The sequence below is a fragment of the Vibrio furnissii CIP 102972 genome (genome assembly GCF_000176175.1).
Taxonomy (GTDB): domain Bacteria; phylum Pseudomonadota; class Gammaproteobacteria; order Enterobacterales; family Vibrionaceae; genus Vibrio; species Vibrio furnissii.
The window spans coordinates 228927-276251 of record NZ_ACZP01000018.1 but is presented as its reverse complement, the minus strand read 5'-3'; the positions used below and the strand labels follow the sequence as shown (position 1 = coordinate 276251).

Sequence of the window (47325 nt, the reverse complement as noted above, 5' to 3'; positions counted from 1 at the left end):
ACTCAGTTCATTGATACCTAAGTTGATTCTTTAGAATCATCTTTGATTATCATCAACGAGTGCCCACACAGATTGATAGGTTTATATTGTTAAAGAGCTTTGCTTTTCGAAACTTTCTTCTCGAAGCGGAGGTGCATTCTAGCGAGATAACTGAGCGTGTCAAACACTTTTTTCAATTTTCTTTTTTAGAAGCTTTCACCTCGATGACAACCGCTGAAGCCTTGTGGCGTCTGCCGTGTCAGTGAGGCGGCATTATAGAGAGTTGCTTAAACTTGGCAAGTACAAAAAGGCATTTTTTTATAAAAAAACGTTCGTTTGACCAATAATCAAACGAACGCCTTTTTATGCAGATCTTATCTTCAAGATGAGCACACTTTACTCACAAATTCCTGTGGATAACTAGTCGTCGCTATCAAAAAAGTACGAAATCCTCGAACGTGGATTGAGATATTCACGAATTTTATCCGGTAATTTATTTGGCAAGATCGCACTGACGATTTTAATGTCTTTATCAGCAAGGTCGATAATCGGTGCTTGAGTGCGCGGCACTGACGGATCGTAGATCAGTACATTCGGAAACAGCAGGCTTTTCGCGTTAACGGAAATGACCAGCCCAATCATGTCATTGGACAACTGCACAACGGTCCCCGGCGGAAACACCCCCATGAACTTCACCAGTATGTTCAGATTATCGTGATTATAAAGATGCTTGCAGTTCTTATATAAGTGGGACAGTGCTACATACGGAATCTTTTGCTCAGACGGAATGTTGGGATGACACAGATTATCAAAGGTATTGGCGACTGCGACCACTTGCGCCAACTCATCAATCTCCTCTTCTTTTAATCCTTGCGGATACCCCGACCCATCGTTGAGTTCGTGATGTTGCTCGATCACCTTCATCGCACTGGCAGGAAAGTGTTCGGTACTCGCCGCGATTTCCATGCCGTATTTGGTGTGCAGTTTGAGATAATTCTTTTCCGGCTCATTGAGTGGTGTTTGTTTACGAACAATCGCACTGGGCACACGAATCTTACCGATGTCATGAAATAAAGAGGCAAACGCGAGTTCTTTGATTTTTTCAGCCGGGTAATCTTTGGCTTTACCGATCATCATGGCGATGACCGAAACGTTGAGTGAATGAAAGTAGATATCTTCAAACTCACTTTTGCTGTTCATCAAATGTAGGGTCACACTATCGTCGCTCAATAATTTCTCGACGATGTCTTCAACCAATTGCGCCGCTTCATCGACGGCATCTTGTGGACGATTGCGGATTTTGTTCATCACGGCACGCATGCGAGCAAGCGAGCGCTCGAACTCTTTCTCACAACTGATCACGCGGCGACGATACGCACTGAGCTTTTCTATGCGCTTTTGTTTTTCCTGCCACAGCTTATCCGCTTCATCATGAATCGCTGCGTTTGATGCGTCACTTTCTGCCGCGTCCACACTCGGCTCGCTATTCGGCGGCAAAGGGGATGTGTCACTCTGCGCAGGATTAAGAAACACGTGCTGAATCCCCAGATGCTTGATCAGCATGATCTGTTCCTGCGTTTTGATTTTGAAGCTGTTGAGTAGAAAGGGATGCTCATTCCATTTAACTGGCAAACGAATATGTAAGCCTGGCTGCAACCTATCTACCGTGATCTTTATGCTCGCCACAATTTACCAACACCTTTACTTGGAAATTTTTATTATTTTAGAAGAAGTTGATAACAAGATCATCAATGCAACATCGTGCTTATATGCCACAATGTGATGCCTTTCACCCTCCATCAACCAAACTCACAATTGATGATCCAACGAATCCCAAACTGATCTTCCACTTTGCCGCAGCGCGTCCCCCAGAATGTATCGGCTAACGGCATCATGATCTTTCCGCGCTCAGCCAATCGATCAAACAAAATCAATTGTTGGTCGAGGTCATCCATCACCAATGACAACGCAATTTGATTGTCGACCAGCTGTTGCGCGGCAATGCCGTCAGACAACATCAATTTCATGTGTTGGGTAATCAACTCAGCATGCATGACCCAATTGGGGTTCACCCCTTCAATGTGTTTGGGAGATTCATGAAAATAACGTTTGGTCAGCACGTATCCATCGAAACACTGACAGTAAAAATCCAGCGCCTGCTCGCAACGACCAGAAAAAAACAAATAAGGTGTTAGGATAAACATACCCACCTCCATCACTCTTTTCTTGAAGCATAGACGATCCCTCAACGCTGCTCCTCATTGCTCCGTGAGATCGCAAGCCGTAGTTGCTGGCATGCCTTGATGACGAATGAAGAGGACGATTTATTTACCGCGGCCAAACGACCGCGACAAAAATGCCTTAAACTGCGGTGCTTTCACGCTCACGACGATAAGCGTAAGTTTCTGTAAAACGAGACACGATCCAATCACCGGCGGTGATTACTGGATAGCCCCCCTGCCCCGCTTTCTCTGCCAAGCAAGAGGCTAAGGTGACGATCGGCGTGTCGAAATCAGGTTCGACAAAAAACGGCATCGAAAAACGCGAACGTCCGTGAGTTGGGCTCGCGACTCGGTGCTTGGTTGAACGGTAGATATCATTGGTCCAGCGCTGCATCAAATCGCCAATATTGACCACAAAGCTGCCCGCGACCGGTGGGGCATCCATCCATTCATCTTGTGTGTTCAACACCTGCAAACCACCGCTCGCATCCTGATAGAGTAACGTGATACACCCATAGTCGGTATGCGCTCCAGCACCATTGGTTGCTTGGGTCTGGCTTGGGTAGTGCAACATGCGCAATACCGAGATCGGTAAATTAAAGTGCTGGGTAAAAAAATCTTCCGCTTCGTTCAGCGCAATGGCCATCGCTTTGAGAATCCGCAGCCCGACATCGAGAGTCAGCGAATAATGCTGATTCATCGCCTGCGTAAACCCTGCAATGTTCGGATATTGGTTTGGGCCATAGAGCGTTGGACAACGCGACACTTGAGAATGGTAAGGGGAGAGATCCAACGCCATATCAAACGACTCTTTACAATCGAGCTCTCCCTGCGGGTCGAGTTTCTCCGCACTTAACCGCCCCCAGCCTCGATGGTTCTGGCTGTTCTCAATCGATATGCGTTGCTTTTCCGTTTCAGGTAAACGGAACAACGTGTCCGCCATCGATTCAATGCCATCAAACTGAGCTTGAGGGATACCGTGCCCCACCACATAGAAAAAACCTAGCTCCCGACACGCTCGGTCGATTTGGTCAATCACGGGTTGCCAATCGTTGCGATTGGCAGAGTGGAGCGGCGAAATATCGATAATCGGCAATGACATACTGTTTCCTTGTTGTCTGGCTTCCGTCATCCATACGGACTGAAGCATCGAGAGTGATGTGAATGGGTTAAGCAAAAAGCTGACCAATCAGCCAACTTCTCATCAGCAACCAGAACATAACGTTTTGAGAAATACGACGAGGCCAGCTACGCACCGAAAAGGTACAAACACCATTGGCATTGCACCAATTTGGCAGCGCCGGCATCGCGGTTTCCCCCTGACCTCATCATTCTAAATCGCAGATATTCACTTTTGGTTACATTTCAACCTAAACCAAACTTCATGAATAAATTCAATCACCAAGCCGTACATCACGGTAATTTTCGCTCGGGGAATCGCCCCCGTAGACAATTTATTCCAACTCAAAGCGTCAGCCGCTCGTATCAGTTGATTGTTGGTCGATGTAACGCTGACACACACAAACATCTCACTCTACAACGGATACCCATTATGAAAACTCATTTACTCAGTTCAGCCAAAACATTGTGTCTTGCCTTGTCACTGCTCGGCGTCTCCTCTTTTGCGCTTGCAGGGCATCACCTCGGGGTCAAAGGAACGGATCAGGATATGTCTGGAGGCACCGTGACCGCCAATATGGTCATGGCCGGAGAAAATGGCTGGATGGTCGTGCATCGTACCGACAGCAACATGAAACCGGGCCCCGTCGTCGGTTATGCCCCGCTGAAGAAAGGCAACAATCAAAACGTCACCGCTATTTTGACCGAACCTGTGAAATCGGGAGAGATGTTCATGCTGATGCTGCATGGTGAAACTGGTGGCATGAAAACCGGCGTGTTTGAATATACACTCGGCGCCAAAGCTGACGGCCCAGTGAAGGAAAATGGTCAATTGGTCATGGCGGTGGTGACTGCTCAGTGATCTGACGTTGATAAAAATGGGCACACGATGCCCATTTTTTTATGCCCGCGATAGACAGCGCTCATTCTGGCTTGCGCTCAAGCCGCCACGCCGAAAAACATCGTTTTTCTTTCATTCAACGAACCTCGACACATCAGAGATTACCGCTGAAATTAACGGCGCCCAAAACAACGAAAGGCCGCTATAACAGCGACCTTTCTAAATCATGCTACCGATGGACGGACTGACCGGGCTTGCGCTCAAGCCGCCACTCCGAAAAACATCGTTTTTCTATCATTCAACGAACATCGACACATCAGAGATTACCGCTGAAATTGACAGCATCCAAAACGACGAAAGGCCGCTATAAAAGCAGCCTTTCTAAATCATGCTACCGATGGACGGACTGACCGGGCTTGCGTTCAAGCCGCCACTCCGAAAAACATCGTTTTTCTATCATTCAACGAACATCGACACATCAGAGATTACCGCTGAAATTGACAATGCCCAAAACGACGAAAGGCTGCTTTGATAAGCAGCCTTTCTAAATCATGGTACCGATGGGCGGACTTGAACCGCCACTCCCGAAGGAAACGGATTTTGAATCCGTCGTGTCTACCAATTTCACCACACCGGCATCTTAGGGTATGTCCCTTTGATGGTTGGCCATTATACGGAAGAAACGGCTTGGCGCAATAACAAAATATTGAAAACTAAATCGTTTGCTGAATATTTCGCCATGACGGCCATTTTCCGTTCACATGGCGCCCTCAGCCCTTGCTATTCCTCAACCAATTGCTGCACTACGCAATTGCGGCCCTGCGCTTTGGCACGGTACAACGCCATATCTGCGCGACGAAAAATGGCGGTTTCATTATCCATCGGTTGATAACACGTCACACCAAGACTGATTGTAAAAGCAGGCAGGCCATCCAACTGCAGCGCTTCCATTTGTGCTCGCAGGGTTTCTGCGAGTGTATACGTCGTGTCGATGTCCTGCATCGGGAGCAAAATCGCGAACTCTTCGCCGCCGAGTCGAAATAAGGTGTCTGTCGCGCGAATGCGTTGTTGCAACTGTTTGACCAATTGTTGCAGCAGTTGATCCCCGACCTGATGGCCGAATTGATCGTTCACCTGTTTGAAGTAATCCACATCCAACACAATCAGGCCAAACGAATAGCCACCGCGCTGCGCCAAACCAAGCTGCATCTCAATTTGTTCGTCCCATTTATGCCGATTGTAAGCACCAGTCAGTTTGTCCTGAGTTGCCAAGGTCAGCAGTTGTTTTTCGATTTGCTCGCGACAGGTAATTTCCTGCGCCAATCGAGACATCACCACTTTGATGTCGTGTTCTAGTTCAGCCAACTCATCGTTGGTCTTCACCTGTTCGGCAACCTCAACCGCGAACGCTTCACCGTGATCCAACGAGGTATTAAGGGTTTTGATCTCACCTTTGATGCGTTGAATGCGCTGTAAAATGGCGCGCACAATGTATACCGTCAGCAATAGCCCGAGCACCACCGCACATAATCCCAACAAAAAGCTGACCAACAAAAAATCTTCCTCGTGCTGCTCAGTGTAGAGCGCATCATTGCTGGTCATGTCCCTGAGTTGTTGCAAAATCGTATTCTCAGCGTGTTCCAACGCTTTCGCCATCGCTTCCATATTCGCACGTTCCGCCTCACTGAGACTCTGGCGATTAAAAACCTGCGCCAGATGCTGTTCAAACACGGCACTTTGCTCGGCGTAGCGTTCGATGGCCCGCATGACGTCTTGATGATCTTGTTCATCGAGCACAATTTTGTGTGAGTGAAGGTTTTCGGCAATCAGCATGACGGCACGATCCAACAAGTTTTTCAGTTTTTGTTGTTGGAAAATCAGTTGTTGATGAGGGGTGCGAGCCTGATGACCGCGTTGGCGTTCAAGTTGAAACTGTTCAAATTGCAGATGTTGTTCGAGTTCGATGAATTCCACCTGGCGCACGATTTGATTCAGCGGAATATCAAGATAAGCGACCTCACGCATCTCCTTTTCAATCCGCTTAATTTTGTAGCTGGAGTAAACGATGACGCATAACAGAAACGACAACAGCAGCACAAACAGACCACCAATCTTCTGTTTGATCGAAGTGTGAGACCAGTTAAAGACAGACATGAGAAACCTTGCCATACGATGTGAGAACTCGGTCGATGCCCCTTTGCACGTGACATTCACAGAGCACCATTCGGCCGAAAAAGAAGCGTTTCATTCTACCCCGCTCGTGGCGTGTGACAAGGTGTCTACCGCCGTATTTTCGACCTTTCTCAGATGACCCAGCACGCTCTGAGAATGGGGAAAGTTGACGCCGATTGATGAAGCTGTGCGACAGCTCTCTTTTCAGCATAGCGCTCAGCCGATATGCTTGCCGCCTTTATGAAAGACGAAAGGTTGTTATGAGCACATCAACTCTGCCCCCTGCGGGACTGTTTCGCCGTCTTGGCGCCCTGTTTTATGATTCACTGGTGGTGATGGCTATCTTAATGATTGCTGGCGGTGTGGTGGTGGCCGTGCTGGAAGCACTGGTTGCTGCGGGGCTCTTCAACTATGCGCCTTATCAAGATGCCGGCGATCTCCTGACACGTCATCCGATCTGGAACCCGGTTTACACGCTCTATCTGGCGGCATGCTGGCTCTATTTCTTTGTCTACTTCTGGACGCGTGGCGGACAAACGCTGGGCATGCGTGCTTGGAAGATTGTTGTGCGTAACACAGATGGTCATCGTATCAGCACGACCCAAGCCCTGATTCGACTGGCAACCTCGCTCTTTGGTTTGGGGAATTTGACTGTGCCACTGGATCCGAAAAAGCGCGCGTTTCAAGACATGTGGGCAAATACAGAAGTCGTGGTGCTCCCGAAAGTGCGTTAACACGCCATCGGCCAAACGGGCACAGACAAAAAAAGGAAGGCCATGCCTTCCTTTTTCGTTTTACAATTTTCGTCTCAGGAGCAACAAGGCAATACTGAGGAACACGATGCTCGGCGCCACGGCACCAAACACCGGTGGAATGCCATACACCAAACTGAGCGGGCCGAAAAATTCACTGGAAATATAGAAGGTAAATCCAGCGATCACCCCAGACAAAATCCGCGCGCCCATGGTCACGCTACGCAACGGACCAAAGATAAACGACAGCGCCATCAGCATCATGACAGCAATCGAAAACGGCTGCGTGATCTTACGCCAAAACGCCAATTCATAACGCGATGCATCTTGCTCGGACGCCTTCAAATAATGCACGTAATCATACAAACCGCTCAGTGCCAGTTCTTCCGGCTTCACTGTCACCACGGCCAACTTGTCCGGCGCCAGTGACGTCTCCCAACGGTATTCTGGCAACGACTGTTTGGTGATCACCACGTCGTCGTTCATGTCGGTCACTTCCACATCTTTCATCACCCAACTGTTACCGCCGAGGTAATCGACCTGCTTGGCAAAAATCACATGGCGCAGTTGTTTGTGTTCGTCGAACCGCCACATGTTCATGCCGTAAAGGCGATTGTCATCAATCTTTCCGATGAAGATAAAGTCGTTGATATCACGCGCCCACACCCCGGTACGCACCGAGAGAATCTTACCGCCAGAGGTGGCAAAGGCACGCAGGTCACGCGCTGCTTTTTGCGCTTGTGGCGCGCCCCACTCCCCGAGCAGCGTGATGATGATCATCAGCGGCACCGCCGTTTTGAGCACCGACAAACCAATGTCTAATTTCGAGAAACCCGCGGCCTGCATGACCACCAGCTCAGAGCTGGCCGCCAACGCACCCAGACCGATCAGCGCGCCCAACAGCGCGGCCATCGGGAAAAACATTTCGATGTCCCGGGGAATACTCAATACCACAAACAGCAAGGCCTGCATCAAATCGTAGGTACCGTCACCCACTTTGCGCAGCTGTTCGACGTATTTAATAATGCCAGACAACCCCACAAACGTGGCCAACACCAGCATAGTGGTTGCGATAATGGTCCGGCCAATGTACCAGTCAAGAATCTTAAACACGACTTACGCCACCTTTCTCTTCTGTTTTATTTTGTCTTTGAATTTTCTTACCGGAACACTGTCGAGCGTATTGGCAATGATCGCCGAAATCAGCAGGGCCGCATTGATGGGCCACATGCCAACGATGGCCGGAATCGACCCATCTTCCAGTGCCGACTTGGTCGCACTGATGGCCAAAAAGTACGTCAGATAAATCAGGATCGCTGGCCCCATTTTGGCAAAACGCCCCTGACGCGGGTTCACCGCCGACAGCGGCACCACCAGCATGGTCAGCAAAGGAATACACACCACGAGGGAAATACGCCATTGCAATTCGGCTTGCGCACTACGATCTGCATTCTTGATCAGTTCCAACGTCGGAATCGCTTCCCAGTCACGGCCTTTCTCTTTCACCGCGCGCTGGCCAATCAAGCCTTCATATTCATCAAACTTGGTGACCATGTAGTCGACGCGTGTCGGCACACCTTCATAGCGCGTCCCATTGTACATGGTGATCACTTGGCGACCGTCGCTCAGCTCTTTAACATCGCCCGCATCGGAAAACATCACACTCGGTAAAATGGACTCACGCGGCGTCAACTGGGCAACGAACACATTGCTCAGTTTTTTATTTTCGATGTTGTCGATGAACACCACGGACGAGCCATCGGGTGAGCGCTGGAATTGGCCTTTTTGCAGCAAATCGACGCTGTTTTCCGCCGCCAATTGTTCCATCACCGACTGAACTTTGTCTTGGCTCCATGGCGATAACCACAGGGCGTTGAAACCGGCAAGACAAGACGTAATGACGCCAAGGTACAACGCCGCGCGAATCAGAAACTTGTTCCCGATCCCGGTCGCGTTCATCACCGTGATTTCACTTTCCGCGTACAGGCGTCCGAAGGTGAGCAGTATCCCGATGTACAGACTCAAAGGCAGCATTAATAGCCCCATCGCAGGCATGTTCAAACCCACGATAGATAGAATTAAGCGAGCTGGAATTTCGCCATCAGACGCATCGGCCAAAACGCGAATAAATTTTTGGCTCAGAAACACTAAAAACAGCACGAAAAAGATTGCTAATTGACTTTTTAGTGTCTCGCGGATCAAATATCTAACAATAATCACGCTGAAATAACCTATGCAAAACTTGTTTTTTTGATTGAATCACTATAATTTCCCGTTGAACCTTTTATTTTTTAAAATTTCGCTATGTGTTAGAGCGCTTACACAAAGGGTAGATCCGATTAAGGATTCAACAAGTAAGAACGCATTATCTAACATTTAGTTCTATTTGTCTTTAGGATGTAGGAGTACGCATGGAGTTCAGTGTTAAAAGTGGTAGCCCTGAAAAACAACGTAGCGCATGTATCGTTGTCGGAGTCTTTGAACCACGCCGCCTTTCTCCAGTAGCAGAACAGCTAGATAAGATCAGCGACGGCTATATTAGTTCACTGCTTCGCCGCGGTGATCTAGAAGGTAAACCGGGGCAGATGCTACTGCTGCATCAAGTGCCAGGTGTCCTATCTGAGCGCGTATTGTTGGTCGGTTGCGGCAAAGAGCGCGAACTGGGTGAACGTCAATACAAAGAAATCATTCAAAAAACCATCAGCACCCTGAATGAAACGGGTTCGATGGAAGCCGTATGCTTCTTGACTGAACTACACGTCAAAGGCCGCGATACCTACTGGAAAGTACGCCAAGCCGTGGAAGCGACCAAAGATGGCCTGTACACCTTTGATCAATTCAAGAGCGTGAAGCCGGAAACCCGTCGTCCGCTACGTAAGCTGGTGTTCAACGTGCCGACTCGTCGTGAACTGAGCCTCGGTGAGCGCGCAATCACTCACGGTCTGGCCATTGCGTCAGGCGTGAAAGCGTGTAAAGACCTTGGCAACATGCCGCCGAACATCGCTAACCCAGCTTACCTAGCGTCTCAGGCTCGTCGCCTGGCTGACGATTACGAAACCATCACCACCAAAATCATCGGTGAAGAAGAGATGGAAAAACTGGGTATGAGTTCATACCTGGCTGTGGGTCGCGGTTCGAAAAACGAATCCATGATGTCGGTGATCGAATACAAAGGCAATCCTGATGCAGACGCCAAACCGATCGTGTTGGTGGGTAAAGGGCTGACCTTCGATTCAGGCGGTATCTCACTCAAACCGGGTGAAGGCATGGATGAGATGAAGTACGACATGTGTGGTGCGGCATCGGTATTCGGTACCATGAAGGCGATCGCGAAACTGAACCTGCCACTCAACATCATTGGTGTACTGGCGGGCTGTGAAAACATGCCGGGCAGCAATGCGTACCGTCCGGGTGACATTCTGACCACCATGTCCGGTCAAACTGTCGAAGTCTTGAACACCGACGCTGAAGGCCGTCTGGTGCTGTGTGATGCCCTGACATACGTTGAACGCTTCGAACCAGATTGCGTCGTCGATGTGGCTACACTGACAGGCGCGTGTGTGATTGCACTGGGTCATCACATCAGCGGCGTCATGGCGAATCACAATCCACTGGCGCACGAACTGGTGAATGCCTCTGAACAAGCGAGTGACCGTGCATGGCGTCTTCCGCTAGCAGACGAGTACCATGAACAGCTGAAAAGCCCGTTTGCCGATATGGCGAACATCGGTGGCCGTCCTGGCGGCGCGATCACAGCAGGTTGTTTCTTGTCTAAGTTTGCCAAGAAGTACAACTGGGCACACGTTGACATCGCGGGCACCGCGTGGCGTTCTGGCGCAGCCAAAGGCTCGACGGGTCGTCCGGTCTCGATGCTTGTCCAATTCCTGCTCAACCGCAGTGGCCAAGAGACCGAGGAATAAACCTCATCCATGAAAAGGGCCGCAAGGCCCTTTTTTGTTTTTCCCAGTTCACCCCACAAGGAGACACGGTTCACCATGGCCACCGCTACGTTTTACATCGTTCGACCCGACTCGCCGCAAGCCACGGCAGCCGGTTTTGAAGCGTATGTTGTGTTTCTGAGTCAGCACTTTGCTCGTCAGGGGGCAAAAGTGTATTTACAGTGCGCGACGCAACAGCACGCTGAACAGATTGCAGAGCGATTCTGGCAAGTCGAAGCCAAAGACTTTCTGGGCCATAATCTGGTGGGGGAAGGGCCGAAATACGGCACCAATATTGAAATTGGCCATGTGGGGGTGAAACCCTCTTGGAACCGACAGCTGGCAATAAATTTGGCCGATAATCATACAACCTTTGCGAAGGCCTTTGCAGAGGTGGTAGACTTCGTCCCCAACGAAGAAAATGCGAAACAGCGGTCTCGCGAGCGTTATAAGTTGTACCGTCAGGCGGGTTATCAACTGCAAACCATCGAGATCCATTATCCGTAGCGGTTCATCCTTATAGTTAAGCTCTCTTTGCAAGAGAACTCACTTATAGCGATTGACCGAATTAACCATCAAAGTATCCATTAAAGAGCACTATGGAAAAGACATACAACCCAACATCCATCGAACAAGATCTGTATAAGACTTGGGAAGAGAAAGGCTACTTTAAGCCTCACGGTGACACATCAAAAGACGCGTACAGCATCATGATTCCGCCACCGAACGTCACTGGTAGCCTGCACATGGGTCACGCCTTCCAAGACACCATTATGGATACCTTGATCCGTTGCCAACGCATGAAAGGTAAAAATACGCTGTGGCAAGTGGGTACGGACCATGCGGGTATCGCAACTCAGATGGTTGTTGAGCGTAAGATCGCTGCCGAAGAAGGCAAAACCAAACACGATTACGGTCGTGATGCGTTCATCGACAAAATCTGGGAATGGAAAAACGAATCCGGTGGCACCATCACCAAACAGTTGCGTCGCCTAGGTGCGTCTGTCGACTGGGACCGTGAGCGCTTCACCATGGATGACGGCTTCTACAAAGCGGTTCAGGAAGTGTTCGTTCGTCTGTACAAAGACGACCTGATCTACCGCGGCAAACGCCTGGTCAACTGGGATCCAAAACTGCACACCGCAATTTCGGATCTAGAAGTTGAAAACAAAGATGTGAAAGGCCACATGTGGCACTTCCGCTACCCGCTGGCTGATGGCGTGAAAACGGCTGAAGGCAAAGACTACATTGTGGTCGCCACCACACGTCCTGAAACCATGCTGGGCGATACCGGTGTTGCGGTTAACCCAGAAGATCCGCGTTACAAAGATCTGATCGGTAAAGAGATCATTCTGCCGCTTGTGGATCGTCGCATTCCTATCGTGGGCGATGAGCACGCGGACATGGAAAAAGGCACCGGCTGTGTGAAAATCACACCAGCGCACGACTTCAACGACTACGAAGTCGGTAAGCGTCACCAGCTACCCATGATCAACATTCTGACTTTCGATGCGAACATTCGTGATGCAGCCGAAGTCTTCAACTCAAACGGCGAAGCCAGCACCGCTTACGGCACTGAGATTCCTGCGAAATACCAAGGCATGGAGCGTTTTGCTGCGCGTAAAGCGATCGTGGCAGAATTCGACGAACTGGGTCTGCTGGAAGAAATTAAAGATCACGACCTGACCGTGCCTTACGGCGACCGAGGTGGCGTGGTGATCGAACCGATGCTGACGGACCAATGGTACGTACGCGCAGGCATTCTGGCAAAACCAGCGGTTGAAGCGGTTGAAAACGGCGACATTCAATTCGTACCGAAGCAATACGAAAACATGTACTTCTCTTGGATGCGTGATATTCAAGACTGGTGTATCTCGCGTCAACTGTGGTGGGGTCACCGCATTCCGGCGTGGTACGACGCACAAGGCAATGTTTATGTTGGCCGCAACGAAGACGAAGTGCGCGCAGACAACAACATTCCTGCGGATGTGGCACTGAGTCAAGATGAAGACGTACTGGATACTTGGTTCTCTTCTGCACTGTGGACCTTTGGTACACTGGGCTGGCCAGAGAAAACAGACGCGCTGAAAGTTTTCCACCCATCCGAAGTGTTGGTGACCGGCTTTGACATCATCTTCTTCTGGGTTGCCCGTATGATCATGATGACCATGCACTTCATCAAAGATGAAGACGGCAAACCACAAGTGCCATTCAAAACCGTGTACGTAACCGGTCTGATCCGTGACGAAAACGGCGACAAGATGTCGAAATCGAAAGGCAACGTGCTGGATCCGATCGACATGATCGACGGCATCGATCTTGAGTCACTGGTGACCAAGCGCACGGGTAACATGATGCAGCCGCAACTGGCGGCGAAGATCGAGAAGAACACACGTAAAACGTTTGAAAACGGTATCGAACCTTACGGTACTGACGCACTGCGCTTTACGCTGGCCGCAATGGCATCAACTGGCCGCGATATCAACTGGGATATGAAGCGTCTGGAAGGTTACCGTAACTTCTGTAACAAACTGTGGAACGCAAGCCGTTACGTCATGATGAATACAGAAGAGCAGGATTGTGGCTTTGGCGCAGGTGCTGAGCTGGACTACTTGCTGGCAGACAAATGGATCGAATCTCAGTTTGAACTGGCTGCCAAAGCGTTCAACGAGCACATCGACAACTACCGTCTGGATATGGCCGCGAACACGCTGTACGAGTTCATCTGGAACCAGTTCTGTGACTGGTACCTAGAGCTGACTAAACCGGTACTGTGGAAAGGCAGTGAAGCGCAGCAACGCGCAACACGTCGTACCCTGATCACCGTATTGGAAAAAACGCTACGTCTGGCTCACCCAGTTCTGCCATACATCACTGAAACCATCTGGCAAAGCATCAAGCCACTGGTTGATGGTGTGGAAGGCGATACCATCATGCTGCAGGCGCTGCCTCAGTTTGATGCGGCGAACTTCCACCAAGACGCGCTGGATGATATCGAGTGGGTGAAAACCTTCATCACCGCGATTCGTAACCTGCGTGCCGAGTACGACATCAACCCAGGTAAACCACTGGATGTGATGCTCAAAGCCGCAAGCGACAGCGATGCTGCGCGTCTGGAAGCGAACAAACAAGTGTTGATGTCTTTGGCGAAACTGGAAAACGTTCGCGTGCTGACTGCCGGTGAAGAAACACCCGCGTGCGCAACAGCACTGGTTGGCAAGTCTGAATTGATGATCCCAATGGCGGGTCTGATCGACAAAGACGCTGAGCTGGCACGTCTGGCGAAAGAAATCGCCAAAACCGAAGGTGAAGTGAAACGCATCGAAGGCAAACTGAGCAACGAAGGCTTTGTTGCAAAAGCGCCAGAAGCGGTCATCGCCAAAGAGCGTGAAAAACTAGACGGTTACAAAGAAACCTTGGTGAAACTGGCTGAGCAGCAAGCGACCATCGCGGCGCTGTAACACAGACCTTCACCCAAGCAAAAGGCAGCGAATTCGCTGCCTTTTTTATTGCCTTGCGTTGACGCTGTAGACACGCGCAGGTCAAACAATACGATTCTGCTGGCGACCTTCAACAAACGCCTGAATGTTGTCGATCAAAATATGGGCTAACTGCTGAATCGCAGAATCACTGCCCCACGCCACATGTGGCGTCAGCAGCAAATTGGGTAAGTCCATATTGGCAACCAACGGATTGGTGATGTCTGCGGGCTCCTGAGTGAACACATCCACCCCTGCCCCGGCAATCTGGCGTCTTTTCAACGCATCCACCAGCGCCACTTCATCCACTAAACCGCCGCGCCCCGCGTTGATCAGCAGCGCGTTCGGTTTCATCTGCGCCAGCTCCGCTTCACCAATCAGATGGTGGGTGGCTTCCGTTAACGGACAATGCAGCGTCAGCACATCGGCTTGTTGCAACACTTGCTCAAACGGCGTGTAGCCTGCGCGGCAAGTCGACACATCTTTGTGTTCCGCAAACAACACCGTCATGCCCAGCGCTTTCGCCAGTGTCGCGGTGCCTTGCCCCAACGTGCCGCCACCGACCACACCCAGCGTGCTGCCCGCAATGTCCCCAATCGGATGGGTAAAGAAACAGAACTGCTTGTTGCGTTGCCATTCACCAGCGGCAATATCGTGGTGATAGCCCATCAGATTCCGGCGCAGAGCAAACATCATCGCGACCACATGCTCAGGCACCGACTGGGTCGCATACCCCTGCACGTTGCACACCGCAATGTGGTGGGCGCGGCAATAGTCGATATCCACGTTGTTGAACCCCGTGGCAGACACCGCAATTAAGCGCACTTTCGGCAATTGCGCCAAGATCGCAGCGCTCAGCACCACTTTATTGGTGATCACGATTTCTGCCTCTTGCAGGCGCTCGATCACCTGCTCCGGCGCGGTGAAATCAAACTCTTGCCAGCGATGGGAAAACGTCAGTGCAGGCACATGAATGTGGCGGGGAATCGTTGCGCGATCGAGGAATACAACAGTGGGTAAAGCCATAATTTCTCCTTTGCCTACCCACTGCCATCAATGACACATGATCGATTAAGGACGGGGTAGTTTTTTATAATCCGGCAATTTTCGCTCAGGATCGAAATGCTGCAATATCTCTTCCTGCGCTTCGGGATAGAAGTCACACGGAACAAAGATCGAACGTAACCAATGACTGCGAGGATGATAAAAGCTCAGCTCCGCGGCATGCAACGCCAGTCGATCAGTAAAATCGATCGCTTCTTGCGGCGCGTAAAACTCATCGCCGACAATCGGATGCCCGAGAGCCTGCATGTGCACTCGCAGTTGGTGTGATCGGCCAGTAATCGGCAGCAGGCGCACCACGGTGGTGTGCGCTTCACGTTTGACGACCTGAAACAATGTCTGCGATGGTTTCCCTGTTTCATGACAAACCATCTGTTTCGGGCGATTTGGCCAATCGCAAATCAGCGGCAGATCGATCTCGCCTTCATCCTGCGCCATCACACCCCACACGCGAGCGTAATAAATTTTATGCGTCAGACGATATTGGAACTGTTTCTTGAGCGCCGCTTCCATGTACTTGTCTTTGGCAAACAGCATCAGCCCCGAAGTCGACATGTCCAAACGGTGCACCACTTGAATCTCCGGGTATTGCGCTTGCAGGCGGCTCCACATGCTATCGTGGTGCTCCGCCAGACGGCCCGGCACGGAAAGTAAACCGGACGGTTTGTTTACCGCCAGAATGTAGTCATCCTCAAAGACCACATCAATCCACGGATCCGTTGGTGGGTGGTACTCGGTCATTGCCATAAATTTCTCTCGCAAACGCGCTGATAATAAAAAACGGCGCATTATATACCCAACATCACCTCTGAATCACGCCTTGGTGTCGCGCCAGCCGCGGCGCCCCCGCCATCACAGCGCCACTTCACGCTTGATACCGCCCTTTCATGACGTGAACAAAAAGTTACGCCGAAGTTGTAAGTATAAATTGACACTAACAATCAATGTGATATTGATGAAGGGTATTGACAAAAAAATCAGCCAATCCCATGCAGGACAAGGCGAATCATAAACACAATCAAACACAACATAACAATTCATAAGGAACAAGAATGGAAAACGCCGTCCCTTATTCATCCGAACAACGGCTCTCTTTACCTCAACTGCTTCGATCTTTGGGTCCGGGCATCATGATGGCTGCTGCTGCCGTTGGCGGCTCTCATCTGGTGGCTTCGACCAAAGCGGGGGCCATTTATGGCTGGCAACTCGCGATCCTCATTCTGCTGGTCAACCTGTTTAAATACCCCTTTTTCAAAGCAGGCGTTCAGTACACCATGGGCACAGGCGACAGCTTGGTCGAAGGTTACGCCAAAATGGGCAAACCTTACCTGTGGATCTTTGCGGTTCTGGCGGTGTTCTCCGGCATCGTCAACACCGCAGCGCTGCTGATGTTCAGTGCCAGCTTGCTGAGTTACTTCATTCCGTTTGAGCTGTCGTTGCCGGTGTTGTCTGGCATCGTGCTCGCCACGTGCCTCATCATTCTGTTTGCCGGTCACTACCGAGCGCTGGATACGCTGTCGAAGGTGATCATGGCGGTATTGACCATCGCGACGCTGCTGGCCGTGGTGATTGCTGCCGCTAACCCAGCACCCGCGACTGTCGTTGCCGAAGCGCCATCGCCGTGGACACTGGCAGCCATCGGCTTCTTGGTGGTGACCATGGGCTGGATGCCAGCCCCGATTGAGATTTCATCCCTGACGTCTGTGTGGCTGAAAAGTCAATGTCGTCACCAACGCGTCACACCGCAATCGGCGCTATTTGACTTCAACGTCGGCTACATTGGCACCGCGATTCTGGCGATTGTCTTCCTCGCGCTGGGTGCGTTGGTATTGCATGGCAGCGGTGTCGAACTGTCGAAATCTGGTGTGGGCTTCTCGCATCAGTTGGTCGGTTTGTATGCCTCCACCATCGGAGAGTGGTCACGCTACCTGATTGCGGTGATCGCGTTCTTCTGTATTTTCGGCAGTACCATTACGGTGATTGATGGCTACTCACGCGTGATTGCCGAATCACAGCGTCTGCTGAAAGAGCAGCCAGAGCAGAGCCCGAAAGTGTTACAAGGCTGGATGATTCTGGTCTCGGCGGCGGCCCTGGCGATCATCATGTTCTTCGCGTCAGCGCTGATGCCGCTTCTCAACTTTGCGATGATCATGGCGTTCATGACCACGCCCGTATTTGCCTTGCTGAACTACATTCTGGTGACGCGCACGGAGCTGCCGCAAGAGCTGAAAGTGGGTCCGAAGCTCAAAGCGCTGTCGATTCTCGGCCTGATTTACCTATTTGGTTTTCTGGCGCTGTTCATCTGGTGGCAGTGGTTGATGTAATCGCTAGCTCACCGACACAAAAAAGGCCTTCCGTTGGAAGGCCTTTTGCGTTTCAGCGCACTTAGTTGTGTGCGACCACAATCATGCGCAGGGAATCCAGTTGGTACTGCGCCTGCGCGATGTAACCGGTCAATTCCTCAATCTGCTGCTCCAGCACCTCAATCTCTTCATCACGAATGTTCGGGTTGACCGCTTTAAGTGCCTGTAAACGCTCTAGCTCCCCGTTGAGGATTTGATGCATCTCTTTCTGCGCTTGCTCGCGAATCGCCTTCACCTGTTCCATCACTGGCGTTTCACTGGCGGTAATCAAACGATGAACATCGTTTTGCACTGAGCTCACGAGTTTGCTGGCCAAATGACGGTTCACCGGGCTGAGCTGACGGTTAAACGCTTCAAACTCCACCTGCGCCGACAAATCATTGCCACGCGCATCCATCAACATGCGGATTGGCGTTTGTGGCAGGAAGCGGCTAATCCCGGTGCGTTTGGGGGCTTGCGCATCCACCACGTACACCAGCTCAAGCAAAATCGTGCCCACGGGCAGCGCTTTGTTTTTCAGCAGCGAGACCGCAGAAACGCCCACGCCTTCGCTCATCAGTAAGTCGATGCCGCCTTGCACCATCGGGTGCTCCCAGCTGATAAAGTGCATGTCTTCACGCGACAGCGCGGTATCACGATCGAAGGTGATGGTTGCGCCTTCATACGGCAAACCGGGATAGCTCGGCACCATCATGTGCTCCGACGGCGTCACCACCAGCGCGTTCTCACCACGGTCTTCTTGGTTAAGGCCGATGGTATCAAACAGGCTCAACGCAAACGTCACCAGATTGGTGTCGCCATCAGTCGCGGCGATTTGCTTGGCAATCTGCTCTGCTTTGTCGCCCCCGTTAGAGTGCATTTCCAGCAGGCGGTCACGGCCTTGCTCAAGCTGCGCTTTGAGCGCCTTGTTCATCTTGGCCGATTCATCGATGATCGCATCCAGCTCGCTGTCATCGCCGGAAGCCAGAATCGGAATCAGGCGTTCGGCAAACTCATCGTATACCGCGCGGCCAGTCGGACAGGTTTCCGCAAACGCGTTCAAGCCTTCGTTGTACCAACGCGCCAAAATCGCCTGCGACGTGCCTTTGAGGTAAGGCACATGAATGTCGATGTCGTTCTTCTGACCGATACGGTCAAGACGACCGATACGCTGCTCCAGCAAGTCTGGGTTGAATGGCAAATCGAACATCACCAATTGGCTGGCGAATTGGAAGTTACGACCTTCCGAACCGATTTCGCTACAGATCAGCACCTGCGCGCCGCCCTCTTCTTGGGCAAAGTACGCCGCCGCTTTGTCGCGTTCCAGAATCGACATGCCTTCGTGGAAGACGGTCGCACGAATGCCTTCTCGCTCACGCAGCGCTTGTTCCAGTTGCAATGCAGTGCTGGCGCGAGATGCGATCACCAGAATCTTGTCACTGCGTTTGGCTTTGACTTTTTCAAGCAACCAGTTCACACGGGAATCAAACTGCCACCAGCTAGCGTCGTCGCCTTCAAACTCTTGGAAGATCTCTTCCGGATAGAGCATTTTCATCGCACGTGCTTCAGGGCTGAGCTTGCCGCCAATCATGCCAGCAACACGCATCGACGTGGTGTACTGCTGTGGAATGTCCATCGCCATCAAGTGCACATTGCGCACCGGGAAGCCTTTGATTGCCGCGCGAGTGTTACGAAACAGCACGCGTCCCGTGCCGTGACGGTCCATCAGGTTATCAATCAGCTCTTGGCGTGCCGATGCCTTCTCGGCGTCATCCGCTTGGCTTTCCAACACACGGAACAACGGCTCGACATCTTGCTCTGACAACAGCTCAGTAATTTGGTTTTTCGCCTCGTTTGGCAGCGCCTGACCAGAGAACAGCGCGCTCACCGCGTCTGCCACTGGTTCGTATTGCGCTTCTTCTTGCACGAACGCGTCGTAGTCATAGAAGCGGTCCGCATCAAGCAGACGCAGACGAGCAAAGTGGCTTTCGCGGCCCAATTGCTCTGGCGTTGCCGTCAGCAGCAGCACGCCCGGCGTGCGCTCTGCCAACGCTTCAATCACTTGATATTCACGGCTCGGTTTGTCTTGGCTCCATGACAAGTGATGCGCTTCATCGACCACCAACAGATCCCACTCCGCATCCAACGCTTGTTCAAAACGCTGACGGCTCTTACGCAGAAAGTCGAGCGAACACAGGACGAACTGTTGGGTTTCAAATGGGTTGTCGGCTTCCGCGAACGCTTCTACGCAGCGCTCTTCATCAAACACGGAGAAATGCAGGTTGAAACGACGCAGCATTTCCACCAACCATTGGTGCTGCAGGGTTTCTGGCACCACGATCAGAATACGTTCCGCGCGGCCAGACAGCACTTGTTGGTGAATGATCATGCCCGCTTCGATGGTTTTACCCAGGCCCACTTCGTCGGCCAACAGCACACGCGGCGCATGACGGCGGCCCACTTCATGGGCGATGTACAACTGATGCGGGATCAAGCCTGCACGCATGCCACACAGGCCACGCATCGGGCTCTTGTGTTGTTGATACTGGTTGGTCAGCGCGCGATAACGCAGCACAAAATTGTCCATGCGATCAATTTGACCAGCGAACAGTTTGTCCTGCGGTTTGTTAAAGCGAATTTGGTTGCTGAGGAAAATTTCGCGCAGCGCGACGCCCGATTCGTCGGTGTCTTGACGTGTGCCCAGATAAGTCAATAGACCGTTCTCTTCCACCACCTGTTCCACGGTGAGCGACCAGCCTTCTTGGCAGTCAATCACGTCGCCGACATTAAACGTCACACGGGTTACCGGGGCATCATTACGTGCGTACACGCGGTTTTCTTCGGATGCAGCAAACATCAGTGTCACGGTACGAGCGTCCATCGCGACCACTGTACCTAAACCTAAATCGCTTTCCGTATCGCTTATCCAGCGTTGCCCCAAAGCAAAAGTCATGAATCGACTACCTCATCAATTTGGATTGGAATTTAAAGTGACCTGCGACCACAAGAAGGGAGAGTCTAATTATGATAGTTCTGAAAGCGTGGTGCAGAAAAAGGTCGCTAATCTTACTTGATGGCGTGATGGAGGTCACGCCCATTCCCTGCTTTTTTTCGTCAAGATCTAACTGACATCAAACTGTAAGAAACCAGTGGCATTTGTAAAAGACAAAGTTGCTATAATCGTTTTGAAGGCGCGACAAACTGAGGTGAAAACCTTGGCACAAAGTCTGCAAGTTCAAACAGAGAGTATCAACACGGGTTTGCACCAGTCGACAAGTGATCGAAAGCCTTCCCAATGCGTACGATCCTTGGCAGCACTGATGGCAAACATCCTTTGCAAAGCAAGCTACAACGTAGCAAGGAGACGCTTATGGGCGATACCGATCGGAAACTGTTTGTACTGGATACCAATATCCTGCTTCATGAACCGCTAGCCATCTACTCCTTCCAAGAACATGATGTGGTCATTCCCATGACCGTCCTCGAAGAACTCGACCGAATTAAAGACAGCAAACGCGATGTTGCACGTGATGCGCGTGTGGCGATTCGGGCGTTGGAGAATATGTTCCACGACGCGACTCCAGATGAGATTTCAGAAGGGATTCCGTTTACCAAGCACGGCAGTGCGACCGGCACCATTTCTATCCTTGCCGACTACGATGTGCACGAAAGCGTCAAAGCGTTTACCGACAAAGAGGGCGACAACCGAATCCTCAATGCGGTGCTCCATCTGCAGAACAAACGAGCGCCCCGCTCGGTGGTGCTGATCACCAAAGACATCAACATGCGCTTGCGCGCCAAAGGCGCCGGCGTGCGGTTTGTGGAAGATTATCGCACCGACCAACTGATCGACGACGTTCAGTACTTAACCAAAGGATTTCAAACCCGTCCGGGGCATTTTTGGGACAAAGTGGATAGCGTCGATAGCTACACCTTGGGCGGAAAAACGTTCCATAAATTGGATCGCGAACCGTTTGAACCCACCTACATCAACCAATACGTGCTCGATGAAGAGAGCGACTTCGCCGCACGGGTTGAAACCATCACCGAAGACCAAATCACCCTGCGCGATCTCAGCCGTGAACGCATGTTGCACCGCAAAGCGTGGGACATTACCCCCAAAAATATCTACCAAGGCATGGCGCTTGATGCCCTGCTCGACCCAGACATCGATCTGGTGATCCTGACCGGCGCTGCGGGGAGTGGGAAAACATTGCTGGCCATGGCTGCCGCACTTGAACAAACCATTGAGAAGAAGATGTTCGACAAGATCATCGTCACGCGGAATACGCCAGACATCGGCGAATCGATTGGTTTTCTACCGGGCACCGAGGAAGAGAAAATGATGCCTTGGCTGGCGGCGGTCACCGATACCTTAGAAGCGCTGCATAAAAACGACCACTGCACGGAAGGGTCGCTGAAATACATCGTCGACAAGGCCAACATTCAATTCAAATCCATCAACTTTATGCGCGGCCGTTCGATTCAAGACGCGTTCGTGCTACTCGATGAGTGTCAAAACCTCACCGCCTCGCAAATCAAAACCATCATTACGCGCTGTGGCGAAGGCACTAAAATTGTCTGCTCCGGGAACCTAGCGCAGATTGATTCCCCTTACCTCACCCCGGTCACGTCCGGGTTAACCTACATGGTGGAGCGCTTCAAAAACTTCGAAGGCAGCGCCAACATCCACCTCAACGGCGTCGTCCGCAGCCGCTTGGCTGAATTCGCCGAAGAGAATTTATAATCACATTTGGCGAGATATTATTTATATCTCGCCACTTTTATTAAAATAATTATTCACTTTTATAGCATTTGTATGTTTAACTAGCCGGACTCAACTGTTACCGCAAAGGACTGAGATATGGCTTTCAATTTACGTCACCGCAATTTTCTCAAACTGCTCGATTTCACCCCGAAAGAAATTCAGTTTCTGCTGGATCTGTCTGCCGAACTGAAACGCGCAAAATATGCGGGTACCGAGCAAAAAACCCTAACCGGCAAAAACATCGCGCTCATTTTTGAAAAGTCCTCTACTCGCACCCGATGTGCGTTTGAAGTGGCAGCGTTTGATCAGGGCGCGCAAGTGAGTTACCTCGGTCCATCAGGCTCGCAAATCGGCCATAAAGAATCGATGAAAGACACCGCACGCGTACTCGGCCGCATGTACGATGGCATTCAATACCGTGGTTTTGGCCAAGAGATCGTCGAAGAACTCGGCCAGTTCGCCGGTGTTCCCGTCTGGAATGGCTTAACCGATGAATTCCACCCGACGCAAATTTTGGCCGATTTTCTGACCATGCAAGAGCACGGACGCGGCAAAGCGCTGCATGAAATCAGCTTTGCTTACTTGGGTGATGCACGTAACAACATGGGCAACTCACTGATGGTCGGCGCGGCGAAAATGGGCATGGATATCCGTCTGGTTGCACCAAAAGCATTCTGGCCAGACGCCGATTTGGTGCATACCTGCCAGCAGATTGCCGAGCAAACCGGAGCCACCATTACGCTGACGGAAGATGTCGCTGAAGGGGTGAAAGGGTGTGATTTCCTCTACACCGATGTGTGGGTCTCGATGGGCGAAGCCGCCGATGCATGGGATGAACGCGTCGCCATGATGACCCCATATCAAGTCAACATGCACACCATCGAAGCAACCGGCAATCCGCACGTCAAATTCATGCACTGTCTGCCGGCATTCCATAACGATGAAACCACCATCGGCAAACAAGTTGCTGAGAAATACGGCATGAAAGGGCTGGAAGTGACGGAAGAGGTGTTTGAATCCGACTACGCGATCGTATTTGATGAAGCCGAAAACCGCATGCACACCATCAAAGCCGTCATGGTCGCGACGCTGGGTTCCTGATTCAACCCGAAGGCTCAATATGTGATTCGGGCGAGCGAAAGCAGCGAACAACGCGACAGTGACCAGGATGCTGAAGATTGTGAGTTAATCGCTTGCGCTCACACAAACTAGGCGTATAATGCCGAGCAATTTGTCTGAGGGGGCGCCGGTGAAACTAGTCCAGGTCACACATTACACATTCAGTGAGCACGTATGCTTACCGGGCGTCGTATTTGCCCCCTCCATTGATTTTTAAAGCCTCCCAGATCGGGGGGCTTTTTTATGGCTAAAAGCCGGGTATTGCTACACATTTATAGGGAAGAAGATCATGGCGAATTCGCTTTTTCAAAAGCACATCATCTCCATTTCTGAGCTTTCACGTGAAGAGCTGGAACTGATTGTAAACACGGCAGGCCAGCTCAAAGCTCAGCCAAATCCGGAACTGATCAAACACAAAGTCGTCGCAAGCTGTTTCTTTGAACCATCGACCCGCACACGCCTGTCGTTTGAGACGGCGATTCAACGCATCGGTGGCAGCGTGATTGGTTTTGATAACGGTGGGAACACGTCTCTGGCCAAGAAAGGCGAGACGTTGGCCGACTCGGTTCAGGTGATTTCTTCTTACGTGGATGCCTTCGTGATGCGTCACCCACAAGAAGGTGCTGCGCGTCTGGCATCTGAATTCTCTCACGGCGTACCGGTCATCAATGCTGGTGACGGTTCCAACCAACACCCAAGCCAAACACTGCTGGACCTGTTCACGCTGTTCGAAACGCAAGGTCGCCTCGACAACCTGAATGTCGCGTTCGTCGGTGACTTGAAATATGGTCGCACCGTGCATTCGCTGGCTCAGGCTCTGGCAAAATTCAACAACAACCGCTTCTTCTTCGTCGCGCCGGAAGCGCTGGCGATGCCAGATTACATCTGTGAAGAACTCGACGAAGCCGGCGTGACATACAGCCTGCATGCCGACATGGAAAGCGTGATTCCTGAACTGGATATTCTCTACATGACTCGCGTGCAGAAAGAGCGTTTCGATGAATCGGAGTACGCCCACATCAAATCCGCCTACGTGTTGACCGCTGCGCTGCTGGACAATGCGCGTCCAAACATGAAAGTGCTGCACCCGCTGCCACGCGTGGATGAAATCACGACGGATGTGGACAAAACGCCACACGCCTACTTCTTCCAACAAGCGGAAAACGGCGTGTACGCCCGTGAAGCCTTGCTTGCCCTTGTTCTGAACGAATCACTGTAATCGGAGTCTGTCATGAGTAAAGAAACCAAACTGCAAGTTGAAGCGATTAAAAACGGCACGGTGATTGACCATATTCCGGCGAAAGTGGGCGTGAAAGTGCTCAAGCTGTTTGATATGCATCACTCCAATCAACGCGTGACGATTGGCCTCAACCTGCCTTCATCGGCACTGGGCCACAAAGATTTGCTGAAAATCGAGAACGTATTCATCAGTGAAGAGCAAGCCAACAAGCTGGCGCTGTATGCACCACACGCGACGGTGAACCAGATTGAAAACTACGAAGTGGTGAAAAAGCTGGCGCTGGAACTGCCTGAGCGCATCAACAATGTGTTTGCCTGTCCAAACAGCAACTGCATTTCACACAATGAGCCGGTGGAAAGCAGCTTCCGCATTTTTGAAAAAGCCCACGACATTCGCCTGAAATGTAAGTACTGCGAGAAAGTCTTCTCCCGTGAAATCGTGACCGAACGCGAAGCCTAAGAGCGATGAGGCCGACCGGGTGAAATTCCAAGGTCGGCTCTTTACCTCGCCGCCAAGAACAGGCACACTGACCGCTCGTTTTTTTGCTTAACCAATGGAATAACAAGCATGACAAAAGTTCTGCATACAGACTCTGCTCCTGCAGCGATTGGCCCTTACATTCAAGGCGTTGATCTTGGCAACATGGTTCTGACGTCAGGTCAGATCCCAGTGAACCCAGCCACGGGTGAAGTACCAGCAGACATCGCGGCGCAAGCGCGTCAGTCGCTGGACAATGTCAAAGCCGTTGTTGAGGCCTCAGGCCTGACCGTCGGCGACATCGTGAAAATGACCGTGTTCGTGAAAGATCTCAACGACTTCGGCACCGTAAACGACGTGTACGGCAAATTCTTTGATGAGCACCAAGTCGCGCACTACCCAGCGCGTTCTTGCGTGGAAGTGGCTCGTCTGCCCAAAGATGTGGGTATCGAAATCGAAGCCATTGCCGTACGCAAGTAAGGTAATGAAAACAAAAAAGGTTGCTCATTGAGCAACCTTTTTTTATTGGCCTGACATCAGTTAGACGTCGCTTTTTTTGCGTTACGCATCGCCACTTCGTCATCCAGCGCTTGCAGCTTGGCTTTCATCTCTTGATGGCAACGTTGCGACAGCTCACGCACATGCTCTTTGCCCAGCCCTTCAGTGCTCACTGGAGGCAACATCTCCACAATGATGTGGCCGTTATTCCAGCGGTTCAAACGCAGTTTATCCGTTGAGCTGCACACAATCGGAATGATGGGCACGCCAGCACCAATGGCCGCGTGAAACGCGCCTGCTTTAAACGGCAGTAAGCCACGACCGCGTGAGCGGGTACCTTCCGGGAACATCCACACCGACACGTCGCTGTTTTTCATGCTATCGACCACTTGGTCGATGGTGCCTTTGGCTTTGGTTTTGTTCGCACGGTCAATCAGAATATTCCCGGTTAACCAGTAAAGCTGACCAAACAGCGGCATCCACGCCAAACTCTTTTTCCCCACCGTCACCACTTTTGGCGTCACCGCTGAAGAGACGGTAAACAAATCCCAGTTGTTCTGGTGGTTGGCAATGTAAATCGCTTGGCCGCGATTGTAGGCATCATCCGGAATACGCAATTCCAGCTTAATGCCAAACACTTTGGACATCGCACCAAACAGGCGGCCAAAGGTAAATACGTGTTTCGGATTCCGCGGGCTCAACAAACAGTAGCCACAACCGAACACAAACATCACGACGGCAAACAGCGCCACCGCAAGAATACGGAGTAAAGCAATCATTCAGATTCTCCAAAGGAGCTAGAATAAAAAGGCCGAAACCCTTGGATTTCGGCCCATTGATGAAATGGCAGTTTAACTCGACTCGCGAACGCGCTCAATGTTTGCGCCCAGAGCCGACAACTTGTCTTCAATCTTCTCGTAACCACGGTCGATGTGATAAATCCGATCCACGATGGTTTCGCCTTTGGCAATGCAGCCTGCAATCACCAAACTCGCCGAAGCGCGCAGATCTGTGGCCATCACCTGGGCACCACTCAGAGAATCAACATCGCCGCAAATCACGGTGTTGCCTTCGATTTCCGCTTTGGCGCCCATGCGCATCAGTTCAGGCACATGCATGAAACGGTTTTCAAAAATGGTTTCGGTGATCACACCGCCACCTTTAGCCATCATGTTCAGCAAGGTAAATTGCGCTTGCATGTCGGTTGGAAAACCTGGGTGTGGCGCGGTACGAATCGAGACTGCTTTGAGTTCACGGCCGGTCATGTCAAGGCTGATCCAGTCGTCGCCGACTTCAATCAATGCGCCCGCTTCTTCCAGCTTCGCCAACACCGCTTCCAACAGTTTTGCGTTGGTTTTACGGCACACGATCTTACCGTGAGATACCGCAGCAGCCACCAAGAAGGTCCCAGTCTCAATGCGATCTGCAACCACAGAATGTTTGCCGCCGCCCAGACGCTCAACCCCTTCCACCGTAATGGTGTCGGTACCAGCACCGCTGATTTTCGCGCCCAGTTTATTGAGGAACATCGCGGTATCCACAATTTCAGGTTCACGCGCGGCGTTGTCCAGTACCGTGGTGCCTTCTGCCAGTGTGGCTGCACACATAATAGTAATGGTGGCACCCACGCTGACTTTATCCATCACAATGTGCGCACCTTGCAGGCGGCCATCGACGCTCGCTTTCACGTAGCCGTCTTCCAATGTGATCGTCGCGCCCAGTTGCTCCAGACCGTTAATGTGTAAATCCACCGGACGAGCACCAATCGCACAGCCGCCCGGCAGTGAAACTTGGCCTTGACCAAAACGCGCCACGAGAGGACCTAATGCCCAGATAGACGCACGCATGGTTTTCACCAAATCATAAGGCGCACAAAACTGATCAATTTGGCTTGGATCGACGTGGACAGAACCGTTACGCTCGACTTTCGCACCCAGACGCTTCAGCAGCTCCATGGTGGTGTCGATGTCACGTAAGTGAGGAACGTTGGCAACTTCTACCGGCTCAGACGCCAGAATAGAAGCAAATAAAATAGGCAGTGCAGCATTTTTTGCACCAGAAATGGTCACTTCGCCTTGCAGCGGTTTATCAGACCCAATAACTCGAAACTTATCCATTCACAAACCTTATAGCGACATCAACTTCTTATCGCGAGCCCACTCATCAGGCGTGAACGCTTTGATTGACACAGCATGAATATCATTACGCTGAATGTACGCCATCAGAGGCGCGTAGATCAGCTGCTGTTTCTTCACACGGCTCATGCCGTCGAAAGCGGCATCAACAGCAATCACTTCATAATGACTGCCTTCACCTTTGACGTGAATCTCTTGAAGATTGAGTGCTTGTTCTAATATCTGTTGTACTTGTGCGCTATCCACAATTCACCCCTGCAGGTTGTTTAATGTGTTGAGACATCATTGCATCGATGTTACTCAACTGAAACAATGTGCGCAGTTGCTCTGGCACAAAACTCAGCATTATATGACAGTTTTGCTTTTTTGCATGCTCTAATAAGTGAATTAACATCACCATCCCCGCAGAATCGATACGTGTGACCGATTTTAGCGAGAGCTCACATTCAGCGTTTTGTGGATGCCATTGTTGCAACACGGCCCACAATTCGGGCACCGTATCACGATCTAATGGACCACTTAACGCCGCCAGTGCAGGGCCTTGCAGTTGCCATTGTGGATGGCTCATTGGGTTTTACTCTCAAAGCGAATCGGTTGTGCTGCCAAGCTTTCCAGCTCTTTCGCGACCGACAGGATGCCTTCCTGACGAATCTTCCCGTTCCATTCCGATTGTTTGCTCGACAGCAAGCTAATGCCTTCAGCAATCATGTCGAACGCACGCCACTCACCGGATTTCTCTTTGCGCAGTTTGAATTCCAGTTTGATGTTCGGACGCGGCGTGTCGACGATGTCGACTTTCACACTGGTGATGCGGCGATCATCGCCCACCGATGGTTCCGGACCAAATTCAATGGTCTGATCCGTGTACTGAGTCAGGACTTGCGCGTAGTTCGCCACCAAGTAAGCACGAAATGCTTTGATGAATTCACCCACATCTTCGCGCTTGGCCCCTTTCAGGTTCGAGCCGAGCAATTTCAGCGCCGCGTATTGATCGTTGACGTAAGGCATCAGCTCTTCTTCAACAATCACTTTCAAATGGTCCGGATCCTTGTGCACCAGATCCTGCTCCGCTTTCAGGCGGTCAAATGCCTTTTGCGCCACTTGCTTCATCATCAGATACGGATCGGTCTGATCAATCTCCTGCGCGGCATTGGCCGTCCAAGACAGCAGCACACTCATCAGAAGAATAACGTATTGTTTTAGCCATTTTGTTTTGCTGAACATGATTACTCACTCTTCTTGTCGTCTTTGTCTGATCCACCCATGCTGTATAGCACTTGGCCAATCAGATCTTCCAGTACCAACGCCGACTTGGTGTCTTCAATACGGTCGCCATCTTTCAGCATCTCTTCGTCATCGAAGATGAAGCCGGGAATCAAGCTGATGTACTGTTCACCAATCAAGCCAGACGTCAGGATCTGCACACTGGAGTTTTCCGGAAATTGATTGTAACGGCTGTCAATCGCCAACGTGACTGACGGCAGTAGGCGTTCGGTGTCGAGTGCAATCGACTGCACGCGCCCCACCACCACACCACCAACTTTCACAGGCGAACGAACTTTCAGGCTGCCGATGTTATCAAATTCCGCTTGGACCAAGTAAGTATCGTTGGAGCCAATGCCCTTCACGTCAGCGACTTGAAAAATCATCACCAGAATTGCGCAAATTCCTGCCAGCACAAAACTGCCTACCCAAAATTCTAGTTTTCGTGTTTGTTGCATGATTAGTTCCCAAACATCAATGCGGTTAGTACAAAGTCCAGCCCTAAAACAGCCAAGGACGAATGTACAACGGTTCGTGTTGTCGCACGGCTGATGCCTTCAGAAGTCGGAATCGCATCATAGCCATTAAACAGAGCAATCCAAGTGACAGTAATAGCAAACGCCACACACTTAATCACACTGTTCCCAATATCTTCACCCAGCTCGACGGAAGCCTGCATCGCCGACCAGAAGCTGCCGTGATCAATGCCTTTCCAATCCACGCCGACCAACTGACCGCCCCAAATACCGACCGCCATAAAGATCATCGCCAAAAGCGGCATCGAGATCAGCCCCGCCCACAAACGTGGAGCAATCACGCGTTTGAGCGGATCGACGGCCATCATTTCAAGGCTCGACAGCTGTTCGGTTGCTTTCATCAACCCGATTTCAGCAGTCAACGCAGAGCCGGCACGTCCGGCAAACAGCAAGGCAGTCACCACCGGCCCGAGTTCACGCAGCAGCGACAAGGCCACCATTTGGCCTAAGCTGGTTTCCGCGCCGTAGTCGACCAGAATCACGTAGCCTTGCAAGCTCAAGACCATGCCGATAAACAGGCCGGAAACCACGATGATCGCCAGTGACTGCACGCCAACGCTGTACAGTTGTTTGATTAATAAAGGGAGGTTTTGAATCGGACGCGGGCGCCCCGCGAGCGCCCCAAACAGCATCAAGCTGGCACGGCCAAACGATTCGCAGATTGACAACACGCGTCGGCCAACACCGCTGATCCAGCGCTGTAGATTATCCAACATGGAACAGATCCTTTTCTATCGGTTGGGCCGGAAACCGGAAAGGCACCGGACCGTCGGCTTCGCCCTGTAAAAATTGTTGCACCCGCGGATCGGGATTATTGATGAGATCGTGCGGCGACCCAAATGCAATCACTTTGCCATCGGCAAGCAGATACACCCAATCGGCAATGCTCATCACTTCCGGCACGTCATGAGACACCACAATAGACGTCACACCCAACGCTTGGTTGAGGTTACGGATCAGTTCGACCAGCACGCCCATGGTGATCGGGTCTTGGCCCACGAACGGTTCATCAAACATGATGAGTTCAGGGTCGAGTGCAATGGCTCGCGCCAGCGCCGCTCGGCGAGCCATGCCGCCGGAGAGTTCACTGGGCATCAATTGTGCCGCGCCACGCAGCCCCACCGCTTCAAGCTTGAGCAGCACCAGCGTGCGAATTAGGGATTCATCGAGTTGCGTGTGTTCACGCAAAGGAAAAGCGACGTTATCAAAAACATTCAGATCGGTGAACAGTGCGCCAGACTGGAACAACATGCTCATTTTTTTGCGGGCTTTGTAGAGTTTACTGCGAGTTAAGGTGGGGATGTTCTGGCCATCAAACCAGATCTCGCCCTTTTCCGGCAGTAACTGTCCGCCAATCAAGCGCAGCAAAGTGGTTTTCCCGATCCCGGAAGGCCCCATAATGGCGGTGACTTTTCCTTTCGGGACTTGCAGGCTGATGTCATCAAAAATCACCCGTTCTGCTCGGGAAAACGTCAGATTGTTTATGGTCACTAGATCGGTTTCGGACATACTCACGATTCGCTGTTGTGGGGTTTCCATCCAAAGAATGGGCAATCATAAGCACATTGCCCGTAAATTAAAAGCACTGTTCAATTACATTTAACATTCAAACTGAAATTAAGGATGAATTCCAGTTTTCCCCGCATTTTTGTTGATAAACTCATCACTCTAGCCTACGGATTATGCGGGTAACATCTTGTCCAAACATCAAAATTCGTCCGTTCTTGGCACGCTTGCCCACCCCAATGAACAGCGAAAATGAGACAATAAATTGGATCTTCGACTTCCCTTTTAATGACCAACACGTCAAAATTAGCGGTTACTCGTTCTATTTTTCACAACGTTAGGAATTGTCATGCTTGAAGCCGTTGCGTTTCTTATTGTAGGTCTCATTCTTTTGGTCTGGAGTGCCGATAAATTGGTCTACGGATCCGCCGCCCTCGCACGCAACATTGGCATTTCCCCTTTAGTGATCGGCATGACCATTCTGGCCATGGGTTCTTCCGCGCCAGAAATGATGGTGTCCGCCACGGCAGCGCTTGACGGCCACACCGACACCGCCGTGGGCAACGTCTTGGGATCGAACATTGCCAACATCGCTTTGATTCTTGGTATTACCGCTTTGATTAAGCCACTGGCCATAAGTTCCACGGTCGTACGTCGTGAACTTCCGCTGATGATTGGCGTCACATTACTGGCAGGCGCGATTTTATGGGACAACCACCTCGGCTTTTACGAAGGCGTGCTGCTGTTTGTGCTGTTCGCCGCTTTTATTTTAGCCATGCTGAAAATCAGCCGCAGCGAACACAAAAATGGCGACAGCCTGCTTAAAGAACACGAGTCTGAAATTCCAGACAACGTGAGCAATCAAAAAGCCATCATGTGGGTGGTGATTGGTTTGATTCTGCTGCCCTTGGCAGCCAACTTGTTGGTGGATAACTCCGTGATCATCGCCAAATACTTTGGCATGAGCGATTTGGTGATTGGCCTGACGATCATCGCCATCGGCACCAGCCTACCAGAACTGGCCGCCTCGCTGGCTGGCGTTCTGAAAGGTGAAGATGACATGGCGGTGGGCAACATCATCGGGTCCAACGTCTTTAACATTCTGGCCGTCATGGGCCTACCGGGTATTCTGAACCCATCGCTGCTGAGCACCTTAGCGATGGGTCGTGATTTTTGGGTCATGCTGGCAGTGTCACTCCTGCTGGTTCTGATGGCGCTGGGTAAATCTCGCAGTATCAACCGCATTGAAGGGGCTATCCTATTTGCGGCGTTTCTCGCATATCAGGTTTACCTCTTTATGAATATGGCAGCTTAACTGGAGTTTAGAATGTCTGATCACTTTGACTACCGCGGTGTTGCCCAGCAAGTGCTGGCAACGGAAATCGAAGCTCTGCAACAACTCGACCAATATTTTAATGATGACTTTTGCCGTGCGTGCGAGATGATCCTCGCCAACAACAGCGGGAAAGTGGTCGTGATGGGTATTGGTAAGTCTGGCCATATCGGCAGGAAAATTGCGGCGACGCTGGCAAGCACCGGCACATCCGCATTCTTTGTTCATCCCGGGGAAGCGTCACACGGCGACTTGGGCATGATTGAAAGCGGCGACATTGTGTTGGCCATTTCCAACTCCGGTGAATCATCCGAAATTCTGGCCCTGTTCCCAGTGTTAAAACGCCTCAATAACCGCATCATCAGCATGACTGGCAACCTGCACTCGAATATGGCGAAACTGGCGGACATTCATTTGCAAATCACGGTGCCGAAAGAGGCCTGCCCGCTCGGCTTGGCCCCGACCTCCAGCACCACGGCAACGTTGGTGATGGGCGATGCGCTCGCGGTCGCGTTATTGCAGGCGCGCGGCTTCACTGCCGAAGACTTTGCGCTGTCTCACCCTGGCGGCGCGTTGGGTCGTAAACTGTTGATGAAACTGCATGACATCATGCACAGCGGTGAGGAGCTGCCCAAAGTGTCTCCCGATGCATTGGTGCGCGATGCGCTGCTAGAAATCAGCCAGAAAGGCCTCGGCATGACCGCGGTGGTGGCCGAAGACGATCATCTGCTGGGCATCTTCACCGACGGCGACTTACGCCGCATTCTCGACAAACGCATTGATATTCACACCGCCAGTATTCGCGACGTGATGACCTGCAACCCCACCGTGGCCTCGCCCAACATTCTGGCGGTTGAAGGGCTGAACTTGATGCAGGAAAAACGCATCAATGGTTTGATGTTGGTCGAAGACGGTAAACTGGTTGGCGCCTTGAACATGCACGATTTACTCAAAGCTGGAGTGATGTAATGAACCCGCTGGTTGAAACCCTGTACGGTGAAGTCGATGCATCACTGCTGGCGATTGCCAAAACGATCAAACTGCTGATTTGTGACGTCGATGGCGTCTTCTCCGACGGCCTGATTTACATGGGTAATCACGGTGAAGAGTTGAAAACGTTTCATACTCGTGATGGATATGGCGTAAAATCGTTAATGAACGCTGGCATTGAGATCGCCATTATTACTGGCCGACAATCTCAAATCGTTGAAAACAGAATGAAAGCGCTGGGCATCAAGCTGATTTATCAAGGTCAGGATGACAAAGTCAAAGCCTATCACGACATCTGCCAGCGCTTAGCCATTGAGCCGCAACACACCGGCTACATTGGCGATGATCTGATTGACTGGCCCGTGATGGAAAAAGTGGCCTTGAAAGTCTGCGTCGCAGACGGCCACCCACTGCTGGCCAAGCGCGCAAACTACGTCACTCACATCAAAGGCGGACACGGCGCAGTGCGCGAAGTGTGCGATTTAATCTTACAAGCACGGAATGAGCTCGACGTACACAAAGGCCTGAGTATATGAGTTTTTCTCGTATCCTTTACGTGATACTTTTCTTTGTTGCATCATGGTCCGCTTATTACCTGATCGACAAAGAACAAAGTACTGCTATTCAGGTGGCTCCCAATTTTGAGCTGCCGATGTTTAGTGGTAAAAATCTAGACAACGTCTCATACAATCAGCAAGGCGTGCGCAGCTACGTCATTACATCGAAACACCTGGACCACTACGCCAAGAGCGGGAACACCACGTTTGAGTACCCGGTGTTGAAGGTGTATCAGCAAGGGACCACTCAAGAGTGGGAACTCACCGCGAAACGTGGCATTTTGACCAAAGATCACGTGCTGATTCTGTATGATGAAGTGTTAGCAAAGAATTTACTGGCGGACTCTGGCTTTGATGAATTATCAACAGCCAAATTGAGTATTCAGCTCGATAGCCGCGATTTTTGGGCCGACAGCGAAGTCACGATGACCGGGCCACAATTTGAAACTCGCGGACAGGCGATGAAAGGCAACTTTGGCGATCACTCGGCTGTTCTGTATAACCATGTACAAGGTAGATATGAAACTCTCACACCTTAGTCTCATTGCTTGTTTGCTGACCTCCGGTTCAGCGCTGGCGCTGTCATCCGACACCCAGCAACCGGTTTACATTGATTCAGACAGTCAGCAGCTGGACATGAAAAGCAGCCGCGTGACCTTTGTCGGCGATGTCAAACTCAAACAAGGCAGCATCAACATCAATGCCGATAAATTGGTTGTGATTCGCGATGCAAAAACCGGCAAGATCGAAACCATTGAAGGCTATGGGAATCTGACCACTTTCTCTCAGCTCACCGATGATGGCAAAACCCTGTACGGGGAAGCCAAAGAGCTGCATTACAAAATGGCAGACGATGAGCTGACCATGATTGGTCAGGCGATGTTGTCTCAGGATGATAGCGAAATTCGCGGTAGCAAAATCCGCTACAAAATCTCGTCGCAGAAATTGATTGCGGACAGCAACGGCAGCGGCCGCGTGTCGACCGTACTGCAACCACAAGCAGCACAATAAGAACAACTATGGCAATACTCAAAGCAGAACACTTAGCCAAGAGCTACAAAAAACGTAAAGTGGTCTCGGACGTCAGTCTGCAGGTCGAGTCGGGCCAAATCGTCGGCCTGCTGGGCCCAAACGGTGCCGGTAAAACCACCTCGTTCTACATGATCGTGGGTCTGGTGGCGCGCGATGAAGGCACCATCTGCATTGATGACAAAGACATCAGTGTGCTCCCGATGCACAGCCGCTCACGTCTGGGGATAGGCTATCTGCCACAGGAAGCATCGATTTTCCGCAAACTGTCGGTCGAAGACAACATCATGGCCGTGCTAGAAACGCGTGAAGAGATGACCCGTGAAGAGCGCCAAGACAAACTGGAAGATTTGCTGGAAGAGTTCCACATTCAGCACATTCGCCAAAGTGCCGGTATGGCGCTGTCTGGGGGCGAACGTCGCCGAGTGGAAATCGCGCGGGCGTTGGCTGCAAACCCACAATTTATTTTGTTGGATGAACCTTTTGCAGGGGTCGACCCGATTTCGGTAATCGACATCAAAAAGATCATCGAACATTTGCGTGATCGCGGCCTCGGCGTGCTGATCACCGACCACAACGTTCGAGAAACCTTGGATGTGTGTGAAAAAGCTTATATCGTAAGCCAAGGACGCTTAATCGCAGAAGGGACACCGCAAGAAGTGCTCGATAACGAGCAGGTGAAACAGGTTTATCTCGGTGAACAATTCCGTCTATGATTAGAGTAGATTGTGATCAATTCTAACAAAAACAAGGCAGTCAATACTGAATGAAACCCTCATTACAGCTTAAGCTAGGTCAACAGTTAGCCATGACCCCCCAGCTGCAGCAAGCCATTCGCCTGCTTCAGCTGTCGACATTGGATCTGCAACAAGAAATTCAAGAAGCGTTGGAATCGAACCCGCTTTTGGATGTTGAAGAGCCAATGGACGATTTTGCGGGTGCTGACAACACGACCGCGAATGAGGAGAAAGAAGCCAGTGCTGACGTCGCCGAGCCTGAACCGCAAGACAGCTCTGAACTGATTGAAAAATCGGAAATCAGTGCGGAGCTAGAAATTGATACCACTTGGGATGACGTTTACAGCGCCAACACCGGCAGCACCGGCATCGCGCTAGACGACGACGCCCCAGTGTATCAAGGGGAAACCACCCAAACCCTACAAGATTACTTGTTGTGGCAACTGGACTTAACCCCCTTTAGCGACACCGACCGCACCATCGCCATGGCACTGATTGATGCCATCGATGATTACGGCTACCTCACGCAATCGCTGGAAGAGATTTTGGAAAACTTCCACGGCGAAGAGATTGAGCTCGACGAAATCGAAGCGGTGCGAAAGCGCATTCAACAATTTGATCCACTGGGCGTGGCCTCCGTCAATCTGCAGGACTGTTTACTGCTGCAACTGGCCACCTACCCAGCCGACACCCCATGGCTGGACGAAGCCAAAACTCTCCTATCTCAGTACATTGACCAACTTGGCAACCGCGATTACAAAGTCATTCTGAAAGAAGCTAAACTCAAAGAAGAAGAATTGCGTGACGTGCTCCAACTGATCCAACAGTTGGATCCAAGACCGGGCAGCCGTATCGCATCGGAGCATGCAGAATACGTGATCCCCGATGTGTCGGTGTTTAAAGAGCATGGCAAATGGATTGTCACCATCAATCCAGACAGCGTACCACGCCTCAAAATTAACCAGCAATACGCCAATTTAGGCCGCGGAAACAGTGCCGACAGCAACTACATTCGCACCAACCTGCAAGAGGCAAAATGGTTAATTAAGAGCTTGGAAAGCCGAAACGAGACCTTGCTCAAAGTTGCCAAGTGCATAGTTGAACATCAACGTGATTTCTTCGAGTATGGTGAAGAAGCCATGAAGCCGATGGTCCTGAATGACGTCGCGCTTGCCGTGGATATGCATGAGTCGACCATTTCACGTGTGACGACCCAAAAATACATGCATACCCCACGTGGCATATTCGAGTTGAAGTACTTTTTCTCCAGCCACGTCAGTACCGACAATGGCGGAGAATGTTCATCTACCGCGATTCGAGCTCTGATCAAAAAATTGGTCGCTGCGGAAACCCCAGCCAAACCATTAAGTGACAGCAAGATCGCGGCTTTACTCGCTGACCAAGGGATTCAGGTGGCACGACGGACGATCGCCAAATACCGTGAATCATTGGGCATCGCCCCCTCAAGTCAGCGCAAACGCCTGTTATAAGGCCTAACTGAGAAGGAAAGTCTATGCAAATCAATATTCAAGGCCATCACATTGAACTAACCGATTCAATGCAAGACTATGTTCACTCCAAATTTCAGAAACTTGAGCGCTTTTTCGAGCATATCAATAGCGTTCAAGTGATTTTACGTGTTGAAAAAGCACGCCAAATCGCAGAAGCTACGCTTCACATTAACCAAGGAGAAGTTCACGCCACTGCGGAAGATGACATCATGTACGCAGCTATTGATGGCCTCGTGGACAAGCTCTCTCGTCAACTCAACAAGCATAAAGAAAAGCTAAGTAGCCACTAATCATGCAATTAAGCGAAGTACTTTCACTGGACTGCACCAAAAGTGCAGTCCAGTGTTCTAGCAAAAAAAGAGCCCTGGAAATCATCAGCGAGATCGCCGCACAGCACACTGGTTTAAACGCCACTGAGCTGTTTGAGTGCATGCTTAGCCGAGAAAAAATGGGCAGTACCGGTATTGGGAATGGGATTGCTATTCCTCACGCACGAATGACCACCAGCGATCAAGCAGTCGCCGTTTTGGTCCAGTGTGAAGAACCGATTGAATTTGACGCGATCGACAATCGTCCGGTCGATTTGCTCTTTGCCTTGCTGGTGCCTGAGGCTCAGTGCAAAGAACACCTCAAAACCTTGTCGTGCATGGCTGAACGCCTGAACGATAAGCAAACTCTGAAACAGCTTCGCGCCGCAACCAGCGATCAGGAGCTGTACGACATCATGGTTAATCAACAACCTGAGTAGGTCATCCCATGCGTTTAATTGTTGTGAGTGGTCAATCTGGCGCGGGTAAAAGCGTCGCATTGCGGGTCTTAGAAGATCTGGGCTACTACTGCGTGGACAACTTACCCGTCAGTTTGCTGCATGCCTTCATTCAATCGGTACAAGGCAGCAAACAAAATGTCGCGGTCAGTATCGACATCCGCAACCTGCCCAAAGAACCGGGCTTGGTCGAAGATGTTCTGGACCAACTCAAGCAAAATAACGATGTCAGCGTGCTCTTTCTGGATGCCAGCAAAGAGACGCTGCTCAAACGCTATAGCGAAACGCGCCGTATTCATCCGCTCTCACTCAGTGAAGGGAAACCGACACTGGCGCAAGCGATTGAACTCGAAAAAGGTTTACTCGAACCGCTCAAAGAGCAGGCCGATTTGCTACTCGACAGCAGCAATCAGTCGCTTCATGAGCTGAGTGAAACCGTGCGCATGCGCGTGGAAGGCCGCGAGCGCAAAGATCTGGTGATGGTATTTGAATCCTTTGGCTTCAAATACGGTTTACCGAGCGATGCCGACTACGTCTTTGATGTCCGTTTTCTCCCCAATCCCCATTGGGAACCCGATCTCCGGCCGCTCACGGGGCTGGATGCACCGATCAAATCGTTCCTTGAAAGCCATGCTGAAGTGATTGAACTCAAGCAGCAGATCCAAAAGTTCTTTGAACACTGGCTGCCATCGCTGGAGAAAAACAATCGCAGTTATCTCACCATCGCGATTGGCTGTACCGGCGGCAAACACCGCTCGGTTTATTTGACGCAGCAATTGGGGGAATACTTCGCCCAACTGGGTCATCAGGTACAAATTCGTCACACCTCTCTGGAAAAGAACCGCTCATAAGGAACCGATATGCAGCAAGCAAGCCGTACCGTCCTCATTCAGAATCGCCTCGGCTTGCATGCGCGAGCGGCCGTAAAATTGGTTGAACTGGCGCAATCTTTCGATGCGGTGCTAACCATTCAAAGTCAGGAAGGCAAAGAAGCAACCGCCGACAGCGTGATGGGGCTGCTGATGCTCGAATCCGCACAAGGACAGAACGTCACCATCTCCGCCGAAGGCTCTCAGGCCGAGCAAGCGCTCAATGCCGTGTGCCACTTGATTGAAGCGAAATTCGAAGAAGACGAATGACGCGCGGTCGAAAACGAAATTAAATACTCATGATTAATCAGAACGTATTAAATAAGACCTAGAATTAAGTTACTATTCAACACATTGCCACAATTCAAAGCATTAGGGGGAAGCGATGGCAGAGCAAATTGAATTTGACCAAGCTCACCAAACCCTCCAAGAAATTACCGAAGCGCTGGAAAACGGCCGCTTTGTCCATGTTCGTCGCCAACTGCAGGACATGGAACCGGAAGATATCGCCAGCCTGTTAGAAGCCTCTCCTCGCAAAGCACGTGATGTGCTGTGGCAACTGACCGACCCTGAAGATTACGGTGAAATCCTTGATGAGCTAAGCGAAGACGTCAAAGATGCGTTGGTGTCGAAAATGGCACCGGAAAAACTCGCGGAAGCCACCGAAGGCATGGACACCGATGACGTGGCCTACGTCCTGCGTAGCTTGCCCGATGATCTGTCCCGTGAAGTTTTAGCGCAAATGGACGCTGCGGATCGACTGCGCGTCGAAACCGCGCTGTCCTACCCAGAAGATACCGCCGGCGGTTTGATGAACACCGACGTGATCACCATTCGTGGTGATGTCGACGTCGACGTAGTGCTGCGTTATCTGCGCATGAAAGGTGAACTCCCAGAAGCGACCGATGCGTTGTATGTCATCGATGATGAAAGCAAACTGATTGGCCACTTATCGCTGAGTACGCTGCTCACCACGCAACCGGATGTGCCCGTCAGCGAAGTGATGGACGATGCCGATGAAGCCATCAAAGTCGACACCAAGGACTCTGATATCGCCAGCCTGTTTGAACGTCGGAACTGGATTTCTGCGCCTGTGGTAGACGAGAACCAACATCTGGTCGGTCGTATCACCATCGATGACGTGGTCGACGTCATCCGTGAAGACGCCGAACACTCAATGATGAGTATGGCGGGTATGGACGACGACGAAGATACTTTCGCGCCCGTGGTCAAATCCGCACGTAAACGCAGCGTCTGGTTGGGCGCGAACGTTCTGGCCGCTCTGGCCGCCGCGTCCGTCTCCAACATGTTTGAAGCCACGCTGGAACAGATGGCAGCGATTGCCGTTTTGATGACCATCGTTCCATCGATGGGCGGTGTCGCGGGCAACCAAACCGTGGCGCTGGTGATTCGCGGTCTGGCACTGGGTCATATCGGTGACAGTAACAAACGCGAACTGCTGATGAAAGAAGCTGCGATCGGCTTTCTCAACGGCATTCTGTGGGCCTTAATCATTGGCGCGATTGTCGTGGTCTGGAAAGGCGAATGGCTACTGGGCGGCATTATCTCTGCGGCGATGATGACCAACTTGTTTGTCGCCGGTGTCGCCGGGGTAACCATTCCGGTGCTGCTGAAAAAGATGAACATCGACCCGGCTCTGGCAGGCGGGATGGCACTGACCACCGTCACCGACGTGGTGGGCTTATCGGTGTTCCTTGGCTTGGCAACGCTGTTGATTCGCTAGCCTAACTCCTCTAGCGGCGTGAATGCAGGTAAACGTGAACGCCATAAAAAAGCGCAGACTGAAGGCTGCGCTTTTTTGATCGAACGGCTGTCTACGGGCGGCGCTTATTCGCCAGCCACTTTCATGGTTTCCAGCAGAATCGAACCAGTTTGGATCTGCGAACGTGTTTCCGTATCGCTGCCCACCGCCACGATCTGGTTGAACATGGTTTTGAGGTTGCCCGCGATGGTGATTTCAGAAACAGGATATTGGATTTCGCCATTCTCCACCCAGAAACCTGCAGCGCCGCGTGAGTAGTCACCAGTCACCACATTCACGCCTTGGCCCATCACTTCGGTCACCAACAACCCAGTGCCCAGCGCTTTCAGCATCTGTTCAAAGTTCTGTCCGGTGTGTTGAACGAACCAGTTGTGAATGCCGCCCGCATGACCCGTAGGCGTCATGTTCATCTTACGCGCAGCGTAGCTAGTTAGCAGGTAAGTCGCCAACACGCCATCGGTGATGATATCGCGGTCTTCCGTGCGTACCCCTTCGCTGTCAAATGGGCTGGAAGCCAACCCGCGCAGCACATGCGGGCGCTCTGACACGTTAAACCACGATGGCAGAATTTGCTGACCGAGGTGGTCGAGTAAGAACGACGATTTACGGTACAAGTTACCGCCACTGATCGCCATCACCAGATGCCCCATCAAGCCAGTCGCCACATCTGCGGCAAACATCACAGGGTACTTCCCGGTTTTCAGCTTCTTCGCATCCAAACGGCTAATGGTTTTCTCGGCCGCCTCCAAGCCAACACGCTCAGGGGCCCACAAGTCATCGACGTGACGCGCTACGGTGTAGCTGTAATCGCGTTCCATCTCACCATTTTTGCCCTGACCAATCACACAGCAACTGATGCTTTGGCGGCTTGACGCGTAGCTGGCCAGCAAACCGTGGCTGTTGCCGTACACTTTCACGCCGTAATGGCTGTCGTAACTGCCCCCATCACTCTGTTTGATTTTGTCACTGTATTGCAGCGCCGCACGTTCAGCTTCAATCGCCACCTGCGCCGCTCTATCGGGGTTCGGTTCATCCGGGTGAAACAGGTCCAAATCCGGAATCTCGGTCACCATCAACTCTTTCGGTGCCGGGCCAGCATACGGGTCTTCGGAAGTGTATTGAGCAATATCCAATGCGGCCAGCACGGTCTGCTGAATCGCTTTTTCACTTAAATCAGAAGTAGACGCACTGCCTTTACGCTGACCACGATACACCGTGATCCCCAACGCACCGTCACTGTTAAACTCCACGTTTTCCACTTCGCACATGCGAGTCGAAACACTTAAACCTGTGCTTTTGGTAATGGCAACTTCAGCGGCGTCAGCACCAGCTGAAGCCATGTCGAGCGCTTTTGCAACGGCCGCTTCAAGCTCGGTACGCTGCACAGCGACTTGCTGTCTTACATCCATATCTCATCCAACTATTGCGCTTTAATGAGGTTAGGATAACAAGAATTTCGCTTTCTCCCCACGATTCTTGCTAAAATAGCAGACATAAATAACTCATTAGTGAAGAAAATGGCTCGTAAGAATCAAAAAGCCCCTTGGGAAGACGAAGAGGAAATCATTTGGGTCAGTAAGACCGAGATGAAGAACGATATGATTGTGCTGCAAAAACTCGGCGAAGAGTTGGTTGAGCTGAAGCCTTCGGTGCTGGCGAAATTCCCGCTGCCCGACGACTTGGCCGCTGCAATCAAAGATGCGCAACGTTTCAAAAACGAAGCGCGTCGTCGTCAATTGCAATACATCGGTCGTCTGATGCGTAACATCGACCCAGAACCGCTGCAAGCGGCGCTGGACAAACTGCGTAACAAACACTCGCAAAACACCGCAGTGCTGCACAAGCTGGAACAGATGCGCGATCGCATCGTCGAGCAAGGTGATGACGCAATTGAAGAGGTGATGACGCTGTACCCAGAGGCTGACCGTCAACGTCTGCGCCTGTTGGCGCGTCAGGCGAAAAAAGAGAAACAAGGCGAGAAGCCGCCCAAAGCTTCTCGCGAAATTTTCCAGATGCTGAAAACCCTCAACGACCAAGAGTTCTGAGTGTTTCGGCCTATGGTTATCACGAAAAAGGTTGGCTTATGCCAACCTTTTTTCTTACCTGTCATTGAGTACACCTGCGTGAAATGCTTACTCCCCCGCGCGTACAAAATCTGCCAGAGGCGCGTCACGGTGCTGCGCCGTTAAGGCGGCAATCGGCTCCATGTGCTGCACTTGCCCTTGGGCCATAAACGCAAAATGCGTGACAATGGCGCGCGCGTCGCTGATGTGATGCGTCACCATCAACACGGTGATATTGCGCTCCGCAGCTAAGGTTTTGACCAGCGTTAACATCTCCTCACGCAGCAGTGGATCCAGTGCTGAAAACGGCTCATCCAGCAACCAGATGGGATGCGGTTGAACAAAACAGCGAGCCAGCGCGACGCGCTGACGCTGCCCGCCCGACAACTGCTCCGGCAGGCGATCAAGTAAATCCCCCACCCCAACCATGTGGGCCGCTCGCACCACATGTTCTCGCTGTGCGGCACTGAGTTTGAGCCCCGGATGTAATCCCAAACCAATATTGTCACGCACACTCAGGTGCGCAAACAGGTTGTGCTCTTGAAACAGCATCGAAAACGGTCGCTGATACGGCGCTTTGCCCACCACGGATACCGTTTCGCCGTCGCTTTGCACCCGAATGTCGCCGCTGCGAGGTTCGATAAAACCGGCCACCAAACTAAGCAGTGTAGACTTGCCCGCCCCGCTTGGCCCCATCAGGGCGACAATGCTGCCTTGCGCGACGCTGAGGTCAAACACGAACCACTCATCCTGATATTCATAACGCACATTATCCAGTACTAACATGAGCTTCTCCGCGAGGATGTAGAAGAGGAACGCACGCGAAACAGGCGTTCAATCAGATAAAACAGGCCAACACTCAGCACCAGCAGCACCAGAGAGACCACCGCGGCAGACTGCATTTGATAACTCCCCAGCAACTGATACAAATAGAGCGGCAGCGTGCGAAAATCTTGGCTGCCAAACAGTGCAATCGCGCTTAAATCGCCCATCGACAACAAAAAACTGATGGTCAACGCATGGGCCAGCGGCTTGCGCAGGGCACGCAGCTCAATCAGTCGCAAGCGCTGCCAGCCGCGCATGCCTAAACTGGCACACAAAAACTGATATTGCTGCGCCAGATGCAGCATCGGTTGACTGAGCGTTTTCACCACGTACGGCAGCGCCATCAGGCCATTGACCGCCACCACCACCCAATACGCGAGGCTGAACACATCGGTTAGATTGCGCAGCAGTAAGAACAATCCGGTGCTGATCACCAGCCCTGGCGTCACTAAAATGATGGTGCCAATCAGTTCAAGCCCGTTTGCTCGGCGCGAGTGAGATTGCAAGCGCCAGTGACGACTGGTGAGAATGATCGCCACGCCCGCCAGCAGCGCCAACGAACTCGCCAGCAGCGCAACCTGCAACGAAGCGCCCATCGCACGCCAGAACTCGCCACGACTCAGCACGCTGAAAAGTTTCTCGTTCAGACCACTCAGCACGACCATCAAAAGCGGCGGAATGACCAGCAATAACGCAAAACCAATCCACGCCCCATCCCACAAACGGCTGCAGCGCGAATCACGTACCCATTGCTGCGTGGTGACACTGCCGCTACTCACCGGCAACGGGCGCGAAAAACGTTGTATCGATAGCGTGAGTACACCGCACAACAGCATTTGCCACAGCGCCAACAGCGCGCCGGTTTGCAGATCGAAATCAAATTTGATGGCCTGATAAATGGCCAGCTCAATCGTGGTCGATTTGGGCCCGCCGCCCAGCGCCATCACCGTGGCAAAACTGGTGAAACACAGCATGAACACCAAGCCCAGCACATGCGGCAGTTGCTGGCGCAACCGCGGCCACTCCACCGCAACAAATTTCTGCCAGCCCGTCATGCCAAGGTGGGCGCATAACTTGTGCTGCTCGGCCGGAATGGTGTCCAGACTTTGCAGCAACAAACGCGCGGCGTATGGCAGATTAAAAAAGACGTGGGCGAGCAAAATGCCGTTCAGGCCATAGATGGAAAAAGGCAATTTGAGCTGCCAATGTTGCAGCCCGCTTGCCAGTAAACCGCTGTTGCCATAAATCGCCAGCAAGCCAAAGACGCCCACCAGCACTGGCAAGACCAAGGTCATGGCAAACAGTTTGAGCAGCAGCCCGCGCCCGGGGAAACGGCGGCGGCTTAACGCATGCGCAACTGGTACCGCCAAGCCAACGCTGAGCAGGGTCGACAACAGGGCTTGGTAAAGACTGAACCAAGTCACATGGCGATAATAAGCATCGCCCCAAATCTGATTCAGATGAAGTGTGGGCGCTTGCCACAATAAAGCGCTGAGGGCAGAAAGGACAAAGGCCGCGACAACTGCCGCGACCCCGAGACCCAATTTAGGTGTACGGCTTTGCATCAATCGCTCAGAACGTTAAGGCATTTTGCCATTCGCGAATCCAGCCTCGGCGCTTCGCCGCCACCTCATCGGCACTAAACGACAGCGATTTGGCTGGCACGCTCAACGTCTCAAAACCTTTGGGCAGCGCCACGTCCGTCACCGGATACATCCAGTTGCCCGTCGGCATCAAGGCTTGGAACTCATTGCTGAGCATAAATTGGAGGAACTCATCCGCCAGCTTGTCGTTCGGCGTGCCCTGCACTTTGGCCGCCACTTCGACCTGCATGTAATGACCTTCGGCAAAATTGGCCGTTGCGTACTTGTCATCGTGTTCAGCAATCAGGTGATAAGCTGGCGATGTGGTGTACGACAGCACCATGTCAGATTCACCATCGAGGAACATCGAATACGCTTCTGACCAACCTTTGGTCACCGTCACGGTTTTGTTAGCCAGCTTCTGCCACGCCTGCGTCGCATCATCGCCATACACCGACTTCATCCACAGCAACAGCCCTTGGCCTGGTGTCGACGTGCGCGGATCTTGATAGATGATGCGCAGATCGTCGCGCTGTTCCACCAGCTCTTTCAGACTGGTCGGCGGGTTGGTCAGTTTTTGCTTGTTGTAGACAAAGGCAAAGTAGCCGTAATCGTACGGCACAAAGGTGTCATCACTCCAGCCATTGGGCAAGTGCACCGCGTGCGTATCGGTGTTGTGTTGAGCCAATAGGCCCGTTTGCTTGGCTTCCACCATCAGGTTGTTATCCAAGCCCAGCACCACGTCCGCTTTGGTCTTCTTGCCTTCCAGACGCAGGCGGTTGAGGATCGACACACCATCATCCAGCGCGACAAACTGAAGATCACAGCCACATTGGGCTTCAAAGGCTTTTTCGACCGCCGGCCCCGGGCCCCAATCGGCCGCGAACGAGTCGTAGGTGTAAACGGTGAGGCTCGGCGCCGCCAAGGCTGCCGAAGAAAATAGGGTCGCCATGGCAATGGCGGACAATTTGAAGGTCAAGGCTCGCTCTCCTTTTGAGCGGCACAGGTTTGAGAGGATGTGATTCGTTCGTTAATCGGTGTCGCAAACCCAGCTCAATTCCTACGCCAGCATTATCTGGTTCAGGTGTCTAACCGCAAAGATGGGCGATACGCACGACCTTTGCGACTAATGCGGGTCCCAAGCTAGGCTTGATCTCAGCGCCATTCACGTGATGAATGGTGAGCTCCCCGATGAGTGCTACGGATTGTAATTCGATTCGCGTGAAAAAGCGACTACACGCGTTGGTCGTATCCCCACCGTGCAACCAGCGTTTGTTCAATGCCTAGGTGATCGAGAATGCGCGCCACGAGAAAATCGATCAGGTCATCAATCGACTGCGGTTGATGATAAAACCCCGGAGCCGCGGGCATGATGGTCACGCCCATTTGTGACAGCTTGTGCATGTTTTCAAGATGCAGCGTCGAGAACGGCGTTTCACGCACCACCAGCAGCAGTTGACCACGCTCTTTCATCACCACATCGGCAGCACGTTCGATCAAATTGTCCGACATGCCGTGCGCAATCGCTGCCACACTACCGGCCGAACAAGGACACACCACCATCTGTTTGGGCGCCGCAGACCCCGACGCCACGGGAGAAAACCAATCGTCTTTGCCGCACACCACCAACTTGTCGGGGTCGCACCCGACATGGGCAACCAATGCCGCTTTGGCCGCTTCGGGGCCGGCGGGGAGTTTCAGCCCATGTTCGGTCGCCAGCACAACGCGCGCAGCCGAAGAGATGAGCAAATAGACCGTATAATCGGCTGCCAAGAGGCACTGCAACAGGCGCAGGCCATACGGCGCGCCGGAAGCCCCCGTCCACGCGAGG

Annotated in this window: 46 protein-coding genes and 1 tRNA gene (1 of these 47 cut by a window edge); 24 read left to right on the top strand and 23 right to left on the bottom strand. The window is 51.7% G+C overall.

The annotated features are described in order from the left end of the window. Positions 1–399: 399 nt before the first annotated feature. From VFA_RS20120 to VFA_RS20110, 3 genes are all read right to left on the bottom strand, one after another. A complete protein-coding gene (locus VFA_RS20120) occupies positions 400–1665 on the bottom strand; it encodes an HD-GYP domain-containing protein (protein WP_038152628.1) in 1266 nt (421 codons plus the stop codon). Positions 1666–1778: 113 nt separating this feature from the next. Beyond that, the gene (locus tag VFA_RS20115) at positions 1779–2183 is read right to left on the bottom strand and encodes a VOC family protein (protein WP_004728695.1); all 405 of its coding nucleotides are present in this window, start codon (positions 2181–2183) and stop codon (positions 1779–1781) included. A gap of 157 nt (positions 2184–2340) precedes the next feature. Continuing rightward, positions 2341–3303, bottom strand: a complete 963-nt coding sequence (locus VFA_RS20110; RefSeq protein ID WP_004728694.1) for an isopenicillin N synthase family dioxygenase — start codon at positions 3301–3303, stop codon at positions 2341–2343. Between the two features lie 450 nt (positions 3304–3753). Here VFA_RS20110 and VFA_RS20100 point away from each other — a divergent pair, with 450 nt between their 5' ends. Beyond that, positions 3754–4182, top strand: a complete 429-nt coding sequence (locus tag VFA_RS20100; protein WP_004728691.1) for a DUF7282 domain-containing protein — start codon at positions 3754–3756, stop codon at positions 4180–4182. 531 nt (positions 4183–4713) lie between these two features. Here VFA_RS20100 and VFA_RS20095 read toward each other — a convergent pair. Both VFA_RS20095 and VFA_RS20090 read right to left on the bottom strand, forming a co-directional pair. Beyond that, a tRNA-Leu gene (locus tag VFA_RS20095) sits at positions 4714–4798 on the bottom strand. A 143-nt stretch (positions 4799–4941) separates the two neighbouring features. Continuing rightward, entirely contained in the window at positions 4942–6315 is a 1374-nt protein-coding gene (locus VFA_RS20090; protein WP_004728690.1) for a GGDEF domain-containing protein, read from the bottom strand. A 278-nt stretch (positions 6316–6593) separates the two neighbouring features. Between VFA_RS20090 and VFA_RS20085 the strand changes: the two genes are divergently transcribed. After that, positions 6594–7067 (top strand): RDD family protein, encoded by a 474-nt coding sequence (locus tag VFA_RS20085; protein ID WP_004728689.1) that lies wholly within the window; start codon positions 6594–6596, stop codon positions 7065–7067. Between the two features lie 60 nt (positions 7068–7127). Here VFA_RS20085 and lptG read toward each other — a convergent pair whose 3' ends face one another. Both lptG and lptF read right to left on the bottom strand, forming a co-directional pair. Then, positions 7128–8198, bottom strand: coding sequence for an LPS export ABC transporter permease LptG (gene lptG, locus VFA_RS20080; RefSeq protein WP_004728688.1), 1071 nt, complete (start codon positions 8196–8198; stop codon positions 7128–7130). A 3-nt stretch (positions 8199–8201) separates the two neighbouring features. Next, positions 8202–9305 carry an LPS export ABC transporter permease LptF gene (lptF, locus tag VFA_RS20075; protein WP_038152624.1) on the bottom strand — a complete coding sequence of 368 codons (1104 nt, stop codon included), beginning with the start codon at positions 9303–9305 and terminating at the stop codon, positions 8202–8204. 191 nt (positions 9306–9496) lie between these two features. On the opposite strand from lptF, the gene pepA reads away from it, so the two are divergent. The 3 genes from pepA (at position 9497) to VFA_RS20060 (ending at position 14484) form a co-directional block, all read left to right on the top strand. Next, complete coding sequence (gene pepA / locus VFA_RS20070) at positions 9497–11005, top strand: leucyl aminopeptidase (RefSeq protein ID WP_004728686.1); 1509 nt, start codon at positions 9497–9499, stop codon at positions 11003–11005. Positions 11006–11080: 75 nt separating this feature from the next. Then, positions 11081–11530 (top strand): DNA polymerase III subunit chi, encoded by a 450-nt coding sequence (locus VFA_RS20065; protein ID WP_004728685.1) that lies wholly within the window; start codon positions 11081–11083, stop codon positions 11528–11530. Positions 11531–11622: 92 nt separating this feature from the next. After that, on the top strand, positions 11623–14484 hold the full coding sequence (locus VFA_RS20060; RefSeq protein ID WP_004728684.1) for a valine--tRNA ligase: 2862 nt from the start codon (positions 11623–11625) through the stop codon (positions 14482–14484). Between the two features lie 81 nt (positions 14485–14565). On the opposite strand, the gene VFA_RS20055 is transcribed toward VFA_RS20060, so the two are convergent. Together VFA_RS20055 and VFA_RS20050 are read right to left on the bottom strand one after the other, a co-directional pair. Beyond that, entirely contained in the window at positions 14566–15528 is a 963-nt protein-coding gene (locus VFA_RS20055; RefSeq protein ID WP_004728683.1) for a D-2-hydroxyacid dehydrogenase, read from the bottom strand. Positions 15529–15573: 45 nt separating this feature from the next. Further along, on the bottom strand, positions 15574–16311 hold the full coding sequence (locus VFA_RS20050; RefSeq protein ID WP_038152636.1) for an RluA family pseudouridine synthase: 738 nt from the start codon (positions 16309–16311) through the stop codon (positions 15574–15576). A gap of 305 nt (positions 16312–16616) precedes the next feature. Here VFA_RS20050 and VFA_RS20045 point away from each other — a divergent pair, with 305 nt between their 5' ends. Continuing rightward, the gene (locus VFA_RS20045; protein ID WP_004728681.1) at positions 16617–17888 is read left to right on the top strand and encodes an Nramp family divalent metal transporter; all 1272 of its coding nucleotides are present in this window, start codon (positions 16617–16619) and stop codon (positions 17886–17888) included. A gap of 61 nt (positions 17889–17949) precedes the next feature. Here VFA_RS20045 and rapA read toward each other — a convergent pair whose 3' ends face one another. Continuing rightward, positions 17950–20859 (bottom strand): RNA polymerase-associated protein RapA, encoded by a 2910-nt coding sequence (gene rapA / locus VFA_RS20040; protein WP_004728680.1) that lies wholly within the window; start codon positions 20857–20859, stop codon positions 17950–17952. 417 nt (positions 20860–21276) lie between these two features. Between rapA and VFA_RS20035 the strand changes: the two genes are divergently transcribed. The 5 genes from VFA_RS20035 to VFA_RS20015 all read left to right on the top strand — a co-directional run bounded on the left by VFA_RS20035 (position 21277) and on the right by VFA_RS20015 (position 25990). Then, complete coding sequence (locus tag VFA_RS20035) at positions 21277–22653, top strand: PhoH family protein (RefSeq protein ID WP_004728679.1); 1377 nt, start codon at positions 21277–21279, stop codon at positions 22651–22653. 117 nt (positions 22654–22770) lie between these two features. Beyond that, positions 22771–23775, top strand: coding sequence for an ornithine carbamoyltransferase (locus VFA_RS20030; protein WP_004728678.1), 1005 nt, complete (start codon positions 22771–22773; stop codon positions 23773–23775). Positions 23776–24082: 307 nt separating this feature from the next. After that, a complete protein-coding gene (gene pyrB, locus VFA_RS20025; RefSeq protein WP_004728677.1) occupies positions 24083–25012 on the top strand; it encodes an aspartate carbamoyltransferase in 930 nt (309 codons plus the stop codon). A 12-nt stretch (positions 25013–25024) separates the two neighbouring features. Beyond that, positions 25025–25492, top strand: coding sequence for an aspartate carbamoyltransferase regulatory subunit (pyrI, locus tag VFA_RS20020; RefSeq protein ID WP_004728676.1), 468 nt, complete (start codon positions 25025–25027; stop codon positions 25490–25492). A 108-nt stretch (positions 25493–25600) separates the two neighbouring features. Beyond that, positions 25601–25990, top strand: coding sequence for a RidA family protein (locus VFA_RS20015; RefSeq protein ID WP_004728675.1), 390 nt, complete (start codon positions 25601–25603; stop codon positions 25988–25990). 56 nt (positions 25991–26046) lie between these two features. Here the strand turns inward: VFA_RS20015 and VFA_RS20010 are convergent, their stop codons facing one another. The 8 genes from VFA_RS20010 to mlaF all read right to left on the bottom strand — a co-directional run bounded on the left by VFA_RS20010 (position 26047) and on the right by mlaF (position 31451). Further along, positions 26047–26787 carry a 1-acylglycerol-3-phosphate O-acyltransferase gene (locus VFA_RS20010; RefSeq protein WP_004728674.1) on the bottom strand — a complete coding sequence of 247 codons (741 nt, stop codon included), beginning with the start codon at positions 26785–26787 and terminating at the stop codon, positions 26047–26049. A gap of 72 nt (positions 26788–26859) precedes the next feature. Next, positions 26860–28125: a UDP-N-acetylglucosamine 1-carboxyvinyltransferase gene (murA, locus tag VFA_RS20005; RefSeq protein ID WP_004728673.1), complete on the bottom strand. Its 1266-nt coding sequence runs from the start codon at positions 28123–28125 to the stop codon at positions 26860–26862. Between the two features lie 9 nt (positions 28126–28134). Continuing rightward, the gene (gene ibaG / locus VFA_RS20000; protein ID WP_004728672.1) at positions 28135–28389 is read right to left on the bottom strand and encodes a BolA family iron metabolism protein IbaG; all 255 of its coding nucleotides are present in this window, start codon (positions 28387–28389) and stop codon (positions 28135–28137) included. Continuing rightward, positions 28382–28711 carry an STAS domain-containing protein gene (locus VFA_RS19995; protein ID WP_004728671.1) on the bottom strand — a complete coding sequence of 110 codons (330 nt, stop codon included), beginning with the start codon at positions 28709–28711 and terminating at the stop codon, positions 28382–28384. Before VFA_RS19995 ends, ibaG begins: the two co-directional genes overlap by 8 nt. Continuing rightward, positions 28708–29367, bottom strand: a complete 660-nt coding sequence (locus tag VFA_RS19990) for an MlaC/ttg2D family ABC transporter substrate-binding protein (protein WP_004728670.1) — start codon at positions 29365–29367, stop codon at positions 28708–28710. Before VFA_RS19990 ends, VFA_RS19995 begins: the two co-directional genes overlap by 4 nt. A gap of 2 nt (positions 29368–29369) precedes the next feature. Further along, positions 29370–29864: an outer membrane lipid asymmetry maintenance protein MlaD gene (gene mlaD, locus VFA_RS19985; protein ID WP_004728669.1), complete on the bottom strand. Its 495-nt coding sequence runs from the start codon at positions 29862–29864 to the stop codon at positions 29370–29372. Positions 29865–29866: 2 nt separating this feature from the next. After that, entirely contained in the window at positions 29867–30658 is a 792-nt protein-coding gene (gene mlaE, locus VFA_RS19980; protein ID WP_004728668.1) for a lipid asymmetry maintenance ABC transporter permease subunit MlaE, read from the bottom strand. Further along, positions 30648–31451 (bottom strand): phospholipid ABC transporter ATP-binding protein MlaF, encoded by an 804-nt coding sequence (mlaF, locus tag VFA_RS19975; RefSeq protein ID WP_038152623.1) that lies wholly within the window; start codon positions 31449–31451, stop codon positions 30648–30650. The genes mlaE and mlaF overlap by 11 nt, the downstream gene beginning before the upstream one ends. Positions 31452–31797: 346 nt before the next feature. Between mlaF and VFA_RS19970 the strand changes: the two genes are divergently transcribed. The 12 genes from VFA_RS19970 (at position 31798) to mgtE (ending at position 40984) form a co-directional block, all read left to right on the top strand. Then, complete coding sequence (locus VFA_RS19970; protein ID WP_004728666.1) at positions 31798–32763, top strand: calcium/sodium antiporter; 966 nt, start codon at positions 31798–31800, stop codon at positions 32761–32763. A 12-nt stretch (positions 32764–32775) separates the two neighbouring features. Further along, positions 32776–33750 carry a KpsF/GutQ family sugar-phosphate isomerase gene (locus VFA_RS19965; protein ID WP_004728665.1) on the top strand — a complete coding sequence of 325 codons (975 nt, stop codon included), beginning with the start codon at positions 32776–32778 and terminating at the stop codon, positions 33748–33750. Further along, entirely contained in the window at positions 33750–34307 is a 558-nt protein-coding gene (kdsC, locus tag VFA_RS19960) for a 3-deoxy-manno-octulosonate-8-phosphatase KdsC (RefSeq protein WP_004728664.1), read from the top strand. Before VFA_RS19965 ends, kdsC begins: the two co-directional genes overlap by 1 nt. Then, positions 34304–34867 (top strand): LPS export ABC transporter periplasmic protein LptC, encoded by a 564-nt coding sequence (lptC, locus tag VFA_RS19955; RefSeq protein ID WP_004728663.1) that lies wholly within the window; start codon positions 34304–34306, stop codon positions 34865–34867. The genes kdsC and lptC overlap by 4 nt, the downstream gene beginning before the upstream one ends. Next, complete coding sequence (gene lptA / locus VFA_RS19950) at positions 34848–35339, top strand: lipopolysaccharide transport periplasmic protein LptA (protein WP_004728662.1); 492 nt, start codon at positions 34848–34850, stop codon at positions 35337–35339. The genes lptC and lptA overlap by 20 nt, the downstream gene beginning before the upstream one ends. Positions 35340–35347: 8 nt before the next feature. Then, positions 35348–36073, top strand: coding sequence for an LPS export ABC transporter ATP-binding protein (gene lptB / locus VFA_RS19945; protein WP_004728661.1), 726 nt, complete (start codon positions 35348–35350; stop codon positions 36071–36073). A gap of 50 nt (positions 36074–36123) precedes the next feature. Then, positions 36124–37584, top strand: coding sequence for an RNA polymerase factor sigma-54 (locus VFA_RS19940; RefSeq protein WP_004728660.1), 1461 nt, complete (start codon positions 36124–36126; stop codon positions 37582–37584). Positions 37585–37607: 23 nt separating this feature from the next. Beyond that, positions 37608–37895, top strand: a complete 288-nt coding sequence (gene hpf / locus VFA_RS19935; RefSeq protein WP_004728659.1) for a ribosome hibernation promoting factor — start codon at positions 37608–37610, stop codon at positions 37893–37895. Between the two features lie 2 nt (positions 37896–37897). Next, the gene (gene ptsN / locus VFA_RS19930; RefSeq protein ID WP_004728658.1) at positions 37898–38353 is read left to right on the top strand and encodes a PTS IIA-like nitrogen regulatory protein PtsN; all 456 of its coding nucleotides are present in this window, start codon (positions 37898–37900) and stop codon (positions 38351–38353) included. Positions 38354–38361: 8 nt separating this feature from the next. Then, on the top strand, positions 38362–39222 hold the full coding sequence (rapZ, locus tag VFA_RS19925) for an RNase adapter RapZ (protein ID WP_004728657.1): 861 nt from the start codon (positions 38362–38364) through the stop codon (positions 39220–39222). A 9-nt stretch (positions 39223–39231) separates the two neighbouring features. After that, positions 39232–39510: an HPr family phosphocarrier protein gene (locus VFA_RS19920; RefSeq protein WP_004728656.1), complete on the top strand. Its 279-nt coding sequence runs from the start codon at positions 39232–39234 to the stop codon at positions 39508–39510. A gap of 115 nt (positions 39511–39625) precedes the next feature. Then, entirely contained in the window at positions 39626–40984 is a 1359-nt protein-coding gene (gene mgtE / locus VFA_RS19915) for a magnesium transporter (RefSeq protein WP_004728655.1), read from the top strand. Positions 40985–41088: 104 nt separating this feature from the next. Here mgtE and pmbA read toward each other — a convergent pair whose 3' ends face one another. After that, a complete protein-coding gene (gene pmbA / locus VFA_RS19910; protein ID WP_004728654.1) occupies positions 41089–42432 on the bottom strand; it encodes a metalloprotease PmbA in 1344 nt (447 codons plus the stop codon). Positions 42433–42540: 108 nt separating this feature from the next. Between pmbA and yjgA the strand changes: the two genes are divergently transcribed. Then, the gene (yjgA, locus tag VFA_RS19905; RefSeq protein WP_004728653.1) at positions 42541–43068 is read left to right on the top strand and encodes a ribosome biogenesis factor YjgA; all 528 of its coding nucleotides are present in this window, start codon (positions 42541–42543) and stop codon (positions 43066–43068) included. A gap of 87 nt (positions 43069–43155) precedes the next feature. On the opposite strand, the gene thiQ is transcribed toward yjgA, so the two are convergent. The 4 genes from thiQ to VFA_RS19885 form a co-directional block, all read right to left on the bottom strand. Beyond that, on the bottom strand, positions 43156–43872 hold the full coding sequence (gene thiQ, locus VFA_RS19900) for a thiamine ABC transporter ATP-binding protein (RefSeq protein ID WP_004728652.1): 717 nt from the start codon (positions 43870–43872) through the stop codon (positions 43156–43158). Beyond that, the gene (gene thiP, locus VFA_RS19895) at positions 43866–45476 is read right to left on the bottom strand and encodes a thiamine/thiamine pyrophosphate ABC transporter permease ThiP (RefSeq protein ID WP_004728651.1); all 1611 of its coding nucleotides are present in this window, start codon (positions 45474–45476) and stop codon (positions 43866–43868) included. Before thiP ends, thiQ begins: the two co-directional genes overlap by 7 nt. A 7-nt stretch (positions 45477–45483) precedes the next feature. After that, positions 45484–46473: a thiamine ABC transporter substrate binding subunit gene (gene thiB / locus VFA_RS19890; protein ID WP_004728650.1), complete on the bottom strand. Its 990-nt coding sequence runs from the start codon at positions 46471–46473 to the stop codon at positions 45484–45486. A gap of 254 nt (positions 46474–46727) precedes the next feature. Next, positions 46728–47325: the 3' portion of a flavin prenyltransferase UbiX gene (locus VFA_RS19885; RefSeq protein ID WP_004728649.1), read on the bottom strand. The gene runs 26 nt beyond the window's last position; 598 of the gene's 624 nt are visible here — the last part of the coding sequence; its start codon lies beyond the right edge, outside the window — the gene reads right to left on this strand; the stop codon is at positions 46728–46730.

Excerpts from the sequence above, each read along its gene's own strand:
- yjgA (WP_004728653.1), top strand. The coding sequence starts at position 42,541 with ATGGCTCGTAAGAATCAAAAAGCCCCTTGGGAAGACGAAGAGGAAATC.
- pmbA (WP_004728654.1), bottom strand. The coding sequence starts at position 42,432 with ATGGATGTAAGACAGCAAGTCGCTGTGCAGCGTACCGAGCTTGAAGCG.
- ptsN (WP_004728658.1), top strand. The coding sequence starts at position 37,898 with ATGCAATTAAGCGAAGTACTTTCACTGGACTGCACCAAAAGTGCAGTC.
- VFA_RS20110 (WP_004728694.1), bottom strand. The coding sequence starts at position 3,303 with ATGTCATTGCCGATTATCGATATTTCGCCGCTCCACTCTGCCAATCGC.
- thiP (WP_004728651.1), bottom strand. The coding sequence starts at position 45,476 with ATGCAAAGCCGTACACCTAAATTGGGTCTCGGGGTCGCGGCAGTTGTC.
- mlaF (WP_038152623.1), bottom strand. The coding sequence starts at position 31,451 with ATGTCCGAAACCGATCTAGTGACCATAAACAATCTGACGTTTTCCCGA.
- mgtE (WP_004728655.1), top strand. The coding sequence starts at position 39,626 with ATGGCAGAGCAAATTGAATTTGACCAAGCTCACCAAACCCTCCAAGAA.
- VFA_RS20055 (WP_004728683.1), bottom strand. The coding sequence starts at position 15,528 with ATGGCTTTACCCACTGTTGTATTCCTCGATCGCGCAACGATTCCCCGC.
- kdsC (WP_004728664.1), top strand. The coding sequence starts at position 33,750 with ATGAACCCGCTGGTTGAAACCCTGTACGGTGAAGTCGATGCATCACTG.
- hpf (WP_004728659.1), top strand. The coding sequence starts at position 37,608 with ATGCAAATCAATATTCAAGGCCATCACATTGAACTAACCGATTCAATG.
- pyrI (WP_004728676.1), top strand. The coding sequence starts at position 25,025 with ATGAGTAAAGAAACCAAACTGCAAGTTGAAGCGATTAAAAACGGCACG.
- rapA (WP_004728680.1), bottom strand. The coding sequence starts at position 20,859 with ATGACTTTTGCTTTGGGGCAACGCTGGATAAGCGATACGGAAAGCGAT.
- VFA_RS19920 (WP_004728656.1), top strand. The coding sequence starts at position 39,232 with ATGCAGCAAGCAAGCCGTACCGTCCTCATTCAGAATCGCCTCGGCTTG.
- VFA_RS20015 (WP_004728675.1), top strand. The coding sequence starts at position 25,601 with ATGACAAAAGTTCTGCATACAGACTCTGCTCCTGCAGCGATTGGCCCT.
- rapZ (WP_004728657.1), top strand. The coding sequence starts at position 38,362 with ATGCGTTTAATTGTTGTGAGTGGTCAATCTGGCGCGGGTAAAAGCGTC.
- VFA_RS19990 (WP_004728670.1), bottom strand. The coding sequence starts at position 29,367 with ATGTTCAGCAAAACAAAATGGCTAAAACAATACGTTATTCTTCTGATG.
- VFA_RS19995 (WP_004728671.1), bottom strand. The coding sequence starts at position 28,711 with ATGAGCCATCCACAATGGCAACTGCAAGGCCCTGCACTGGCGGCGTTA.
- VFA_RS20010 (WP_004728674.1), bottom strand. The coding sequence starts at position 26,787 with ATGATTGCTTTACTCCGTATTCTTGCGGTGGCGCTGTTTGCCGTCGTG.
- VFA_RS19970 (WP_004728666.1), top strand. The coding sequence starts at position 31,798 with ATGCTTGAAGCCGTTGCGTTTCTTATTGTAGGTCTCATTCTTTTGGTC.
- lptC (WP_004728663.1), top strand. The coding sequence starts at position 34,304 with ATGAGTTTTTCTCGTATCCTTTACGTGATACTTTTCTTTGTTGCATCA.
- VFA_RS20060 (WP_004728684.1), top strand. The coding sequence starts at position 11,623 with ATGGAAAAGACATACAACCCAACATCCATCGAACAAGATCTGTATAAG.
- lptB (WP_004728661.1), top strand. The coding sequence starts at position 35,348 with ATGGCAATACTCAAAGCAGAACACTTAGCCAAGAGCTACAAAAAACGT.
- VFA_RS20045 (WP_004728681.1), top strand. The coding sequence starts at position 16,617 with ATGGAAAACGCCGTCCCTTATTCATCCGAACAACGGCTCTCTTTACCT.
- VFA_RS20115 (WP_004728695.1), bottom strand. The coding sequence starts at position 2,183 with ATGTTTATCCTAACACCTTATTTGTTTTTTTCTGGTCGTTGCGAGCAG.
- VFA_RS20085 (WP_004728689.1), top strand. The coding sequence starts at position 6,594 with ATGAGCACATCAACTCTGCCCCCTGCGGGACTGTTTCGCCGTCTTGGC.
- lptA (WP_004728662.1), top strand. The coding sequence starts at position 34,848 with ATGAAACTCTCACACCTTAGTCTCATTGCTTGTTTGCTGACCTCCGGT.
- mlaD (WP_004728669.1), bottom strand. The coding sequence starts at position 29,864 with ATGCAACAAACACGAAAACTAGAATTTTGGGTAGGCAGTTTTGTGCTG.
- VFA_RS20035 (WP_004728679.1), top strand. The coding sequence starts at position 21,277 with ATGGGCGATACCGATCGGAAACTGTTTGTACTGGATACCAATATCCTG.
- VFA_RS19940 (WP_004728660.1), top strand. The coding sequence starts at position 36,124 with ATGAAACCCTCATTACAGCTTAAGCTAGGTCAACAGTTAGCCATGACC.
- murA (WP_004728673.1), bottom strand. The coding sequence starts at position 28,125 with ATGGATAAGTTTCGAGTTATTGGGTCTGATAAACCGCTGCAAGGCGAA.
- VFA_RS20050 (WP_038152636.1), bottom strand. The coding sequence starts at position 16,311 with ATGGCAATGACCGAGTACCACCCACCAACGGATCCGTGGATTGATGTG.
- mlaE (WP_004728668.1), bottom strand. The coding sequence starts at position 30,658 with ATGTTGGATAATCTACAGCGCTGGATCAGCGGTGTTGGCCGACGCGTG.
- VFA_RS19965 (WP_004728665.1), top strand. The coding sequence starts at position 32,776 with ATGTCTGATCACTTTGACTACCGCGGTGTTGCCCAGCAAGTGCTGGCA.
- thiQ (WP_004728652.1), bottom strand. The coding sequence starts at position 43,872 with ATGTTAGTACTGGATAATGTGCGTTATGAATATCAGGATGAGTGGTTC.
- VFA_RS20065 (WP_004728685.1), top strand. The coding sequence starts at position 11,081 with ATGGCCACCGCTACGTTTTACATCGTTCGACCCGACTCGCCGCAAGCC.
- pyrB (WP_004728677.1), top strand. The coding sequence starts at position 24,083 with ATGGCGAATTCGCTTTTTCAAAAGCACATCATCTCCATTTCTGAGCTT.
- pepA (WP_004728686.1), top strand. The coding sequence starts at position 9,497 with ATGGAGTTCAGTGTTAAAAGTGGTAGCCCTGAAAAACAACGTAGCGCA.
- VFA_RS20090 (WP_004728690.1), bottom strand. The coding sequence starts at position 6,315 with ATGTCTGTCTTTAACTGGTCTCACACTTCGATCAAACAGAAGATTGGT.
- VFA_RS20030 (WP_004728678.1), top strand. The coding sequence starts at position 22,771 with ATGGCTTTCAATTTACGTCACCGCAATTTTCTCAAACTGCTCGATTTC.
- VFA_RS20100 (WP_004728691.1), top strand. The coding sequence starts at position 3,754 with ATGAAAACTCATTTACTCAGTTCAGCCAAAACATTGTGTCTTGCCTTG.